General features: G+C 64.1%; 46 protein-coding genes, 2 tRNA genes and 3 pseudogenes (1 of these 51 running past the window's edge). 24 read left to right on the forward strand and 27 right to left on the reverse strand.

The window, feature by feature from the left end:
• Together RF638_RS12210 and RF638_RS12215 are read left to right on the forward strand one after the other, a co-directional pair.
• Positions 1–288 (forward strand): annotated as a pseudogene (locus RF638_RS12210) (IS481 family transposase); the annotation flags it as partial.
• A gap of 50 nt (positions 289–338) precedes the next feature.
• Positions 339–1,594, forward strand: a protein-coding gene (locus tag RF638_RS12215; protein WP_136342081.1) for an IS3 family transposase whose coding sequence is annotated in 2 segments (ribosomal slippage) — positions 339–612 and positions 612–1,594 — 1,257 coding nt in all. Because the reading frame shifts where the segments join, the coding sequence is not laid out codon by codon here.
• Positions 1,595–1,860: 266 nt separating this feature from the next.
• On the opposite strand, the gene RF638_RS12220 is transcribed toward RF638_RS12215, so the two are convergent.
• Positions 1,861–1,952, reverse strand: a tRNA-Ser gene (locus RF638_RS12220).
• Positions 1,953–2,064: 112 nt separating this feature from the next.
• Complete coding sequence (locus tag RF638_RS12225) at positions 2,065–3,162, reverse strand: glycosyltransferase (protein ID WP_315279724.1); 1,098 nt, start codon at positions 3,160–3,162, stop codon at positions 2,065–2,067.
• A gap of 97 nt (positions 3,163–3,259) precedes the next feature.
• Here RF638_RS12225 and RF638_RS12230 point away from each other — a divergent pair, with 97 nt between their 5' ends.
• Complete coding sequence (locus RF638_RS12230) at positions 3,260–4,762, forward strand: lipopolysaccharide biosynthesis protein (RefSeq protein ID WP_129700794.1); 1,503 nt, start codon at positions 3,260–3,262, stop codon at positions 4,760–4,762.
• Positions 4,763–4,778: 16 nt separating this feature from the next.
• On the opposite strand, the gene RF638_RS12235 is transcribed toward RF638_RS12230, so the two are convergent.
• Together RF638_RS12235 and RF638_RS12240 are read right to left on the reverse strand one after the other, a co-directional pair.
• A complete protein-coding gene (locus tag RF638_RS12235) occupies positions 4,779–5,912 on the reverse strand; it encodes a glycosyltransferase (RefSeq protein ID WP_095797739.1) in 1,134 nt (377 codons plus the stop codon).
• 30 nt (positions 5,913–5,942) lie between these two features.
• On the reverse strand, positions 5,943–8,099 hold the full coding sequence (locus RF638_RS12240; RefSeq protein ID WP_368842134.1) for a RecQ family ATP-dependent DNA helicase: 2,157 nt from the start codon (positions 8,097–8,099) through the stop codon (positions 5,943–5,945).
• 682 nt (positions 8,100–8,781) lie between these two features.
• Here RF638_RS12240 and pstS (RF638_RS12245) point away from each other — a divergent pair.
• Together pstS (RF638_RS12245) and RF638_RS12250 are read left to right on the forward strand one after the other, a co-directional pair.
• The gene (pstS, locus tag RF638_RS12245; protein ID WP_238663130.1) at positions 8,782–9,921 is read left to right on the forward strand and encodes a phosphate ABC transporter substrate-binding protein PstS; all 1,140 of its coding nucleotides are present in this window, start codon (positions 8,782–8,784) and stop codon (positions 9,919–9,921) included.
• Between the two features lie 56 nt (positions 9,922–9,977).
• Positions 9,978–10,952: an MsnO8 family LLM class oxidoreductase gene (locus RF638_RS12250; protein WP_129700790.1), complete on the forward strand. Its 975-nt coding sequence runs from the start codon at positions 9,978–9,980 to the stop codon at positions 10,950–10,952.
• Here RF638_RS12250 and RF638_RS12255 read toward each other — a convergent pair.
• Positions 10,947–12,125, reverse strand: a complete 1,179-nt coding sequence (locus tag RF638_RS12255) for a heparan-alpha-glucosaminide N-acetyltransferase domain-containing protein (RefSeq protein WP_158222926.1) — start codon at positions 12,123–12,125, stop codon at positions 10,947–10,949. The genes RF638_RS12250 and RF638_RS12255 overlap by 6 nt on opposite strands.
• A gap of 110 nt (positions 12,126–12,235) precedes the next feature.
• Between RF638_RS12255 and RF638_RS12260 the strand changes: the two genes are divergently transcribed.
• The 4 genes from RF638_RS12260 to RF638_RS12275 all read left to right on the forward strand — a co-directional run bounded on the left by RF638_RS12260 (position 12,236) and on the right by RF638_RS12275 (position 14,898).
• Positions 12,236–13,000 carry an NAD-dependent deacetylase gene (locus RF638_RS12260; RefSeq protein WP_368842136.1) on the forward strand — a complete coding sequence of 255 codons (765 nt, stop codon included), beginning with the start codon at positions 12,236–12,238 and terminating at the stop codon, positions 12,998–13,000.
• 181 nt (positions 13,001–13,181) lie between these two features.
• Positions 13,182–13,934, forward strand: coding sequence for a RelA/SpoT domain-containing protein (locus RF638_RS12265; protein ID WP_368842137.1), 753 nt, complete (start codon positions 13,182–13,184; stop codon positions 13,932–13,934).
• Between the two features lie 2 nt (positions 13,935–13,936).
• Complete coding sequence (locus tag RF638_RS12270; protein ID WP_129700788.1) at positions 13,937–14,203, forward strand: hypothetical protein; 267 nt, start codon at positions 13,937–13,939, stop codon at positions 14,201–14,203.
• Positions 14,204–14,472: 269 nt separating this feature from the next.
• A complete protein-coding gene (locus RF638_RS12275) occupies positions 14,473–14,898 on the forward strand; it encodes a hypothetical protein (RefSeq protein ID WP_368842139.1) in 426 nt (141 codons plus the stop codon).
• Positions 14,899–14,920: 22 nt separating this feature from the next.
• Here RF638_RS12275 and RF638_RS12280 read toward each other — a convergent pair whose 3' ends face one another.
• The 11 genes and pseudogenes from RF638_RS12280 to RF638_RS12330 all read right to left on the reverse strand — a co-directional run bounded on the left by RF638_RS12280 (position 14,921) and on the right by RF638_RS12330 (position 29,933).
• Positions 14,921–15,448 (reverse strand): hypothetical protein, encoded by a 528-nt coding sequence (locus RF638_RS12280; RefSeq protein ID WP_368842140.1) that lies wholly within the window; start codon positions 15,446–15,448, stop codon positions 14,921–14,923.
• Between the two features lie 95 nt (positions 15,449–15,543).
• On the reverse strand, positions 15,544–19,071 hold the full coding sequence (locus RF638_RS12285) for a hypothetical protein (RefSeq protein ID WP_368842141.1): 3,528 nt from the start codon (positions 19,069–19,071) through the stop codon (positions 15,544–15,546).
• Entirely contained in the window at positions 19,071–20,321 is a 1,251-nt protein-coding gene (locus RF638_RS12290; protein ID WP_368842147.1) for an IS256 family transposase, read from the reverse strand. Before RF638_RS12290 ends, RF638_RS12285 begins: the two co-directional genes overlap by 1 nt.
• A gap of 373 nt (positions 20,322–20,694) precedes the next feature.
• Positions 20,695–21,048, reverse strand: a complete 354-nt coding sequence (locus tag RF638_RS12295; protein WP_368842142.1) for a sulfate permease — start codon at positions 21,046–21,048, stop codon at positions 20,695–20,697.
• Positions 21,049–21,194: 146 nt separating this feature from the next.
• A pseudogene (locus tag RF638_RS12300) lies at positions 21,195–22,202 on the reverse strand (C-terminal helicase domain-containing protein); the annotation flags it as partial.
• Positions 22,203–22,365: 163 nt separating this feature from the next.
• The gene (locus RF638_RS12305) at positions 22,366–22,899 is read right to left on the reverse strand and encodes a hypothetical protein (protein WP_129700778.1); all 534 of its coding nucleotides are present in this window, start codon (positions 22,897–22,899) and stop codon (positions 22,366–22,368) included.
• Positions 22,896–23,363 (reverse strand): HIT domain-containing protein, encoded by a 468-nt coding sequence (locus RF638_RS12310; RefSeq protein WP_129700776.1) that lies wholly within the window; start codon positions 23,361–23,363, stop codon positions 22,896–22,898. Before RF638_RS12310 ends, RF638_RS12305 begins: the two co-directional genes overlap by 4 nt.
• On the reverse strand, positions 23,333–23,809 hold the full coding sequence (locus RF638_RS12315) for a TIR domain-containing protein (protein ID WP_129700774.1): 477 nt from the start codon (positions 23,807–23,809) through the stop codon (positions 23,333–23,335). Before RF638_RS12315 ends, RF638_RS12310 begins: the two co-directional genes overlap by 31 nt.
• Positions 23,810–23,927: 118 nt before the next feature.
• Positions 23,928–27,401: a MobF family relaxase gene (gene mobF / locus RF638_RS12320; RefSeq protein ID WP_368842143.1), complete on the reverse strand. Its 3,474-nt coding sequence runs from the start codon at positions 27,399–27,401 to the stop codon at positions 23,928–23,930.
• A 236-nt stretch (positions 27,402–27,637) separates the two neighbouring features.
• Entirely contained in the window at positions 27,638–29,017 is a 1,380-nt protein-coding gene (locus RF638_RS12325; protein WP_095797264.1) for an IS1380 family transposase, read from the reverse strand.
• Positions 29,018–29,249: 232 nt separating this feature from the next.
• Positions 29,250–29,933, reverse strand: a complete 684-nt coding sequence (locus tag RF638_RS12330) for a Crp/Fnr family transcriptional regulator (RefSeq protein WP_005053946.1) — start codon at positions 29,931–29,933, stop codon at positions 29,250–29,252.
• A gap of 164 nt (positions 29,934–30,097) precedes the next feature.
• Here RF638_RS12330 and RF638_RS12335 point away from each other — a divergent pair, with 164 nt between their 5' ends.
• The 4 genes from RF638_RS12335 to RF638_RS12350 all read left to right on the forward strand — a co-directional run bounded on the left by RF638_RS12335 (position 30,098) and on the right by RF638_RS12350 (position 33,941).
• A complete protein-coding gene (locus RF638_RS12335) occupies positions 30,098–30,331 on the forward strand; it encodes a heavy-metal-associated domain-containing protein (RefSeq protein WP_005053944.1) in 234 nt (77 codons plus the stop codon).
• A gap of 91 nt (positions 30,332–30,422) precedes the next feature.
• The gene (locus RF638_RS12340; protein WP_129700770.1) at positions 30,423–32,423 is read left to right on the forward strand and encodes a cation-translocating P-type ATPase; all 2,001 of its coding nucleotides are present in this window, start codon (positions 30,423–30,425) and stop codon (positions 32,421–32,423) included.
• Positions 32,424–32,546: 123 nt separating this feature from the next.
• Complete coding sequence (locus RF638_RS12345; RefSeq protein WP_005053940.1) at positions 32,547–32,972, forward strand: cupin domain-containing protein; 426 nt, start codon at positions 32,547–32,549, stop codon at positions 32,970–32,972.
• A gap of 63 nt (positions 32,973–33,035) precedes the next feature.
• Positions 33,036–33,941, forward strand: coding sequence for an NADP-dependent oxidoreductase (locus RF638_RS12350; RefSeq protein WP_005053937.1), 906 nt, complete (start codon positions 33,036–33,038; stop codon positions 33,939–33,941).
• 523 nt (positions 33,942–34,464) lie between these two features.
• On the opposite strand, the pseudogene RF638_RS12355 reads toward RF638_RS12350, so the two are convergent.
• From RF638_RS12355 to RF638_RS12365, 3 genes and pseudogenes are all read right to left on the reverse strand, one after another.
• Positions 34,465–35,846, reverse strand: a pseudogene (locus RF638_RS12355) (IS1380 family transposase).
• Between the two features lie 77 nt (positions 35,847–35,923).
• Positions 35,924–36,619, reverse strand: coding sequence for a bifunctional DNA primase/polymerase (locus RF638_RS12360; protein WP_368842148.1), 696 nt, complete (start codon positions 36,617–36,619; stop codon positions 35,924–35,926).
• Between the two features lie 127 nt (positions 36,620–36,746).
• Complete coding sequence (locus RF638_RS12365) at positions 36,747–36,941, reverse strand: AlpA family transcriptional regulator (RefSeq protein ID WP_129700766.1); 195 nt, start codon at positions 36,939–36,941, stop codon at positions 36,747–36,749.
• A 100-nt stretch (positions 36,942–37,041) separates the two neighbouring features.
• Between RF638_RS12365 and RF638_RS12370 the strand changes: the two genes are divergently transcribed.
• Complete coding sequence (locus RF638_RS12370) at positions 37,042–37,710, forward strand: helix-turn-helix domain-containing protein (protein WP_129700764.1); 669 nt, start codon at positions 37,042–37,044, stop codon at positions 37,708–37,710.
• The gene (locus RF638_RS12375; protein ID WP_129700762.1) at positions 37,697–38,830 is read left to right on the forward strand and encodes a site-specific integrase; all 1,134 of its coding nucleotides are present in this window, start codon (positions 37,697–37,699) and stop codon (positions 38,828–38,830) included. The genes RF638_RS12370 and RF638_RS12375 overlap by 14 nt, the downstream gene beginning before the upstream one ends.
• A gap of 61 nt (positions 38,831–38,891) precedes the next feature.
• On the opposite strand, the gene RF638_RS12380 is transcribed toward RF638_RS12375, so the two are convergent.
• A tRNA-Lys gene (locus RF638_RS12380) sits at positions 38,892–38,964 on the reverse strand.
• 171 nt (positions 38,965–39,135) lie between these two features.
• Here RF638_RS12380 and RF638_RS12385 point away from each other — a divergent pair.
• The 5 genes from RF638_RS12385 (at position 39,136) to RF638_RS12405 (ending at position 44,262) form a co-directional block, all read left to right on the forward strand.
• Entirely contained in the window at positions 39,136–39,873 is a 738-nt protein-coding gene (locus RF638_RS12385) for an ABC transporter permease (protein WP_368842149.1), read from the forward strand.
• Positions 39,870–41,711, forward strand: a complete 1,842-nt coding sequence (glsA, locus tag RF638_RS12390; protein ID WP_095797722.1) for a glutaminase A — start codon at positions 39,870–39,872, stop codon at positions 41,709–41,711. Before RF638_RS12385 ends, glsA begins: the two co-directional genes overlap by 4 nt.
• A gap of 22 nt (positions 41,712–41,733) precedes the next feature.
• Positions 41,734–42,354 carry a hypothetical protein gene (locus RF638_RS12395; protein WP_095797721.1) on the forward strand — a complete coding sequence of 207 codons (621 nt, stop codon included), beginning with the start codon at positions 41,734–41,736 and terminating at the stop codon, positions 42,352–42,354.
• Between the two features lie 258 nt (positions 42,355–42,612).
• Entirely contained in the window at positions 42,613–43,230 is a 618-nt protein-coding gene (locus RF638_RS12400; RefSeq protein WP_368842144.1) for a DUF47 domain-containing protein, read from the forward strand.
• A 6-nt stretch (positions 43,231–43,236) separates the two neighbouring features.
• Positions 43,237–44,262, forward strand: coding sequence for an inorganic phosphate transporter (locus RF638_RS12405; RefSeq protein ID WP_315278805.1), 1,026 nt, complete (start codon positions 43,237–43,239; stop codon positions 44,260–44,262).
• Positions 44,263–44,356: 94 nt separating this feature from the next.
• Here the strand turns inward: RF638_RS12405 and pstB are convergent, their stop codons facing one another.
• The 4 genes from pstB to pstS (RF638_RS12425) all read right to left on the reverse strand — a co-directional run bounded on the left by pstB (position 44,357) and on the right by pstS (RF638_RS12425) (position 48,504).
• Complete coding sequence (pstB, locus tag RF638_RS12410) at positions 44,357–45,136, reverse strand: phosphate ABC transporter ATP-binding protein PstB (RefSeq protein ID WP_095797718.1); 780 nt, start codon at positions 45,134–45,136, stop codon at positions 44,357–44,359.
• Positions 45,137–45,173: 37 nt separating this feature from the next.
• A complete protein-coding gene (gene pstA / locus RF638_RS12415) occupies positions 45,174–46,292 on the reverse strand; it encodes a phosphate ABC transporter permease PstA (RefSeq protein ID WP_095797717.1) in 1,119 nt (372 codons plus the stop codon).
• Entirely contained in the window at positions 46,292–47,239 is a 948-nt protein-coding gene (gene pstC, locus RF638_RS12420; RefSeq protein ID WP_095797716.1) for a phosphate ABC transporter permease subunit PstC, read from the reverse strand. The genes pstA and pstC overlap by 1 nt, the downstream gene beginning before the upstream one ends.
• Before the next feature lie 149 nt (positions 47,240–47,388).
• Positions 47,389–48,504, reverse strand: coding sequence for a phosphate ABC transporter substrate-binding protein PstS (pstS, locus tag RF638_RS12425; RefSeq protein ID WP_095797715.1), 1,116 nt, complete (start codon positions 48,502–48,504; stop codon positions 47,389–47,391).
• A gap of 363 nt (positions 48,505–48,867) precedes the next feature.
• On the opposite strand from pstS (RF638_RS12425), the gene RF638_RS12430 reads away from it, so the two are divergent.
• The 3 genes from RF638_RS12430 (at position 48,868) to disA (ending at position 52,560) form a co-directional block, all read left to right on the forward strand.
• The gene (locus tag RF638_RS12430; protein ID WP_238663127.1) at positions 48,868–49,971 is read left to right on the forward strand and encodes an aromatic acid exporter family protein; all 1,104 of its coding nucleotides are present in this window, start codon (positions 48,868–48,870) and stop codon (positions 49,969–49,971) included.
• A 46-nt stretch (positions 49,972–50,017) separates the two neighbouring features.
• The gene (gene radA, locus RF638_RS12435) at positions 50,018–51,409 is read left to right on the forward strand and encodes a DNA repair protein RadA (protein WP_315278814.1); all 1,392 of its coding nucleotides are present in this window, start codon (positions 50,018–50,020) and stop codon (positions 51,407–51,409) included.
• 74 nt (positions 51,410–51,483) lie between these two features.
• Positions 51,484–52,560 carry a DNA integrity scanning diadenylate cyclase DisA gene (disA, locus tag RF638_RS12440; protein ID WP_095797712.1) on the forward strand — a complete coding sequence of 359 codons (1,077 nt, stop codon included), beginning with the start codon at positions 51,484–51,486 and terminating at the stop codon, positions 52,558–52,560.
• A gap of 99 nt (positions 52,561–52,659) precedes the next feature.
• On the opposite strand, the gene RF638_RS12445 is transcribed toward disA, so the two are convergent.
• A complete protein-coding gene (locus RF638_RS12445; protein ID WP_095797711.1) occupies positions 52,660–53,391 on the reverse strand; it encodes a hypothetical protein in 732 nt (243 codons plus the stop codon).
• On the opposite strand from RF638_RS12445, the gene RF638_RS12450 reads away from it, so the two are divergent.
• Entirely contained in the window at positions 53,390–54,400 is a 1,011-nt protein-coding gene (locus RF638_RS12450; RefSeq protein WP_129700752.1) for an A/G-specific adenine glycosylase, read from the forward strand. The genes RF638_RS12445 and RF638_RS12450 overlap by 2 nt on opposite strands.
• 107 nt (positions 54,401–54,507) lie before the next feature.
• Here the strand turns inward: RF638_RS12450 and RF638_RS12455 are convergent, their stop codons facing one another.
• Positions 54,508–55,026 carry an amino-acid N-acetyltransferase gene (locus tag RF638_RS12455; RefSeq protein ID WP_095797709.1) on the reverse strand — a complete coding sequence of 173 codons (519 nt, stop codon included), beginning with the start codon at positions 55,024–55,026 and terminating at the stop codon, positions 54,508–54,510.
• A gap of 113 nt (positions 55,027–55,139) precedes the next feature.
• Positions 55,140–57,671, reverse strand: the 3' portion of a protein-coding gene (locus RF638_RS12460) for an ATP-dependent Clp protease ATP-binding subunit (RefSeq protein WP_368842145.1). It continues 84 nt past the right edge of the window; the window shows 2,532 of its 2,616 coding nt (coding positions 85–2,616); its start codon lies beyond the right edge, outside the window; the stop codon is at positions 55,140–55,142.

Below are 57,671 nucleotides of genomic sequence, written 5' to 3' on the forward strand. Positions count from 1 at the left end.
GAGATCCTGGACTTCCTCGACGATCACTCCCGCTACCTACTGCACCTACGCACCCAATTAGCGTTTACCGGCGCCGACATCGTCACCACCATGCAGGGCCTGATCAGCACCTATGGGCCACCAGCCTCGACCCTGACCGATAACGGGCTGGTCTTCACCGCCCGCCTAGCCGGCCGCAAAGGAGGTCGTAACGGGTTCGAGATACTCTTAGAAGCCCACCACATCCACCAAAAGAACGGGGCACCGGGCCACCCACAAACCCAAGGCAAAATCGAACGCTTCCATCAAATGAACCGTCACGGGTTTGATGCCGCTTCCTTTCGATGAAGGATGAGGACATGCCCAAGAAGTACGACGCCGAGTTCAAGGCCCGAGCGGTGCGCATGGTGCGCGAGCACCAGCAGGACTATCCGTCGCTGACGGTGGCCTGTCAGCAGATCGGTCAGCAACTGGATCTGGGGCGGGAGACGCTGCGCAACTGGGTCCGTCAGGCCGAGATCGACTCCGGTGACCGGGACGGAGTCACCACGGCCGAGGCCGAGGAGATCAAGCGGCTCAAGGCCGAGAACAAACGGTTGCGCGAGGCCAATGAGATCCTGCGCAAGGCCTCGATTTTCTTTGCGGGGGAGCTCGACCCCCGCAATCGTTGATCGCCGGGTTCATCGATCAGATGAGGGCCGAAGGCTACGCGGTCGAGTCGATCTGCGCGGTCCTGCGCGAGCAGGGCGTGCCGGTCGCCGCGAGAACCTACCGCTCCTGGAAGCAGCCCGGTCGGCAGCCTGCCGCGCGCACGGTCAGCGACGCGGTGGTGATGGATGCGCTGCTGGCCACCGTGGGCACCCCGGAGGGCCTCTACGGCCGGCGGAAGATGACCGCCTACCTGCGCCGGTGTGGGCTGGCGGTGGCCCACTGCACGGTGGACCGGCTGATGCGCTCGCTCGGGCTGGCCGGGGTGGTCCGAGGCCGGCGGGTGCGCACCACGATCCCGGCCAAGGATGGGACGCGGGCGGCGGATCTGCTCAACCGCAACTTCACCGCCGCGGCCCCGAACACCGTGTGGGTCGCCGACTTCACGTACGTGCGCACGTGGGCCGGGTTCGTCTACGTCGCCTTTATCGTCGATGTCTTCGCTCAGCGCATCGTGTCCTGGAACGCGGCCACGACCCGCACGACGGATCTGGTGCTCACCTGCCTGCGAATGGGCCGGTGGGACCGGACCCGTCAGGGCCTGGTGCTGCCGGACGGGCTGATCCATCACCACGACGCCGGGTCCCAGTACACGGCGCTGCGCTTCACCGAGCATCTGGCCCTGGAGGGGATGGCGCCGTCGATCGGTTCGGTCGGGGACGCCTACGACAACTGCCTCATGGAGTCGATCATCGGCCTCTACAAGACCGAGTGCATCCGCCCGGGCCCCTTCCTGAAGGGCCCGCTGAAGACCGTCAGCGATGTCGAGTACGCCACGATGGCCTGGGTCGACTGGTACAACACCCGCCGGCTGCACTCCAGCCTCGGCAACGTCCCACCGGCCGAGTTCGAGGCCGCCCACTACGATCAGATCACTGCGTCCCCGCCGGAGACGCAGCCCGTATGAAGACGGCAGAGAAGCCGAGACGGTTCAAAATGCACCACATCGGAATGGGCATCGAAAACGCCCGAACCCCCGTACTCAAACTCGTCGACGACCTCCACCTACGCGTTATCAACGCCGCCACCGGTGAGCTCCTGAGAGAGCTCACCATCGACACCACCCGCAACTACCAACCCCTCGGACGACCCCCAGGACCACCACCCGGACAGCAAAAAACCCGGACCCCAAATAAGGGTCCGGGTTGTCGCTGATCTCCTGAGAGATCACACTGGCGGAGACGGGGGGATTTGAACCCCCGGTCCGGTTTAATCCGGACCCTTCATTAGCAGTGAAGTCCATTCGGCCGCTCTGGCACGTCTCCACGTTGTCATTCCGTTCGGGACAAGCCCGGCAAGAAAACAACGAAGGTTAGCTTATCGGTCACCTGAGCCGCGGGTCAAAGCCGCCGCTGCTCGGACGCCTATTCACACCGGTCAACGACGGCGCCGGCCTCCTTGCGCGCGACCGTACAACTCGTTCAATTGGTCGCTGACGGCATCCGATCCATACCGGGCACGAATATCCCGCGCCATCTCGTCCGGCGATGTCTTTCCGGGATCTTGATTCAGATCCTGGACGGCCCGCCCGAATGCCTCCGGTGTCCGTTCAGAGACCATGCGGCCATTGCGTTCCGTGATGAAGTCTCCCTGTCCTCCGCGGTCCCCCATGATCACGGGCCGGCCAGCGGCGAGGGCTTCAGCGGCGGCCACGCAAAACGTCTCGGATTTAGATGGAAGCACGAAAACCGTGGATTCAGCGAGGTCCTGCCACAGTTGCTCTGTGTTGCGGAACCCGCGGAAATCAACGTGGTCCCTGATTCCGAGCTCACCCGCACGCTCCTGGGCTCGTTCTCGCAGAGGACCGTCCCCGTCCCACACGAGCGAGGCATCGTAGCCTTGCTCTCGCAACCACGCCACGGTATCCACGGCCAGCAGGGCCCCCTTGTGCTCGGTGGCGGCCCCAACGGCGATGAGGCGCAGTGCGCCGTCGTCCGGAAGAGGCGTGACCTGCCGCGCGTGGTCGACCACGTTGCCGATCAGCAACGTAGCCCCGGGGCGGGCAAACTCCTCCAGCTTGCGGGTCATCAGGGTGCTCACGCCGGTGACAACCCGAGGTAGGCGCAGCACATGACGCAACCACGCGGTGCGTTCCCACAGCTGGTTCACGTGCTCCGGGAACAGGACTCCATTCCAATGCTCGGTATGCACCCACAGCGTACGGCCCACGACCGGCGCAGCGATGAGGGCCGATGAGAAAGCCATGGTGTGTACGACATCCGAGAACCGCGCCCACTTCCGGATCTCGGCCAGCGCTTTGACCATGGTGAGCGGCTTGCGAGGATCGAAGCCCACCCGGGTGACCACAGCGCCGTCGTAAGTTTCCTGGGTGACGGGCGAACCGTCGAGGAGCTGGACGTGGACCACGTGGACGTCGTGGTCGCGGGCGATGGCACGCACGTGCCGCGTGATGAACGGCGTGCGGAAGGGCGCGTCGTGCGTCGGATACCACGTGGAGACCACCAGAATTCGCATGGCCCCACTGTACCGAGCGTGTGTTTTGCACTGCCCCGTCACTGGATTGCGCGTGCCCCTCAGCCCCTTGACGGCCCCTTGTCCTAGACTCCCAATAATGACCACGCCCGCTGCAGCTCCCCGCGATCCAGGCCGGTGGCGGCGAATACTCTTCCCGCCGCCCAATCACGAAAACAAGGACAACCCCATCGGGTCCGCGTTCGCGTTGACGGTGATCGCCGTGTTCGTCCAGGGCCTCTCGCGCTTCGGCTACAGCTTGCTCATCGGCAACATCCTGGGCACGGAGAAACTGGGGCAGGTCAACCAGGTCATTGCCCTGGGACTGTTCCTGGTGCTCCTGTGGCCCCAGGCCTCGGGCACCGCGGCGTCCAAGTACATTGCGATGGCGCGGGGCAAGTCCGACGCCGATCAGCAGGCGTCCGTGGCTTTGTACACCTCCCGCAGCGCGTTCGTCGGCATGACGGTGCTGTCGGTGGCTGCAGTGTTCATCGCCATCTACGCGCAGGAACTCCCGCTCAGCTATGCGCTGTCGGCAGGGTTGCTCGTCATTGCGCTATCCGCCTACAACTTTGTGCGCGGCGTGCGCACGGGCAACAACCAGTTCGTGACCACCACGTTCTGGGACTGCATCAGCTCGTTGATCACGCTCACGCTGCTGCTCGTGGTCCTCCTGGCCGAGCTGAACCCGCTGCTGTTGCTCCCCCTGTGCTTGGGCTACCTGATCTACGCGATCCCTGCGTGGCCCAGGCGCGGTGGCAGCAAACTCTCGAAGCCGCTCAAGCGTGAGCTCCTCAAGTTCACCGCGTGGGGATCCATCAACATCCTCACGGCTGCCGGCCTGTTGCAGTTGTCGCTGATCATCGGCGGCAATTACGACAGCCAAGAAGCCATCGGCCATTACGCCGCCGCGCTGACCATCGCGACACCCGCCAGCATGCTCTCCTCGGCCATGATCGTGGCCCTCTCCCCCTCGGTGGCGCGCATGTTCAGCGCCGGGGACATGGCCGGCATGAAGACCCAGTTGGACGCGATCATGCGCACGATGGTCCTGGTCTTCCTGCCGATCTTTGGTGTCGGAATCCTGTGGGCCGAGCCGCTCGTCATGGTGCTCTACGGCGCTCGCTACGAAGAGTTCGAAGGCGCGATTCCGCTGCTAATCGTGCTGTTCTTCGCCGTCTCCACCACCAGTTTCAACGCCGCCAATTCACGCCTCAACGGAGGCGAGCACTGGGGCGTACGCACCCTGGCATTATGCAACGCAACCGGCATGGCCCTGGGCATCATCACCATGGTGTGGTGGGGCCCCGAACTGGGCATGATGGCCGCCGCCATCGGTTACTTGATCGGCTGCATTATCAGTTCCATGGTTCCGCTGATCATCGTGTGGGTTCACGACCGGATGCCATGGACCGGCGTGATGCTCCGGATCCTGACCGGTTATGCCCTCGCGCTGCTGTGCCTGTGGCTCACGTACCGCTACGACTCACTGCTGGTGACAATCGGGGCGTCGGTGGCCTTCCTCCTGGTCTGGTGTGCCATGTCTTGGCGCGACCTGGCTCCGCGTCTGCGCATGGTCACGGGCCGTTTCAGCAAGAAGTAGTCAGGAAGAATCCCGGTTAGTTGCCCCCGTGCCGCTTGGCAATGCGATCCCGCGCGGTTTGGACGGCAGCGGCAGCCATGAAACGCAACGGTGCGTCGCGCCCCAATGCGTGGGCGGGTTTGGCGGTGAGGAGCGCGGCGGGGTTGGCAAAACGACGTCGTGCGGCAAGCCCCGCTTTCAACTGGCCCTCCTCCTGTGTTTCCGAAAGCAGCAGGTCAATGACGTGCAGATCCGCCTTGGAAAAGTCACCCCGCGCACCGGGCACCGAATCGAGCAGGCGAGAAAGCGCTTCGCGTGTCCCCTGCGCTTCGTCCTGGGACCAGGTTCCGGCCTTCAGATGAGCCGACACTGCTTCGAACACATTGATGCGAACCACTTTGACGACGAATGCCCGGCGCAGCTCAAGCGCGGCTCCCTCGAACCACGGTTTGTCCAGGATTCGTACTGACGGTTCGAGCTGCGCGCGAACCGGGGACGGGGTTTGCGAAACCCGATCCGTGGCGTCCGCGTGCATCACGTACGTGGGTTCCCCGGGGGCATAGTCGATCCTGGCCGCTCCCGCGTACAAGCGCATGACAAACGCTTGATCCTCACCGGTGCTCGTCCCGAAGTCGAATTCGGCCCCGAGCCTGCGAACGGTCTCCACCCGTTGCAACCCGAACACGGAGGCCCGGTAGACCAGGCGATCGGCAATAGGATCCAAGTTGGAGGTGCGCCCGGGGCGGATCACGGGCGTGATGTCCGTTCGGCCGTTGCTGTGCTTCAGCCACGGAATCACCATGTCGCTGTGGCGCTTCTCGGCGATCTTGACCCAACGGCCAACCGCTCCGGGCTGATAACTGTCGTCGCTGTCCAAGAAGCAGATGTACTTGGCATTGGTGTGCTCCAACCCCGCGGTCCTGGGGGCTGCAGCAGTCGCCCCTTCGGCTGGAGCCTCAATGATTCTGACGTGATCCAGTTGCTCTTGGGTCAGCATGCCCCGAACCTGTTCCGTGGAGAGGTGATGTGCCACCACGGTAATGACGTACTCCCCCACGGACAGCGGTTGGACGCCAAGCCGCGCGGAATCCACTGCCCGGCCGAGCGGCCGTGAGAGTGAATGAACGGGGATCACGACATCCACGAGAGAACGAACCGATGATTGCTGCATGATCAGCAGAATAAAACAGATTTCCGCAAATCAACCCTGTGAGGCCAGAGCGAATGGCAGAACATTCGTGGCGCCCGCTAACCGCAGTTCACGTGCGGCAACGGTGAGGGTCCATCGGCTGTCCACGAGGTCGTCCACCAACAGGATGGACGGCTGCGGTTGTTCCCGTAGGGCCTGCGCAATCTCGGGCGGAACGGAGAACCGGCCCCACACTTCCGCCAAACGGTAGGCGCTGTTGCCGCCGTGACTGCCGCGCGGAACTTCCTGGTCGAGTTGTAGTGCACCCAGGAACGGCAAATGTCCTGCCGTCGCCAGCCCTTGAGCGAGAGACGAGACCAATTCCGGGCGCGACAGGGACGGCATGGCGACCACTGCGGTGGGGCGGACGGACCAGTCCCACTGGGCTAGCACTCCGATGCACGCACGCCCCAGGGCAGCATCGACAGTGGTGTCCATGGGCTGCCCGTTGTCATCGTTGCGGAAAATCTCCCGCAGCCGCTGACCCCAACCCAGGTCCGTAAGCCGGGCTAGTGACCTGCCTCGGTCCGCACGTTCTTCTTCCGGGATCTTGCCCTTGATCTGGATGCCCAACCGGTCCATGCCGCTGGGCCATTGGGCACGCGGTTCCAGGGGAGCACCCGCTCGGTGGAGTGCGCTGTCTGCGGCCGCGGAGGCCTCCTTGTGCACGGTGGTGGCATACCAGGCACCGGCGCACACATCGCAACGACCACATGGCTGAGCCGTTCGGTCATCGAGTTGCTGGGCCAAGAACTGCATGCGGCACTCGGTGGTGAATTGGTAATCCATCATGGCCTGCTGCTCAGCTATACGAGCGCGCCGCACCCGGTCGTAGCGAGGGGCGTCGTACTCCCACGGCCTGCCCATGGATTGCCACCCTCCAGAGACACGTTCCACGGCACCGTCCACGGCGAGCACCTTGAGCAGCAACTCCAGCGGCGTGCGCTTGATGTTGACCCGAGTTTCCAAGGCGGCGACCGACAGCGGCCCTCCGTGTTCGGCCAGCGCTGTGAGCACGGCCCCGGATTTCTCCTCCGTGGGCATGGACGCGGTGGCGAAATACTCCCAGATCTCCCGGTCCTCGGCACCCGGCAGGAGCAGAACGTCTGCGGTGTCGGTCGCACGACCGGCGCGGCCCACTTGTTGGTAGTAGGCCACCGGCGAGGAGGGCGCACCCAGATGCACCACGAACCCCAGGTCCGGTTTGTCGAAGCCCATGCCCAGCGCGGACGTGGCCACCAGGGCCTTGACCTGGTTCTCCTTGAGCGCTGTTTCCAGTTCTTCACGTTCGGCCGCGTCCGTGCGTCCGGTGTAGGCCACGGCAGTGTGGCCGGCCTCGGTCAGGGCTCGCGCGGTGTCCTCCGCCGCTCCAATGGTCAGTGCGTAAATGATGCCGCTGCCCGGCAGTTCGTTGAGGTGTTCGATCAGCCACGCCAACCGGGTAGCCGTGGAGGGTAACCGCAGCACACCCAGCCGAAGCGATGCCCGCGACAGTGGCCCCCGGAGTGTGAACACTTCTTGCTGATCTCCAGCTCCCACGCCCAGTTGTTCTCGGACATCCTGAATAACTCGCTCATTGGCCGTGGCTGTGGTGGCCAAGACGGCCACCGACTCGGGAAGCCGTCCCAGCAGGTCCTTGATCCGGCGATAATCCGGACGGAAATCATGTCCCCAGTCAGAAATGCAGTGGGCCTCGTCCACGACCAGAAGACCGAGCTGATCCACCAACTGCGGGAGCTGCTCGTCCCGGAACCTGGGGTTGTTCAAGCGCTCGGGCGAGACCAGCAGAACATCGAGTTCCCCTCGTTCCAAGGCAGCGGTGATCTCTCCCCATTCCGTGGGGTTGGCGGAGGAAATGGCCGCCGCCCGGACTCCTGCTCGGGCCGCCGCCGCCACTTGGTCACGCATGAGCGCCAGCAGCGGGGAAATGATGAGTGTGGGCCCGTGCCCCTGCGCTCGCAGTAACAGCGCGGAGATGAAGTACACCGCGGACTTGCCCCAGCCGGTGCGCTGGACCACCAGGGCGCGACGGCGATCCCGAACCAGTGCGGAAATGGCATCGAACTGGCCGGAATGGAATGCCGCCTCAGGAGTGTTCGTGAGCGCGCGCAGGTAATTCACGGCCTGCTCATACAGCTGACGGTCGATTGTCTCCGATGCCTGGTTCATGCCAAAAGTCTCTCAGCGCGATCAGACACGCATAAGCAAGGGGGTGTGAGTGGCCGGAGGCGGCTGGAGACAAGACATGGGCCATTCAATTGGAAGGCGCCCGCCGCGCTCATGTTTTTTCCCCCGAAGAAACACGAGCCCGGCGAGCGCGTCCACCGGCAGAGCCGGTGCGGATCAATCCGCTGGTGAAGCCAAAGCCCCCGCAATGACTTCTATGCGTTACTCCCGGGTGAATAATTGCGCTTTCACGCCCCCCAGCGTTTCGACGCGTTCACCGTACTTGGAAGGACAGGTTCGGGCCCCCCTGGCCAGAACCATTGATTGCTTCCCGGTACTTGAAGTAACAACAGTATGTAAGCATGATTTCCGCTCGGTTGCCAGCACGATTTCAACCGCATCACACGTGCTGTCCTCAACCCTGGGGTGCCCGTTTGCACTAGCAACCAGGGTTTCGAGGTCTGTAGGGGACGTGTCACCTACTAACCCCCGGTGCGCCGTGGCGCAAAGAGGGGACACGTCAACTTCACCTACGTCCCCCCAAAGACCCACAGAAAAAGTCACTCCTGCGCGCCGCCCAGGGAATCTTACGCAAGCGTGAGCGCCCCGTGGGGAGGGGCCCGGGATGCGCGGCTTGGGCGCATGCGTGTTTACCATGGTCTTCTGTCCTCAACATGTCGCGGAGATGAAGATGAGCCGAACAGGCGCCCCTCGAAAGACAGCGAGTTACGCAAAAATCGGAGCGCTGGCGCTGGCCGCCGGAATGGCACTGACCGGCTGCGGTTCCGACTACCCCTTGGGTGAGGAACAACGCAGGGCCGCCGAACAGGGTGACACCTCACTGTCGGGCATCCTCACGGGCATTGGTTCATCGGCTCAGAACGCGGCCATGCAAACGTGGCGGACCGGGTTCGAATCCAAGTACCCCAACGCCAACGTGCAGTACCTGTCAGCCGGTTCAGGCGCGGGTCGCTCCGCGCTCGCGGGCGGTGGCACGGACTTCGCGGGGTCGGACGCGTACTTGGATGAGGAAGAGCAGACCGAGGTCACGGACACCTGCGGTCCGGGCGGGGCCATCAACATTCCCGTCTACATCTCCCCCATCAGCGTGGCCTTCAACCTCCCGGGTATTCGGGAATTGAACTTGGACGCGCCCACGATCGCCAAGATTTTCCGACACGAGATCACGCGGTGGAACGATCCTGCCATCGCGAATCAGAACCCGGATGTGAGCCTGCCTGACGGCGTGATCACCCCGGTCGCCCGCGCCGATGATTCCGGGACCACGGAGAATTTCACCGACTACCTTGAGGCCGCCGCGCCCGAGGTGTGGACCGATGAGCATGACGGCGGCTGGCCCAATTCGCTTCCCAGCGAGCGCGCCCAGGGCAATAACGGTGTGGTCACCGTGACGAACCAGACCGAGGGCGCCATCACGTACGCGGACGACTCCCTCGTGGGGGAATCCCTGGGCAAAGCAAGGGTGAAGGTAGGCGATGAGTACGTGCCCGTGACCGCCGAAACCGCAGCCACGGCCGTGGGAGTCTCTTCCCGAGTGGAAGGTACCGGCGAACACGACATCGCTCTGGACATCGACCGCACCCCCGACGTGCCGGGCGCTTACCCCGTGGTCCTGGCCTCATACCACGTGTTCTGCACGAGCTACAGTGACCCCCAAACTCTGGAGCTGATCAAGACCTTCGGGCATTACGTGGTCAGCCCCGAGGGTCAACAGCTGGCGGGGGACTCGGTCAAGAGCGCGCCCCTTCCCGAAAACCTCACCAGGGAGGCTCAGGAGGCTCTGGACTCCATCACGCTGCGGTAGTGCACGCCATGCCGCGTTCCCGGAATGAGTGGCCACGCGGCCGTGTTCTGTGAGTGATGGGTATTCCACTTTCGCTCCTCGACCGGTCCCGCACCCGCCAGGGACACACCGATTCCGCCGCTTTGCACCAAACGGTGGAACGAGCCCGGCGCGCAGAGGCGGCCGGGTATCGGCGGTTCTGGGTGTCCGAGCATCACGGAGTTCCCGGGGTCGCCTCGGGGACCCCGGCCTTACTTGCCCAGGCGGTTGCCGCCGCCACCAGCACAATTCGTGTGGGGTCCGGCGGAGTAATGCTGCCCAACCACCGCCCGATCCTGGTCGCCGAGGAATTCGCGGTACTCACAGCCCTGCACGGCGAGCGCTTCGATCTGGGGCTCGGTCGCTCCCTGGGCTTCACCAAACCCGTGCGCGAAGCACTCGGCGCGTTGCAGGCTCGGCCGCGAGAATTCGCGGCGGCCATCGAGGAGGTCCGTGAGTACTTGACGGGTGCGGGCAACATCACGATTCGCCCGGCCGACACCGGCCATATCCCAATCTTCGTGCTGGGCACCGGCACCGGGCTGCAGATCGCAGCGGAGCTGGGTCTGCCCGCAGTGGTCGGTGGGCCATTGCTCAGGTCAGGCCCGGAGGCCTTCGACGCGTACCGCTCCGAGTTCCGCCCCAGCTCCCAACAGGCCGAGCCGTATTTAATTGTCTCCGCCGAAATCTTCGTGGCCGAGTCGTCCTCGGAAGCTCGCGCACTCGCTGTGCCGGAAGCCTGGGCCATGGCCCAATCTCGCCTCACCGGGTCCTTCCCGCCGCTCCTGCCGACGACGTCGCTCCCCACCCAGCGCACGGGTCGGCAAGATCGCTACGTGGCCGAATCTCTAGCGACCGTCATCGCGGGGACGGAGGACCGGGTCGTGAGGGAGATCAGCGACCTGTTGGAGCGCACCGGTGCGGACGAGATCATGAGCACGGCGTCCACCTTTGACGTTGCCGCGCTGTACGACTCGGACGCCCGTTTGGCTCGTGCCGTGGCTGCCCTATAGTCCGCGTTCCTTGCCCGGCGCGGGGCTGCTGCCATCAACCAACCCGCTGGGCTCCCCCGCCCCGGTTGATACCACATGAACGAGCTGCTCCATCGGACCCTTCCCCCAGATCAAAGTCCAGGCAATACAGCCCGCCGTGACTCCCAGGGTGATCGGCCAGAACGGATCGAGCGCCAGGAATCCATGCAACCGGTGGATGTCGGAACCCACTCCCGGTGTGACCATGATCCAGATGCCCCAGACGAGCAGGTGCGCCGTGTATGCCGTCAAAGGCATGGACCCGATGACCCGTACCGGCCACAGAAGCCAGCGCAGCGACGTCGTCGCGGCGAGAACGGACACCGCGAGGACCGCAAGAGCGAAACCTCCCGAGCCGAACGCCTCCCCCACCCCGTTCGAGTGGGGGTCGTCGCGAAAAACCGACAGTGCCCAGAAGGTCGAGCCGGCCGGGAGATCCGCCCCATAGCGAGCAATCACCTGGTTGCCTACCGGGCCGAGCACCGCGTAACCGAGCACCGAGAGTGCCACCCCGGACACGAGCAACAACACCGTGGGGCCGATTCCGCGGCGGATCACCCGCCCCGCGATGATCCCCGCGGCCACGAACGCCAGCCACACCACAAAGGGGTAATTCCACCCGAGCACGTCGGAGACGAGTTCCGCAGCACTTCCCCGTTCGGGTTGGCCCCCGCTGTCGATCAACGCGACGACAAATGGCGCGACAGCCGCCGTGAGCGCCGCCGTGATGGCGAGTGCCCGCCCGGACCATGTGACCAGGAACGCGCCGATCATCAAGAGGAGACCGTAGGCCGGAAGCACCACAAACACAGGGATGTCAAGGCTGAGCAGAAGCAGCCCGAGGGTCCAGATGAGTACCGCGCGGATCATGATGGGCTTGCGTTGGGCGCGCGCCGCATCGTGTTCGCCGGCTTGCGCCCGCATCCTGGAGCCCATGAGCCCCAAGGACACACCGGCGAGGGTTGCGAACAGAATGGCGGACCTGCCCTCGACCACCCCGAGCCAGGTCTGCGGTCGGGACCATTCCAGGGATGTAACCACAGTGAGGTGAGCCACGTACATGCCCAGGATCGCCAAGCCACGGGCCAGATCTATGCCGGGGATCCGACCCGGAGATTCCAACCGGGCCACGTTCTGCTTCACGCGCTGTGACATGCTGCGTGGCGGCGATGCTGCGGACGGTGGCATACATCCATCATGGCGCACCGGGAGGATCACATACTGCTGCATGGGTCGCAATGAGGTCATGATCTAGCCTGAGGAGCATGCCTTCCTCCGATCGGGTACCCCCAGAAATCCTCGACCTCGCCCGCTCGGCACGGCGGGTGACGGTTCTGACCGGAGCAGGGATGTCCGCCGAGTCCGGTGTTCCGACCTTCCGCGATGCCCAGACCGGACTGTGGGAGCGTTTTGACCCGGTGGAACTCGCCACCCCGGAGGCCTGGGAGGAAGACCCCGCCCAGTGTTGGGCCTGGTACGCGTGGCGCGCGTCCCTCGTGCGCGGCACCGAGCCGCACCCCGGTCACCTGGCACTTGCGCAATGGCAGGCTTGCCCCGGTATCGATCTGCGAATTTCCACCCAGAATGTGGACGCCCTGCATGAACGGGCGGGCGCTACGGTTCTCGCCCACGTCCACGGCGACCTCTTCGCCCTGCGCTGCGCCGGTTGCGGTGCCCCCGCCGACACCGGTTATCCGCCCATTACGGAACCCGTGGCTCAGCTCGACCCACCCGCATGCCATCAGTGTGGTGGACTGGTCCGCCCCGGTGTCGTGTGGTTTGGCGAGGCCCTGCCGGAGAGGGCGTTCCAGGACTCTGTCGAGGCCGCGCAAGAAGCGGATCTCGTGCTGGTCGTGGGCACCTCGGGCCTGGTGTACCCCGCCGCGAGCATCCCGGACTTCGCCGGTGCACGCGGTGTGCCCGTTGTTGAAATCAACCCCCGGGTCTCGGAGGTGTCGGCCAGTGCGGACCACACCTGGCGTGCCACGGCCGGTCAGGCGCTACCCGCGCTGGTGAGTGCCCTAGGGTAAAGAATGGGTCTGGTTATCGCGACATTGGCGCAAGATCCACGGCTCGGCGCATCAAAATTACACTTGCCCAGTCCCGCATCGCACCGCGTCAAACCATCAGCGCTCCAACCGCTCATTGCAGTGCGGCGGGGGCTTGGTCACCCCCAACAATTCCGAGGACGTTGCGGGTTACTCTTGGGACATGCAGAACCAGCTACCCACGCGCAAGCAAGTGAAGAAAGCTGGTTCCAGGATTCGCGCCTATCATCGTGGAGATTTGCCCCACCACGATTACGAGCTTGCTCTTCGAGTAGTGGAGCAGTACCGCGCATGTTTCAGCTCTCCGACTGTGAACGTCAACAACTGGTTGCGGCGCTATGCCCGGGATGTTGGCCTGCCCGTGAAGGTGTCTCAGAGACTCAAGAAGGTTCCCACAATCATTGAGAAACTCACTGCGCGGGAGACGACGCTTAATCTCCTCACGATGCACGACATCGGTGGCTGCCGCGTAGTCCTTGATGACCTAGAATCTCTTAGGCTGTTCGAGGCTTCGATCAAGGATCGCCGCCAGAGTCAAATACTCCGTGTACTTGACTACGTGGAAATCCCCCGCATCTCGAGGTACAGGGCAGTACATATAGTCCTTAAGACGCAACCCAGTGGGCTGCCCGTTGAGGTGCAGTTAAGGACTCAATCCATGCATGAGTGGGCCGAGACTTCAGAGGGGTTCTCCAAAGATTTGGGACGCAACTTCAAGCAGGATGGTGATCATCCAGTCCAGGAGTTCCTCGCCGTAGTGGCAGATATCTACTTCTTGACCGATATGAAGAAGCCCATACCACATGATCTTCAAAAAAGGTACAGTGAGACTCTAAGTGAGGCACGGAGGTCTATGCATGTTCTTCGTGCCGCCCAGGGGGTGCAGCAGGAGTTGCCCCTCGATGAAAGGATCTAGCTATGGCTAAGGCGCAGCCCATTCGCCACTTCTTGCTGGTGTTTGACCATGCCCACGGCAAGTTGGTGCACCAAGAAGACTTTGGTTCTGACGTGGCCAGAGCAACCACTGCGTACTCCGCGATGGAGCAACAGCACCAGGACGAGACGCAGATTGATGTGGTCTTGGTGGGCTCTGACTCGTTGGAGACCATCAAATTTACTCATGCCAACTATTTTGAAGGCGCCTCTCAATCTCTCATGAAAAAAGCTATGGCCCTGAGCTTCTAGCTACGTTTCCAAGTCTTCTTCGAAGATCAGGAAGTCCCCATCCGCACCTGTGGATGGGGATTTCTTATTGACGCTCTGATCCGAGTGTCATAGGCATGTCGTTCGTGCAAGGTTCCACCCATAAACATGGGCTGAAAATTCGCGCGAGCACCCTGGTCGCGCATGAGAAAGGCCCGAACCTCAAGCAATGAAAACAGTGCGATAAAGGTTCGGGCCTTGCGCCTGAGGTGCACCTCGCTGGGTGGTTCTCAAACCCGCGCAAGCCCCTCATGACGCTGATTCGCCGGGTTCTGAGGGGAACGCGGCGCTCGGTGTCGCGTCCTGAGCGTCAGCCTATCGAGGATGTGCGCGGCCCGGTCACGAAGAATTCGCCTCGTCCTCAAACCCGTTTGAGTGTCCCGAATCGGGCTGCGCTGGCGGAGCAGTACGCCAAGGGAGTACCGGTCGACAAGCTGGTGCGGCGGTTCGGGATACATCGCACGACTGTGCATCGGCTCGCTGCACAGGCAGGTGTCGCGGTGCGTCGTCGTGGTCTGGATGAGCGCGGGCGTCGAGAAGCTGCGCGGCTGTACGAGAAGGGCATGACGCTCGAAGAGGTCGCTGCCAAGTTGGGTGTCGGTGACGAGACGGTGCGCTCTGCGGTCGTCACTTCTGGCGGGACGATTCGCCAACGTGGCCGCCGTCCGTCTCTCTAGTCAAGTTCGGAGAGGGACGATGTCATCCAAATTGGCGACCGACCCAAGCCAGATGCATGCTGGCGACGAGCTTTCCTTGCCGCTGACGACCGCGCAGGATGCCGACGCGAGTGCGTCCTTCCACAAGTTGAACGCCGCTCGATGCGGGGTGAAGCAGCGCCTGATCTATGACGATCGGCCAACGCTTCCAAGTGCCGTGAACCTCCCAGGCGAGTCCCACGCCCAGGTGCTGGCCTTGGTTACGCACGGAGATCCAATGATCTGGATCGTCCGCGACGACCTCAATAGCATTCCGGTCCGATGGTCCAGTTTGCATCTTCATGAACGTGTCAACTGGCAGCGCTTCAACCTGCCAGTCGACCTGTGCGAGATCGACGTTCTCATAATCTCGGAGGAAGGAAGCATTGCCTGCGTGGTCGTAGATCCACTGCTCGATGACATCGGCCGGCCAGCGCAGGTCGGCGACCATGTCTTGTCGTTGGAACTCTGTGAGGCCGTAACCGCTCTCGCGACATCGTTGCGCCAGGTCAGTGAAATCAACAAGGCGCATACCGATATCCTTCTCAGCCCTCTGGCATCATCCCGGTCTTTAGCCAAGCAAGCTACCCGGGTCTATCTAAATTACGGTCAAAATGTCTGTCATTATCAGTGCCGCATGTTGACTCGGATTCCGCCGAGTAGTTTTGCTGGACCGAAGGAACTGACTCTGTTGCGACTCTGCAACGCTTTGAGCAGTTCCTCAGTTCCGTCGCGGTCCTTCAAGTGCGGACGATGGTAACCGGTTCTGGTCAGAGGCTCATAGTCGTCGCCCAATCCGAGCAGGATTTGATCTAGTAGCCCGAGTTCTATGTCGGGGAGATGCGGCTCTAGCAGACCCAGAACGTGCTCGGCCGGCGCACCAGCCTCGGCAAGCTTGACTAGTAGTTCAACAGAGACGTTGTTGCCTTTGCTTGCCCACTGGCAAAACGCGATCACGCTCTGCCGGGACAGACGATCAGTGACGAAATCTACGTCGTCGGCGATCGCGCGCTTCACAGCTGGTGTCAGGCGTCGACTCCGCATCACTTGAGCCAGATCGTCGCTCGACAACTCCAACTCGCATACGTACGACGCCAGTTGCTTGGACGCTGCGAAGTACTCCTCGCGGAATGCGAACGGGCGGTCACTCACGAGGGCGTACGTGTCGGCGGTATCGGGCACCAGGTCCTTCTCTAGCAGCGCCGGAAGGAGGGCGAGGCCGACATCGGACAAGTGTTCGGGGTCCAAGCCGTCGGCCAGGTCGAGCTGCCCGAGTAGGCGGACGGCTGCTGTCGACTCCAACGCACCGGAGTTGGCCAGTGCATATGCAAGCTCCAGCCTGGGCTCTTCTTCTACTTCCTCGGCCTTGGTGAGGTTGACGGTGCCGAGGTTCTCGATCAGTTCTTCGTTGACTCCGAACTTGCTGACGAAGTGGCTCACGTTCCAGACAGTCGGCGCGAACCGACCTGCCGACACCACTTGTCCCCATGCTCCGTCGTCGAGGTCCGTCAGGTCGGCAACTTCGCAGGAGTCCGCCGCACGTGCCGCGACGAGGCGCACGGCAAACTCGGCTGAATCTGCGACGTCACCGAGCACAGCAACGAATGCGTCTGGACTCTCGACGGTCACCTCGTCGTCTTGGAGGATGTCAAGGTAGTCGTCCAGGTTCGCGAGCACATGCCTGTAGACCGAGTCATCGGCAGCGTTCATGACGTCAAGCACTAGACCGGTGCTTTCGCCGAGAGCGACCGACAGGTTCATCCGCGTGACCGGGTAAAGGCCTGCGGCCACCGCCGCCTTGCGCTGTGTCTCTCCGAGCACACCGAGATCGCTTATCTGCGCGCCGAGACGACGCAGAAGAGCAATCAGGTCGGTCGCCTTCACCGCGTCCGTCTCGCCAACAAATGCCTGCATCTGGGCGTAGTGCTCCGACACGAACTCCGCGACCTGGTCAGACGCTTCGTAGTCTGTGTCCTGCGCGGCGCTCGTGATAGCCGCATCAACGAGGGCCACGACTACTTCGAGTTCTAGCGGTGCCTTCTCGACCAGATGAATGAAAACACCGTCCCAGCGCGGCGCCAATCGACTTATGAACCCATCGCGAGATTCGCCGTCTATCATGTAGGCGTCGAGGAAAGAGGAGTCATCCCCCGAACGCACGGCGAGCTTATCGATGGCCTTGTCGAGGTGTTCGGGACGTGCAAGCAAGTAGTAGTCAAATACTTCGACGTTAAAGACACTTTCGCCGTCGAGGAAGCGGGAACCCATCTCCTTCTCAACTGCTTCGATCGAGCTAGCCTCATCGAAGTGAAAGTGGGGAGCTGCGCGATCGGCTTGGACGCAGTGAAGGATGAAGTTCATCGCACTCACGCTGATCGCGATGTCATGGTAGTCCGAGCAGTACAGAGTGAAGTTCTCGTCGATGTAGCCCTTAGCCAGCAGATCGCGCCCCAAAGGAGATACAAGTTCGCTGATGACGGAGTCCAAATTGCTTTCGTCGCCATCCGTGGTTGGCATGACGAGGTCCGTCCTAGCGATAAGTTCCGCCATCGTGGACTTCGTGACGAAGTCTTTAGTCTCAAGTGCCACCCGGGAGTCGCGCTGAAGGCGGGCAACATCAGCGTCCACGGCGTCGTCCAACCCATCCGTCCCAGTCCCGGTCAGCGAGATCAGTTCGTCGAATGACAGTTCGATGCCGCTGTATCCTGAGCGAAGGAGATGTACCGAGTCGCGATTCTCGTACAACGACCTCCAGAAGTCACCTGATGTCAGGTCTGACAGTTGGTAGTCCTGCGACTGGTATCGAAGGACCGGCTTACCTCCGCGCCCTGTCGCTCGGTAGACGATCGGCAGCACCTCTTGTAGCCGCTCCCCGGCTGTCTGCGCATGCTTGTCCCAGAGAGCTTTTGTCCTCACTCGGTTCTGCGCCGTCTTGCTGCGCACCGCTTGATGTCGAGTTTGATACTCGACCATCTTGTGGAAGGCCCGGTGTGCCTCGTCGATCTTGCTTGTGCCGAGCCGGATGGCTTCGAAGTCTTCCAGGTGCAGGTTCTTGTAAACCATCATCGCGAACAGGCGGTCTGCGGTAAGTCCTTTGAGCCCATTCTCGCCGAGCACGGATGCGCGATAGATCTCGTACTCGTTTCTGATGTTGCGGATTACGCGCATGTCGGTCAGATGGGCGCCGACAAGGTTGACCAATGCGGTAGACGGCTGGTGGTCCGCTTTGGAGAACTCGGCCGCGAGCAGGTCCCGTGCCGAACGGTGGGTGATGAACGGAACCATCGGCACTACCAGGTCGAAAAACTTCGTCCTGTTCGCCGAAGGTGCAGACTCCAACGCAGACGCATGGAGGGCCGAAGTCTTGGTATCTTCACCGTCGGATTCTGTGTCTACTTGAATTTCCTCGAAGATGCTGTCCCGGACTGCGTAGACGAACTGAATCGGCCGTGACTTGATCTGCTCGGAGTTGTTCAAGACGGTGTTTAGCTCCCGCAGGGTCTCGAAGATGTGCGGGTCCTTGAACCGGTCTAGATCCTCAAAGATCGCGACCTTGGTCTTCGTCCGCTGGAAGAAGTAGACAATCTCGTCCAGGTACTCGTCGAAGTACGAGTTTTCTTTCGCGCTCAGCTTGACCGCTGCTCCGCCGGCGGAGACGCTCTCCACTCGTATCCGGTTCTGAAGGACGCGGAGGCCTAAGAACCAGACTCCGCCCACGAACGCTCCGAGGGCGCCGACAGTGGCCCAAGCTACCCACGAATGACTGTCGACCACGCTCGCGGGTGCCACGTCTTCGATGCGATTGACCAGCCCAAGAAGAACGGCCACTACGAAGAATCCGACTGCAACGACACCGCCCCACATCAAGGCTGGCCAAGGTTTGAATGAGTCGATGCGAAAGTACCTTGACCCCGGCATGTCCGAAGGCGGCTTCCGATAGAGGAGCTGCTTGACGATCTCCTTCTGGATGAGGTTCGTCAAGGGCGCAAGCGACCCGTCCTGCTGGATGCGTACCCGCTTCGTGTCATCGATTCCCAGGCTGGACAACGACAAGTTGACCCACTTGGTACTGCGTTCGTCTAAACCCTCCTGGACACCAAGGATGACGCTGCGGGTCTGTCCGATAAACGGTGTGTGGGGTCCGGCGGTTTTCATTAGTGGGTGGTTCTCTCGAACCGTCCGGCGAAGGTGATCGCGAACGCGTTGAGCGCGGGCTTCCACCTCATCACCCAGCGTGCCCGGCCACCGCCTGTGGGGTCAAGCGACCGCGTCACCAGGTACAAGCACTTCAGCGCCGCAGCCTCGTTCGGGAAGTGCCCACGCGCCCGCACCGCGCGTCGGTAGCGGGCATTGATCGACTCGATCGCATTCGTCGTGCAGATCACCCGGCGGATCTCGACGTCGTACTCCAGGAACGGCACGAACTCCGCCCAGGAGCTCCGCCAGAGCTGCACGATCGCCGGATAGCGTTCGCCCCACTGCGCAGCGAACTCGGCGAACCGGTCCTTCGCCGCCTCCTCACTCGGGGCCGTATACACCGGCTTGAGGGACTTCACGATCGCGTCGCGATGCTGCCTACCCGCGTAACGGAACGAGTTGCGGATCAGGTGCACGATGCATTGCTGCACCACCGTCTGCTCCCACGTCGTATTGATCGCCTCCGTCAGACCCTTGAGCCCGTCACACACGGCGATGAGTACGTCCTCGACACCCCGGTTCTTCAGCTCGGAGAACACCTGCAGCCAGAACCGGGCGCCTTCAGCGCCGTCGCCGGCCCAGATGCCAAGGATGTCACGTTCCCCGTTCACGGTGACGCCCATCACGACGTAGAACGGGGTGTTCCGGACCTGCCCGTCACGGATCTTGACCACGATCGCGTCGACGAAGATCACCGGGTAGAGCGGGTCCAGCGGGCGGGAGGCCCACTCGGCGAGTTCACTGGTGACCTTCTCGGTGATCCGGCTGATGGTGTCCTTGGAGACCTTCGCCCCGTAGACCTCGTCGAAGTGGGCGGCGACCTCCCCGGTCGTCAACCCCCGCGCGGTCAGCGACAGCACGATCTGGTCGATCCCGTCGAGGCGGCGCTTGCGCTTGGGTACGATCACCGGCTCGAACGACCCGTCACGATCCCTGGGCACCTCGATCTCGACGGGGCCGATCTCGGTGAGCACGGTCTTCGTGCGGGTTCCGTTGCGCATGTTCTCGCCGATCGGCCTCCCGCCATGTTCGTGACCGAGGTGCTCGGTCAACTCCGCGTCAAGCGCCGTCTCGAGGACGTTCTTCGTGAGCTGATTCAACAGGCCACCCGGCCCGACCAGGCTCACGCCCTGCTCCTTCGCCTGCGCGAGTAGTCGTTCTGCGAGGTATTTCTGATCGATGATCTCTCCAGTCACAGGATCAATCATCTCTTCATCCAACATGTCGGTCGTGTCAGACACGGCCATCTCCTTTCGGATCAGGCCGGGCCCCACACACCGTTAATCAGACAGTCCCGACGCTGCTTTTGCCACTGCCGTAGTGACCCGCTAGAGCGATGTTCTTCGCGGCTGTTGCGGACTTGTCAGTTAGGACGTCGAGGAGGACGGCAGCGTTGCGTCCGTGGAGGTCCTCTTCGTACGCGGGTCCGAGACTCCGAAGGACGGGCACGGCAGAACTCGGTGCTGGTTGCCGCGCCGGTCGATCAGATGACATAGGTGAAATTCTACGGCAGGTGCCCGACATGACTGCGGTTCTCGGGCGTCTGAGCGACGCAGCGTCAAGGTCCTCGGGTTCGTCTGGCTAGACGGTCGAGCCTGACAGCGGGGCGGCTCGCTGCTGTCGTCGACGTGCAGCGGCCTCACGGAGGCGGGCTCGGGTGAGCCAAGCGACGCTTGCAGGTCCGAGCCAGAGCATCTTGAACCCGTTCCAGATCGTCAGCAGGACGAGTAGGTGCAGCCAGCCTGGCGCTCCCTGATCTATCAGGCCGACGAGCCAGACGGCGGCGGCAAAGTACGGGATGGCCAGCATCATCGCTGCTGGCCCCAACTTCATGCCGCGTCTGGTCCGTATGAGGTCAGCGAGGATGTTGGTGGGCATGTAGCGGCGCAGGAAGTTCCGGATGTGGATGCTGACCACTATCAGGAGGCGGAACATGTTCGGCTCCTCTCAATCGCACGTTTCACCTGAGGAGGCAGTGCGTTGAGAAAGGCCCGAAGTCGGGCCGACCGCGTGTGGCCGAGTGGTGAGGAGAAACGTGCCTCGCTTCTACGATACGCCCGAGTTCTGACGTCTTGAAGGGCTCACAGTCGCGGGCCGATCGGCTGATTTGCGATTGGACGCCGTCCCGGTCCGTCCTGTTGAGGCTTGGTGATGGCCTGTGCGCGGAGGAGAGCGGCATCGGCGCGGGCATGGTCAATCTTCTGCGCCGCGCTCTCTGGTTCGGGACCGAGAGCGCGGCTGCTGGTGACCTGATAGCGGTCGCGGTAGGCCGCCACCACTCTGGCATCGCGCCGCCACGCCTTCGCTTCTTTCTCGCCCTCGGGCACCGGGCCGAGCGCGGCAGTCCAGGGCTCTTGGTCAGTGAGGGCGCTATCCAGGACGGTGCTGGTGCGCTGCCCGATGAGCTGGCGACGTTCATCGAGCGCCTTGCGCATATCGCCTGCCATCGGACCATCCACGGATGGGATCAGTCCGGCGATGAGCCGTGGCGTCTTGCGGGTGCGGCCTGAGCCGGCCGGGCGGGCGGTGGCGCGGGCTACGCGGTAGTGCAGGACGGAGGCGATGTCGTCAGCATCGGCGAACCCGCGCGCGGCGACCAGGCGCGGGAACAAGCGGTCTACGTCGTGGTGGTTGGCCTCAGCCCGGCGCAGCTCGGCGGTGAGCGCCCCGAACGCGTCAGACTCGATCGCGGCGTCGGCTTGTTCGGCGGTGAGTCCGGAGGACCGGATGAGGGTGGCCCAGCGGTCGTGTTGGGCTGCGGCGGCGATGGTCTCGTACTCGGCGGCGAGTTGGGCGATCGAGCCCCAGTGCTCCTGTTTGGCGGTGATGGTCTCGTGCGCGGACAGCTCGGCCCCAACGTGTTGCAGGACGCCATACAGCACGGACCGGCCGGTCGCGTCGGGGTTGTCACCGGGATGCGGGCTAGCGTGCTCGTCGGCCCTGTCGAGGACCACGTAGGCGCGGTTGGCGTCCTTGCCGCGGGTCATCGCGACGTAGAAGTTCTCCCGCGTCGTGGTCGGTTCAACCAGGACGTGTGAGGTGTCGACGGTGACGCCCTGCGCCCTGTGGGTGGTGACCGCGTAGCCGAGGTACCCCAAACACACTCACCTGTGATCGTGCGCGTCTGCGCAGTTCCAGTGTACTGCTTGCTGAGGACACCAGTTACTTTGCCGTGCGATCCTGCGTTCGAATTGCCAAAGGGGAATCTAATTGGGTCACGTCGAGGCGCTGTTCAGTGCCTGGTCAGCTGGCTCAGCGGGGAACTGCGTACCAAAGAACAGCGATTCCAACAGCGAGGAATCCTCCGTAGAAGGGGAAGATTGACCACGAGAACCAGACTCTAGGGTCAAAGAAGAACCAGCCACGGAAGGCCGTCCGCAACTTCCTCCAAAAACTTGGCTCTTCGTCGGATTTGTCCCTCGGTGACGGATCGCCATCCGCGTCTGGAATCTTGCGGTCGATATCATGCGGGTCGAGTGATAGCTCGGGAATCTTCTTCCCCGAAGCGACGGCATTGTAGAGCCGCCTGTACGCTCGCTCTTGCCGGAGGTAACTCGCATCCATGTAGCCGAACAGCAGAATGGCGGCGATACCTAACAATGCTACAGTTCCCGACCGTTGGGTAAGCGCGTATCCGAACGTCGCAGTGACCACAGGCAAGAGCCAACTCTTTGCCTGCGTCGAGGAATGAGCCATTCGAGCGACGATGCTCTGAATGTAGTCGAGGTGCTTTAACCTGACGGTTTCTCTTGTGTCTTCCCTCTTGGTCGTGTCGTGATCCGTCATAGTCGAAGCCCTCTACAAGCGTTACGGAGAGCATCCCAAGTCTCGTCTTTCGCATGCTCGGAGTAGCGAGTCTCGGGGGGCCAGATGCGCCCTATGGCATCGTTCGTCCATCTCGGGACGAGGTGAACGTGGACGTGATTGACACTCTGGGTAGCAACGTGTCCGTTCGACTGAATAACGTTGAGCCCCTCGGCTCCAGTGGTTTCCACGATTACTCGCGACATGCGTGAGGTAAGCAGGCCGATGTGCTCTGCATCCTCATCGTGTAGCTCCCAAACAAAGGGGACATGCGCGCGCGGGACGATCAGAGTGTGTCCCAGCACGGCCGGGTCCGTGGGGAAAAAGGCCACCACCTGATCGTCCCGATACACCTCGCGCACATCGGGATCGTTCCGTTGCACAATTGTGCAGAACGGGCAATCGGGATCAGCGGTCACAGACGAGTCTTGCCCTGCGTTGCCCATGTCTTCAGGCGATCTTTCAGGTAGTTGTAGGTGGCCTTGGAATCGATCTTCCCCGTCCAGTCTGTCTGTGTCGGATCAAAGATTGGAACTCCTGAGACGCCTGGGACTTTGTCAAAGGGATTCGACCCTGCCGAGTCGACGCTCCCCATCGAGGACAGGCCATGGATCTGAATGCCGAGAAGCGGCTTTTTGTCATCCCAAGCCTTCTGTATCTCGTACTGAACCCATTCCCGAGACGCAGTCTCTTTGCCAATAAGAACGATGACCGCTGACTTCCACTTCATCTTGTCAGAAATCCACTCTTTGATGGCTTTGTCACCACCGCTCTTGATCGTCTCCCACTCTTGATGGTTGAGGATCGGCTGCCCTTCAAGTGCTCCCATCTGCTCGATGAGTTGCACGCGATGAACATCTCTGTCGTAGTGGAAAGAATAGAAAACGGCCATGTTTGTCTCCTTTGAACTCGTGCCCATAGAGAGGTCTGCTCCCTTCCGTTGAGCATATCCGAGCCCCGGGGCTCACGTCGTCGCTTTGCTCGCGTGCCTACTGTCGAGCTGCGCCCGGCTACAGGGACCGTCTCGGTCCCTCGCGGCTTGGGTCGGTTCGGCGGGGGTCGCGCTCGAACGGGTCGCGGAGTTTTCGTGCTCGTTCGGTGGCGTCCTGTCGCGCCTGCTCCTGTGCGGCGTGCTTGGTCTCGATCAGACGGGCTGCGTCGTTGATGGGGAGGGCGCGGAGTTCGTCGGCCTCTGACCGTAGCAGCGCGGCCCGGTTCTTGGCGTCGTGCGCTTGACGGCGTGGGTTGGCGGTGCGACGTATCCCGTACCGGGCTGCCTGGGCGTGTTCGGCCCCGTACTCGTTTACGAGCAACGCCGTGTGCTCCTGCTGGTGCCGCTTCCGCATCGTGTCGCGGTCGGCGGTGGCGGCTTCGACAGTCTGGGCGGCCTCGGCCACTCGGGGGTCACTCTCGGCGCGGTTCGCGGCGACCTTGCCTGCCCATTCGGGGAGACGATCAGGGTTCGCTGGTGTGGTGCCCCACTCGATGCTGACCTGCCCGCGCAACGTCCGGGTGCGCTCGGTCGCGGCCTGCTGCTCGGTACGGGCCTTGCGCTTGCCGAACCTGCCCACCGTGGCGAGGCGACCACGGGCGGCGGCCTCGTTTGCGACGGCGTCGAGGTAGGCGGCACCATCAGTCTCGGCCTGCACCGTCAGCGGCCCGGTGACCTCGGCACGCACCTGCTCGGCGGCGTCCTCGGCTCGTCGGAGCACAGCGGCACTGTCCTCGTCCTCAGCCTGGTGGGTAGCGCGTTGGGCGTCGAACCTCGCGGCGATCTGCTCCCACCGTTCCGCCGCCTGTTCTGCACGCTCGGTCTCGTGGTCGAGGCGGGCGAGTTCTTCGGTGACCAGCCGCACTGGGCCGTCTGCGACGAATCCGCGCACCGCTTCGGCGGCTTGGGCGGTGGCGTGGTCGAGGCCGCGGTCTGCCGGGTCGCGTTCCATCGCGCCGATGAACTGCGTCCTGGCGTCGGCCATGTCCGTGGCGACGATGTGGAGCCGGTTCGTCTCGCGGCCTCGGGTCATACCGACGTAGACACCTGCCGCGCTCGTCGCCTTTGTCAACACCGTGTGCGAACCATCGACGGTCGCGCCTTGAACACCGTAGGCAGTCGCAGCGTAAGACAGGTGCGCGTGCTCTGCCAGGTATTCGGCGGGCAGGGTGACGGTGCGGGGGTTCTTGCGGTCGCTGGCAGCCTCCCGCGCGTTCACAGTGCCATCCTCGGTGACCTGCTGGACGATCCACTGTTGCCGGTTCGCCACGCCGAGCGCGGTGTCGTTTCGGCGGGTTTGGATCAGGTCACCTGCCCCGATGGTGAGGTCGTCGCTGCCGGTCGCGGTCACCGTATCGTCCACCTCGCCAACCTCGACCCTTCCGAGGCGGATGCGCTCGTTCAACGCCGCCGCCTCGTCATTCGTGGCGACCGTGATCGTCTCGCCCTCGCGGGCGTGCTCGGTGATGTGCTCGCGGGCCTGCTCGTCGTCGGCGTGCAGGGTCACGAGCCCCATCGCGGCGAGCCGGTCGAACGCCTCGCCGGGATTCGCCCGGTCGCGCATCGCCAATGTGAGAGCCGCGTACTCGGGGTCGGTGAAGCGGTGGAGTTCGCTCATGTCGTAGGTGCGGCCGAGAATCTGCGCGGCCATGTCGAGCACCCCGCCACGACCGACAGCGGGCAACTGTGCGCGGTCACCCACGAGGGCGACCGTCGCCCCGACCTCGGTGGTGACGGTCAACAGGGCGTGGGCGGTGTCCTGGTCGAGCATTCCCGCCTCGTCCACAATCACCCGCTCGCCCCGCGACAGTCGGGCGTGCTCGGGTGGACCGGTGTAGGTGCTGCCGGTTGCGGGGTCGGGGTCACCTACGGCGAGGCGTGTCCATACGCCGTCGTCGTTCCATCTCCATCCGTGCGCGTACACCAGTGCTGCAACCGACGTTGCAGGCACGTCGAGTTCATCGTGGGCGACCTGTGCAGCACGCTTGGTCGGCGCAACCAACCGCGCACTGCGTCCGTGCTCAGCGGCGACGGTGATTGCGGTGTGCAGCATGGTCGTCTTCCCACTGCCTGCGGCTCCTTCCACGATCACGAGAGGATCGGGTGAGGCGACCGCCGCAGCGGCGACGCGCTGGCCTTCATCAAGCCCTACGGCGTCCGCCGTCTTGGATACCTCGGGATGCTGAGGTTCGTCGGCGGGAACGGCCGCGGTGAGCTGGTCACGCAGCCCGGCTTCGGCAGCGACCACACTCAGGCTGGTCAGGTGCGCGACATGCTCCGGGGCAGGTACGCCCGGTGGCAGGACGGAGAAACAGTCGCTGGTCGCAAGGTCGGTCGCAATCCCGATGAACTCCCGCAACTCGGCAGGACTCGCCTGCACGCCCGCCTCGGTGGTGATGCGGGTGACATGCTCTTGAACGGTGTGCCGTGTCCACGCCGACGCTCCGGCAGCGCTGCGGTCCAGTGCCCGTGATGCAATCTCCTGCACCGCGAGGTCATCCACCGACACCACCGGTTGCGCGACACGGTGTTCGAGCTTGTCGGGGTTGTATCCGGCATCCGTGAGTTCCTGTACCCACCATTGCTCGTCTTTGAGGTCGGCGGGCTTCTTGCCGGGGCGCTGGTGCGCCCACGCGATGCCCTGCAACCTCGCGGTCATGACCGGGCCGAGAACTTCGCCAGGATGCGCGGCTTCCCATTCGGCTTCGAGCCGGTCGAGGTTGCGCCTGATCTGCGCCGACCGCTTCGACATGACCGCGTTGAACGGCTCCAACTCGACTACTTCACCGGATGCGGTGTCGAGGGTCAGACCGTAGCGGCTCAACGTCTCGGCAAGTTCAGGGTGTGCGGCGATCACTGCAGTGCCGAGGGCACGGATCGCTCCCTGCTGCTTGAACAGTGCGGCGGTGTCCAATGCCCGCCACTTCTCGGCGGCGAAGACGCGGGTGCCGATCTGCATGTGGATATGCCGGTGCGGATCACCAGCACGGGAGGTCTTGTGACCGATGCCGACCACTTGCATCCGCTCGATGGGCACGACCTCGCGCGCGTCGCGCGGGCCGACCCGAGTCACGCTGTGCTGGCCGAGCCAGCGGCGAATCTCCGCGAGGGCGTCCTGCTGCGCGGAGTCGAGGGCTTCGGAAACCTCGGGGTGGAGGGTGGCGGCGACCGACAGGCTCTTGGGGGCGTTGATCGTCATCTCCGCGAACAACGGCGACCCCTTCGTGCCCTCACCGGCCGCGCGAGGCGTGCCCATCGACTCGCCCGTCATCGGCTCCATCCAGTCCACCCAGCCCTCGTACTCGACCGCTGACAGGGAACGGGCGGCGATGGCCTCGCCTGCGCTGTCGAGCACGGCGTACTCGGCCACGGTGTCGTCTGCGCCGAGGTAATACTCATCGGCACGGGAACGGTCGGCCTCGACATAGCGGCGCGCGGCAGCACCGCTGCCGCGGAACAGGATCACCCCGCCCTTCATCCTGGCCTCCCTCATGAGTCGTCTCATGAGGGAGGTGCGCACGCCCCACCAACGGTGGCATACGTGCATTCGGTGGATTCGGTGAGTCGGCGGCGAGCCTGAGCCTGGATCCGCCGAGCCGGTTTCTGGAGCGGATTGAGCGGTGCTCGTGGATGGCCTGACTGTCGGTGCTGACGGGGGGCGCGCGGTACCTGCCGGTCTGCCCGGCTTTTCCACTTTCGGTCCCTTCTCGTCGGGACAGGGCTTGCTGGTCAGGTGGCGGCTGTCAGTTGGCCGCTGGCGGTCTCGAAGAGCTCATCCCAGGCCTGCTGCCAGGGCCAGTTGCGCGGTAGGTGCAGCAGCCAGGTGCGGGCACGGTTGGCGATGCGGGCTGGGACGGCGATGAGCTGAGCGCGGATGGTGGCCATGCGGGCTTTGGCGTGGAAGCGCGAGGCCAGCACCCCGGCTGCGCGGGTGAGGTTGAAGGCGATCGCTGCCAGGACGGTCCAGGCGCTGTTGGCGGTGAACACTGCCGAGGGCATGTGGGCCAGCGGACCGTTCTTCAGGTCGGCGATGACCTGCTCGATGATGGCGTGGTCACGGTGAGCGGCCTCTGCCTGGAGCATCGACAGCGGGGAGTCGGTGAACACGGCGTGATGACGGTAGACGTTGAACATCTCGCCCTGGCCCTGGGGCACCGACCGCGGGTTGAGTCGCTTGACGCGGCGCACGATCAGCCGGGCGCTGGTGTGGTCGTCCTTCTTACGAGAGGTGAAGGCGGTGTAGTGGATCTCGGCCACGTCGGCGTCGGAGACCCAGCGCTGCTCGTCCTCGTCCCAGATGGCCTCGGGGTACTTGATTCCCACCCACGCCTCCTCGGGGATGCGGGAGATGGCGGCGACCACGGCCGCGTCCATGCGCGCGGTGATGGAGAAGTGCGCGCCACCGCGGCGGACCGCGGCTACGACATCGTGTTGGTAGAAGGCGCTGTCGGCGCGCACCGTGACCATGCCCCCGGCCCCTGCCCTGCGAGCCGCGGCCAGGGCCTCGGCGATCATCTTGCCCGCCCCGCGCGGTGACTTCACCGAGCCCTTGCGCAGCCGGATGCCGGCGATCACCGGCGCCGCCGTGGGCGTCGACAACGTGGCCACCAGCGCGTTGAGGCCCTTGACGCCGCTGTAGCCGTATCCCGCGCCCTGCTTGGCGTAGCCGTGAGTCTCGCGGATCGTGTCGTCGAGATCGACGTAGGCCATCTCATCGACGCCGGACACCAGCGCAGGCACCCGAGCGGCCAGCGCGGCCAGCAGCCGAGAAGCGATCGCGTCCAGTTGGCGAACGTGCCCGAACTTATAGCCGCGCAGGTGCGTGCCCAGCGTCGTGGGAGCCCGCAACTCGCTGAACGCCCGGCCCATCCCGCCGTGGCGGACCAGGTCCATGTCGCTGATGCTGTCGGCCCCGGCCACCATCCCGCCGACCAGCGCACCGACCTTCACCTGCGCGTTCGCACCGGCGCTGCCGGCCAGGGTGATGTGCGCATCGACCAGGTCCGACAGCCCCGCCGACTCGGCCAGCAGCATCACCGGCACCAGCCCACCGGCAGCGATCAGATTGTCATCATCGAACTCAGCGGAGAAGCTGTGGGAAACTCGCACTACCGATGCTCCTGTAACTCAGCGGTCTGGGACTCTCAGCAAGTCCATTCTCGCTGGTCACAGGAGCATTCGGCTCTCACGACCCGCCCCTCAGCCCGATCCGGCCGGCGGATCCAGGTTCAATGACGGCGACCGCGACCACCCGTACCTTTAGCCGTCGGAATTCGATCCTCCTGGCGCGACCCGTGATCGACGTATCGATGCGTCTCGGATGCATCGTGACGGTACCGGGCTATCGGGGTGTGGCGACGTGTTCGAGTGCATCAATGTCGAGGATGGAGACGTCTCGGCGTCCGTGGAGTTCGATGATGCCGGAGGTGGAGAGCGCGGCGAGGCGTCGGCTCAGGGTTTCGGGCGTGGTTCCGAGGTAGGCGGCGATGTCTTGTTTCGCCATCGGCAGCCTCACCGTGGGTACGCCTGCTCGCATGCTGCCGGGCAGATCTAGCAGGTAGGCCGCCACGCGGGCGTTGACGTCGCTGGAGGTGACGGCGCCCAGCAGTCGCTCGACTGAGGTGAGCCGGTCGGAGAGTGTCCGCAGCATCCGCTGACTGATGTCGGGGTAGTCGCGGAGCAGGGCCGAGAGGTCGGCGTGGTCGAAGACGCACATCCGACTGTCTTCTAGCGCGACGACGAGGTCGACCGGGCGGTGGCCCGTCAGGAAGGCCCGTTCTCCCACGACATCACCGTCTGTCACCGTTCGCAGAATCTGTTCCTGACCATTGGCCGCCGTGTGGCTGACCTTGAGCTGTCCGCTGTGCATCACCAGCAGACGCGACACCGACTGTCCGGGGGAACAAACAATATCCCCCTTGTGGACGCACACCGGGCGAACGAAGTCGGCGACGTGCAGCTGCTCCTGGCGCGTCAGTCCTTGGAAGATCGGTACGCGAGCTACGCACAGGTCATCCTCAGACATGCCTCAAGCCTACCGGAATCGGCGCGGGCGCCACCGTCCCAGATGCCCCAGGGGGCGCCTCGTACGGTGCCGTCCGGACTTGACCTGGGTCAAGGAGTTCGCAGTGGCGCGAACCTATCGTGAAGGTGTCAATACGGAACACCACCAAGAAAGGGATTCTCACAATGACTACCTCCACCGCCACCCACACCCTTTTGAGGGCCGAGGGATTCTCCTGCCCGTCCTGCGTGGCGAAGATCGAAAAGCAGGTCGGCCGCCTCAAGGGTGTCGAGAACGTGAAGGTCCATTTCGCCTCATCCCGCATCGAGATCGACCACGACGCCGAGCGCGTCTCCGTGGATGACCTCGTGACTGCCGTGGCGAAGGCCGGCTATAAGGCCACTCCTTCAGCCTTCTGAGGCACGCGGGCCCCTGTGGGGTCGCACATTTTTCGCTCATACCCGATCTGCCGGTCCGCTGGCACTCATCGCAGAAAGGTCGTACCCGAAAGTGAACAGGCTCCAGAAATGGGTCTATGGGAACTGGTCGGTCCCCGTCGTGTCCGGCGTACTCATCATCATCTCCTTCGCCGTTCAACGGCTGGCCGAGGGTGCGGCCAACCTCACCATCAGCCCCCAGTGGTGGCTCGATGCCGGCGCCCACGCCACCCATGCCACCGCGGTCTTCACCCTCGCGGATGCCTTCATGGTCGCCGCCGCCGTGGTCGCCGGCTACGGGATCGTGATCAAGGCGGTTCGCGCGCTGATCGCCAAGGTCATCGGCATCGACCTGCTGGTGTCGGTGGCGGCCATCGGCGCGGTCATCATCGGCAACTTCTGGGAGGCCGCGGCGGTCACGTTCCTATTCGCCATCGGACACGCTCTGGAAGCGGCGACCCTGAACAAGACCCGCTCGGCCCTGGCCGAGCTGGTCGCCGTCGCCCCGGATTCCGCCGTCGTTGTGCGCGATGGTGAACAACAGGAGATCCCTGCCGGACAGGTGAGAATGGGCGAGATCGTCCTGGTCAAGAACGGCTCGAAGGTCCCCGTGGACGGCCAGGTCGTCTCCGGCTCCGGCGCCATCGATGAGGCCTCCATCACCGGCGAATCGATCCCGGTGGAGAAATCCAAAGGTGACCAGGTGTTCGCCGGCACTGTCTCCCGCGGCGGCTTCCTGCAAGTGCTGGCCACCGGCATCGGCGCGGATACCACCCTGGCCCGCATCATCCACCGGGTGGAGGAGGCCCAGGACGCCAAGGCCCGCACCCAGGCCTTCATGGACCGCTTCTCCCGCTGGTACACCCCCGCCGTCATGGCGCTGGCACTGGCGGCCGGACTGATCGCTGGTGATGTGGTCCTGGCGTTGACCCTGCTGGTCATCGGCTGCCCCGGCGCCCTGGTGATCTCCATTCCGGTCGCGATCGTGGCAGGCATCGGCCGGGCTGCCCGTAATGGCATCCTGATCAAGGGCGGCGAGTTCCTGGAGACCTCGGCCAAGATCTCGGCGGTCGCCGTGGACAAGACCGGCACCCTCACCGAGGGCCAACCTGTCCTGACCGATGTCGTGGTCCTGGATTCCGCACGGGACCGTGCCGACGTGCTGCGCTGGGCCGCGGCCGCCGAGGCCGGGTCGGAGCACCCGCTGGCCCGTCCCATCCTTCAGACGGCGCGCGATGAGGGGGTGGCCCCCGATGGGGTCCCCGGCACCGTCACCCCGGTCCCCGGTAAGGGCATCGCGTCCGACGTTGCCGGCCAACGGGTGCTCATCGGCAACCCGCCGCTGCTGGACCAGTACGGCGTTCCCGACGACGGCAGCGCCGCTCGGGCGGCGGAAACTCTGGCCTCCGATGGAAAGACGCCGATGATCGTGGCCGTCGACAACCAGGTGATCGGCGTCGTCGCCGTCGCCGACCAAATCCGCCAGGATGCCCCCGAGATGGTCGCCCGGCTCCACCGAGCCGGGGTCGAGAAGGTTGTCATGCTCACCGGTGACACCCGACTGGTGGCCGAGGCCGTCGGGAAGGGCACCGGGATCGACGAGATCCACGCCTCTCTGCTCCCCGAAGACAAGCTGGACGTGGTCGCACAGTTGCAACGCCAGGGCCACACGATTGCCATGGTCGGGGACGGCGTCAACGACGCCCCAGCTTTGGCCACCGCGAACATCGGCGTGGCGATGGGCGCGGCCGGTTCGGCCGTGGCCGTGGAGACGGCGGACATCGCCCTGATGGGTGACAACCTGCTCAAACTGCCGGAGGCCATCGGTCTAGCCAAGCGGACTGTGTCCGTGATGCGGCAGAACATCGCGATCGCCCTGATCACCGTGGTGCTGCTGCTGGCCGGTGTTTTCGCCGGCGGGGTGACCATGTCCGTCGGCATGCTCGTCCACGAAGCCTCCGTACTGGTCGTCATCATCAACGCAATGCGACTGCTACGGAAGACCCGCGGTTCGACCACGACGCCACCGGCCGAGAGGACCACGGAGAAAGGGGCACAGCAGGTAACCGCCTGACATCCAAATCCGCACCGGGGCCCTGGGGCCCGCACGCCTCCGGGTCATCCCGAGGACGCGATAAGCACGAAAACTCAGACAGCGACATAGAGACAGCCATACAGGAAGCAGAGGAGATCAGCCATGACCGAGAAGAGCTTCACCCTTGGAGACAACGTCGAGCACTTCACCATCGCGGACGTCGCGAGGGACAACCCGGACTTCCGGAAGGTGCTGTGGACCGGCGAACACGCCCAGATCGTCGTCATGACCATCCCGCCCGGTGGCGAGATCGGGGACGAGGTCCACGAACACACCGACCAGATCCTGACCTTTGTCTCCGGTACCGGCGAGGCGGACCTCAACGGCCACACCCACCCCATCGAGGCAGGCGACCAGTGCGCGGTTCCTGCCGGCGCCCAGCACAACTTCCGCAACACCGGCGAGGAGTCGCTGGTGCTCTACACCGTTTACAGCCCGCCGGAACACGCTATCGGTGTCGCCTTCGCCACAAAGGGCGAAGCCGACGCTGCCGAGGCCGCCGGCCGAGACGAACCACCGCGGCACTGAACAACACCGTCCTGGCGAACCCACTGCGACGCCAAATCCAACCACTGAGAGAGAGTCCATCCCATGTCCAAGGTCTACGTGTTCAACGACTACGGCGGGCCCGAGACCCAGGAGCTGATCGACCGGTCTGTTCCAGTTCCCGGGACCGCAGAGCTGGCCATCGAGGTACGGGCCGCCGGAGTGAACCCCGCCGACTGGAAGATCCGCGAGGGCCAGCTGGGCCATCACTGGAGCCTGCCGGCGCCGATGGGACGTGAGGCCGCCGGCGTGGTCACCCAGCTCGGCGACGGGATCGATGACTTCGCCGTGGGCGACGAAGTGCTCGGGCTGGTGGCACCCGGGCACGGTGGGCTGGCCGAGCACACAGTGTTGCGCGCGTCCACGACCGTGGCCAAGCCCGAGGAGATCTCCTTCACCGACGCCGCCACCATCCCGGTAGCCGCGGCCACGGCCTATGACGCCACCCACCAGATCGAACTCGAAGCGGGCCAGACCCTGCTGCTATTGGGCGCTGGCGGTGGGGTGGGACTGATGGCCGCACAGATCGGCCGGGTGCACGAGTTCAGGGTCATCGGTGTGGCCAGCGCAGCCAAGCGGGGCCTGGTCCAGTCCACCGGTGCCATCTTCGTCGAATCCGGTCCGAACCTGCCCGAACGGGTGCGCGAGATCGCCCCCGACGGGGCAGATCTGATTGTCGACCTCGTCGGTGGGGACGCGCTGCGCGCCGTCGCGGACCTGGTGCCCGACCGGACCCGGATCATCTCAGCGGCTGATCCGGACACCGCCGCCGAGCTGGGCGGCCTGGCCCTGGCACGCACGAATGAGGCTATGGGGAAGATCACCGAGGTGATCCAATACGGGCTCGTCGATCCGCACGTGGACGCCCAGTTCGGCCTGGATGAAGCAGGCCAGGCGATTGCCGCAGTCGAAACCGGACATGCCGCCGGAAAGATCGTCGTAGTGCCCTGAGGCGAGCCCACCGAGGCCGGACGGGGCGCGGTGAGCACGCGTTTTTCATTCGGGGCGGGCACGCTCCACTGCATTGCTCCTGAACAGGGGCTCAGCTCGACGTGCCCGGATGAGCCGAGAGGGTGGGGAGGGTCCCGATGTCGATCGTACCGCGATATGTGCTGGAGACGCGCGCTCCGCAGCCGCGTGCGGGTGCATGTGTCGGCATCGGTGCGGTCACCGCTGGCGGCGTTGCTTCCATCACCTTCGCCACGGTCGCACTCGCTGCTGTACTGCTCTGTGGATGCAGCCAGCAAGGCGCACGTCTGCTGAACGTGCATGGACCGGGCGACGCCTCGGCTCCGGGTCATCCACAGACCGTCGCAACGACTGAGCCTGGATACGCCGAGCGGGTCTTTGGAGTGCATTGAGGGGTGCTCGGGGAGGAGATTGTCGGTCGGTGCTCGTGAAGGGCGTGCGTGATCTGCCGGTCTGCCCGGCCTTTCCACTTTCGCTTTCCTTCTCGTCGGGACAGGGCGGTTGGTCAAGCCGCCGCTGGTAGTGGGGCGCTGGCGGCGTCGAAGAGCGCGGCCCAGGCTTGCTGCCAGGGCCAGTTCCTGGGCATGTGCATCAGCCAGGAGCGGGCGCGGTTGGCGATGCGGGCGGGCACGTTGATGAGCTGGGCGCGGATCGTGGCGGTGCGGGCCTTGGCGTGGAACCTCGAGGCGAGCACTCCGGCGGCGCGGGTGAGGTTGAAGGCGATGGCGGCCAGCACCGCCCAGGCGCTGTTCGCGGTGAACACCCCCGAGGGGCAGTGGGCCAGCGGCCCGTCCTTCAGGTCGGAGATGACCTGTTCGATGATGGCGTGGTCGCGGTGCGCGGACTCCGCGGCGAGCATCGACAGCGGGGAGTCGGTGAAGATCGCGTGGTGGCGGTAGGCGGCCAGCAGCTCGCCCTGCTCGGCGGTGGCCGAGGCTGGGTTCAGTCGCTTGACCCGGCGCACGATGAGCCGGGCAGCCACGTGGTCGGCCTTCTTGCGGGAGGTGAAGGCGGTGTAGGGGATCTCGGCGACCTGCGCGTCGGAGATCCACCGCTGCTCGTCCTCGTCCCAGATCGCCTCGGGATACTTGATCCCCACCCACTCCTGCTCCCCGATGCGGGAGATCGCGGCGACCACGCCGGCGTCCATCCGGGCGGTGATGGAAAAGTGCGCCTTGCCGCGGCGGACCGCGGCGATGACGTCGTGCTGGTAGAACGCGCTGTCGGCGCGCACCGTGATCAGCCCGCCCGCTCCGGCTCTGCGGGCCGCGGCCATAGCGCCTGGGCGATCATCTTGCCCGCACCGCGCGGGGACTTCACCGAGCCTCGACGCAGCCGCATCCCGGCGATCACCGGCGCCGCCGTGGGCGTGGACAGCGTGGAGACCAGCGCGTTGAGTCCCTTGACGCCGCTGTAGCCATAACCCGCGCCCTGCTTGGCATACCCGTGGGTCTGGCGGATCGTGTCGTCGATGTCCAGGTAGGCCACCTCATCGGCCCCACCCACCAGTCCCGGCACTCGTGCCGCCAGCGCGGTCAGCAGCCGGGAAGCGATCGCGTCCAGCTGGCGCACGTGGCCGAACCTGTACCCGCGCAGGTGAGTGCCCAGCGTCGTGGGCGCCCGGTGCTCGGTGAACGCCCGGCCCATGCCGCCGTGGCGAAGCAGGTCCATGTCGCTGATGCTGTCCGCGCCGGCGACCATCCCGGCCACCAGCGCCGCGACCTTCACCGGCGCGTTCGCGCCGGCGCTGCCGGCGACGGTGACGTACTCCTGGACCAGATCCGACAGACCGGCAGATTCGGCCAGCAGCATCACCGGTACCAACCCGCCGGTGGCGATCAGGTTGTCGTCATCGAACTCGGCGGAGAAGTTGTGGGAAACTCGCACTACCGGTGCTCCTGTTGCTCAGCGCGTTTGGGACTCTCGACAAGTCCATTCTCGCTGGTCACAGGAGCATTCGGCTCTCACGACCCGCCACCCACAAGGACCTGACCGGCGGATCCAGGCTGATAGGGGGCTACCGCGCGCACGGCCTTGGGTTTGGGCCGTAGTCGTTCCTCTAACCATGCTGGGGCGATCGGTAGCACGGCGGGCCAGTGAACCGGAATGTAAACCCCCGCGGTCCGCTTGGTGCCCTCAGTCAAACGCGTGCCGGGGGCGACGACGTAACCACCCTGGGCGCGTACATCGACTTGCCACGCGAGCAGGCTGGCGCTGATCCCGATTTCGCCGGAGCGGGCTTGGAAATACAGGTGCGCTCCGCCTGATGGGGTCAGCACGGAGAGGCACTCGGCCCACGGCGTTGGGCCTCGGTCGCAGTGTTCCCACAGCAACGCGAGCGCGTCCTCCCCGTTGGTCACACCGGGCACATTCCACGGCGCCGGTGGTGCGCTGGGCTTGTTGTCGCAATCGACGACGAGCAACCCAGACGCGCCGGTTGCGATGCCCACCCCGGCGCCCTCGGGCCAGTTGAGCAGTTTGGCGGGGTCGGTGGTTGCGTCCTTGTATCCTCGCGAGCCGGGATAGGGGGTTTTCTTGCCCGGTTCCAACGGGAACAGGTGCCAGCCTCGGGCGGCCATGAGTAGGCGCTGTTGGGCGGGGTTGTGGCCCATGAAACCGGCCCCACCCCGGTCGTTTTGGGCGGTAGACTGTTGATACATCACTGGTTCTGCTTTCACTGGTGTTTTGTCCGCGTGTGGGGCGCGGGCTGGTTTGGTTGATAGAGCGGCGCAGGTTCCTACGGGTCTCCTGCGCCGCTCTTTCTGTTTGCGGTGCAGCGGGTCCGGGTCACGCGGCCGAGCCGGTCTGAGTTCGCGTGTTCTCGTCGAGCCACGCTTGAACGTCGGACTCGCGGTAGAGGACACGGCGCCCGGCCTTGGTGAAAGCCGGTCCCCTGCCTTGGAATCGCAGTTGCGCGAGGTTGCCTACCGTGGTGTGGAGGTACTCGGCCAGTTCCACGGGGGTCAGCAGCTTGTCAGTCATTGGTTTCAACCTTTCAGGGTTATAAATTTCTGTGTGTCTCACAGAGTGGACTGTAATTCTGCCTCCTGTCAAGTGACTAGATTTCCTGTACCCTGAGGCCATGGATCAACCCGAACCGATGCGTGCCGTGATTGGCCGGAACGTTCAACAACTGCGCAAGGCGCAGGGCATGACTGCGGAGGAACTCGGCCGGCGAGCGCGTAAGCGCGGCCTGAATTGGGCCACCTCGCGGGTGTCGGACCTTGAGAACGGGCGCAAACCCGTCAGCCTCGCCGAGATGCTGGTACTGGCCCAGGTGCTCAATGACGGGCCAAGGGTGACGCTGGCGGATCTGCTCGCCGGCGCGGATTCCGTGGAGGTCACAGACACGTTCCACATACCTGGGGATGATCTTCACCGTGCGTTGTCCGGTGGGCAGGTAAACATCTACCCGAATGGTAAGAATCGTCATGACGCGCGGGAACGCCATTTCGCGCGATTGGAGCACGTCAATCAGGCGTTCGATTACCTCGGGCTTGATGATTGGGAGCTACTAGAGCGCGGTAGCGAGGCAACCACCGGAGCAGCCGAGGACAAGGCCGCGAAATCACTCGACGTCCCCCGGCTGGTGGTCGACCTCGCAGCGCAATCATTGTGGGGCCAATCGCTGACGGAACGGCGTGACTCACTCGTGAGCGCGGATAGCACACCTCAAGCTCGGGGCCACGTCACCCGCTCGCTTATTGCCGAACTCGGCAAATACATCAAGGATCGTCATGGCGACGATTGAGGCGTACGAAACGAGATCCGGCCGGCGATACCGGGTGCGCTACCGGACACCGGACCGCCGGCAAACAGACAAGCGCGGATTCACCACGAAACGTGACGCCGAACGGTTCGCGCGCACCGTGGAAGTCTCGAAAGATCGCGGCGAGTACATCGACCCGGCAGACTCACGGGTGACCGTCGGCGAGCTCGGCACGGTCTGGATAAACAACCGGACCAACCTCAAGCCGTCCACGTTCCGCACCACCGAGTCAGCGTGGAGGATTCACGTTGAACCGCGCTGGGGTCAAACCCTGGTGTCCGCGGTGCGGTTCTCCGACGTCGAGACGTGGGTGAGTGAGCTATCTGCGGGCAAATCGGCCACAACGGTGCTGCGTGCCCACGGTGTGCTGTTGTCGATCCTCGCCGGTGCTGTGCGTGACCGGCGGATCTTGTCGAACCCGGCCGAGGGCGTCCCACTGCCACGAAAACGCCGCAAGGAACACATCTACCTCTCGCACGAGCAGCTCCACTCTCTCGCGGACGCTGCAGGGGTCCACCGGACGTTGATTCTCGTGCTCGGGTACACCGGGCTGCGGTGGGGCGAAATGGCCGGTCTACGTGTGAAGGACGCGGACCTTACCCGGCGCCGGCTGCACGTGGAACGCAACGCCGTGGAGGTCGGTTCCCGTGTGGAGGTCGGCACCCCGAAAAGTCACAAACGCCGCTCGGTGCCGCTACCCGCGTTCATGATCCCATTGGTGGCCCAACAAGCAGCAGGGAAAGGCCTGGATGAGATCCTGTTTCCGAGCAGCACGGGCGGTTTCATCAAACGGCCCAGCTTGAAAGGCCCAGCAGCGACCGCGCTCACGAGCAACAAACACTCATGGTTCACGTCCGCGCTCAAACGCGCCGAGCTGGACTACATGACGTTGCACGATCTGCGGCACACCGCGGCGTCTCTCGCGGTCTCGGCCGGGGCGAACGTGAAAGCGGTTCAACGCATGTTGGGCCACGCTTCTGCGGCCATGACGTTGGACGTGTACGCGGACCTATTCGACGACGATTTGGACGCCGTGGGTGCGGCTCTCGATCAGGCTGTTTCAGCCTCAGGTGTGGGCAAAATGTGGGCAGACGCAGCCTAGGTGGGCATGAAAAAGGCCCGTAAACCCCGGTATTCCGGCGATCTACGGGCCTTTCAGTGCGTGCGCCCTGTGGGGCTCGAACCCACGACCCATGGATTAAAAGTCCACTGCTCTACCAACTGAGCTAAAGGCGCGTGCCCCGCAACGGCGAACCGGAAACGGAGCACCGCTACTCTACCGCAGGCTCAGCACTTTTCCACTTTCGGCACCCACCGCACGAAGCACTGACTGACGCCCCTGCTCGGTTCGATCGTCATCCGCGACGGCGCGGTTCGCGGCGTGGCTAACCTGGGCACGTGGAGAACATGTGGTGGTTCGCGGCGGGCCTGCTGGCCATGACTCTGTTGGCGATTCTGATACAACGGCAGGCCGGTGTCAGGCTCGGGGTCCAGCCACTCGTGGCGGTGATCCGGGCCGCCGTGCAACTGGCGGTAATCGCCCTGATCCTGCGCGGTGTTTTGGCGTTGCCGTGGCTCGTTCTGGCGTTCGTCGTGCTCATGCTCTCCACCGCCTCGTGGACCTCGTTCAGCAGGTTGAAGGGCATCCCGGACGCGCGAAAGGCCGTGGTGATCGGCATTTTCTCGGGGGCGTTCGTCACGATCGGGCTGATTTTCGGCTTGCGACTGGTCGAGTGGGAGGTCGCCAACGTCGTGGCGGTGGCCGGCATCGTGATCGGCAATACGATGAGCGCGGCAACCCTGACCGGACGGCACTTCGAACGCTCCACGGTGGCTCGGCGCGGGGAGATCGAGGCTTGGCTGTCATTGGGTGCCACCTCTCGAATCGCTTACCAGACCGTAGCTCAGGAATCGATGAAGGAATCGCTGATCCCCAACATCGACCAGACCCGCGCGACCGGTTTGGTCACTCTTCCCGGCGCATTTGTGGGAGCCTTGTTGGGAGGCGCATCCCCCACTCAAGCGGCCATGCTGCAACTGGTGGTGCTCGTGGGGATTCTGCTGACCCAATCCATCTGTTCGTCCGTGGTGATCCGTGTGCTGTCCGGTTCGCCCGTGGTCCCGCAAGAGGTACGTACTTCATGAGCACCGTTCCCAAAACTAAGCTGGGTCCCTCCGTCATCACCGAGTACCTGCAACGGGTGGTGGAGGACCTTCGAGAGGTTGAGGGCGGGGCCGTCAAGGACTCCATTCCCGCGCTGGCCAATGCCGATCCCCATCCGATCGGGATCGCAGTGGCCACCGTGGACGGCGCCATTTATCAGGCCGGTGACTCCAAGCAGGAATTCTGCATTCAGTCGATCTCCAAGGCCTTCACCTATGCACAGGCACTCACGGACCGCGGCATGGACGGGGTGTTCGAGAAGATCGATGTGGAGCCCAGCGGTGACGCGTTCAATGAGATCTCCCTCCAGCCTGAAACGGGCCGTCCGGCGAACCCCATGATCAACGCCGGCGCGATCGCGGCAACGTCCCTGGTCAAGAACACCGCCCACGGCACCCGGCGTGAGCGCATCCTGCGTCTGTATTCCCGGTTGGCCGGTCGCCAACTGCGCATCAACAAGACCATCCACGCTCAGGAACACCGCTCCGGGGATCGCAACCGCGCGCTCGGCTGGTTGTTGTCCTCCCGCGACATCATCGAGGGGGACCCCACCGATGCGCTGGAGGACTACTTCGCGCAGTGTTCGGTCATGCTCAACTGTGTCGACCTCGCACGGATGGGTGCCACGCTCGCGGCAGGCGGCGTCAATCCCCTGTCGGGTGAACGCGTGCTCGACACCCAGGTGGTCTCCGACGTGTTGTCCGTGATGTACACGTGCGGCATGTACGACGACGCCGGCCGCTGGGCCTTGAAGGTCGGGTTGCCCGCCAAATCCGGCGTGGCCGGCGGGATCATCGCGGTACTGCCCGGGCAGTTGGCCGTAGCCGTGTTCTCACCCCCACTGGATCAGCACGGCAACTCCGTGCGTGGCGTTGCAGCGTGCGAACGCCTGACCCAGGACCTGGACCTGCACTTCGCCCGCACCGAACGCAACGGGCACTCCACGGTGCGTTCGGAGTACTACCTCTCCGAGGCGCCGTCGTTGATGCGCCGCAACGATGCGGCCAACGAGGTCCTCGAGGAACACGGCGAGGACGTGCGGATCGTCGAGCTCCAGGGTGACTTGCGCTTCGCCGGTGCCGAAACTGCGATTCGGACCATCCGCGAGGCCGCGCGGGAGTGCACCTACGTCCTAGTTGACATCAGGCAGGTCGATGACCTGGCCCGATACGTCATGCCACTTCTGGGACGCACCTCCGAACAGCTGGAGAACGCGCAACGCCACCTGGCGATCATTGCCGAAAAGGGATCTGAGCACACCCAGGACCTGGATCACCCGGTCACGGTGTTTCCCACCCGTGCCGAGGCCCTGACCTGGGCCGAGGACCGGATTCTCGAGAAGTTCGGCGGCCCGGAGTGCATGCCGGACAAGGTCCATTCCACGGATTCGGACCTGCTCAGCTCGCTCTCCGACGACGACGTCGCAGAAATCCGCTCCAAGACCACTCGCGTGGAATGGCCGGCCGGCACCACGGTGCTCCGGGCCGGCCAGCGTTTCGAGGGCGTGTACATGGTGGTCTCCGGCAACGTGGAGATCACCCGCCGCTCCCCCACGGGTGAACGGGTCGAGTTGGAGGTCCTCGGTCCGGGTAAGAGTTTCGGTGAGGTGGCCCTGGGCACGGATTCCCGTCACATGGTCAGCTTCACGACCCTCACGGACGTGATCGCCCGCAAGCTGCCCCCGGAGGCCGTGGACGAGATCGAAAAAACACACCCCGAACTCGCGCTGCGTTGGTGGCGCGCCGTCTCCACTCACGCGATGCGCCGCATCGAGGAACGCTGGCGGCAACAGGCCGGGGAAACCCACACCGCCGACTGATCACGGGCGTAGGCTGGAGCGCATGAATGAACCGCGCCAGCACCATTCACCCGTGAAGTTCTCGCCAGAGCAGTTCGACGCCCACGAGGGCGGAACGGATCCTGCGCGGGTCTCGGAGGCCGCGCACCTCGCCGCTCACGCGTTGGTGTCCCGGGGCCGTGAGGCGGATGATCCAGAGGTTCATCAGCGCTTGGTTCAGCTCACCGACGAGCAGGGACTGGAAGGCATCGCCGAGCTCTGGGCGCAGGCACCGGCGGTCTCGCTTCCCGGGGCCCTGTGGCGGTTGTACGCACTGCGCGCGGCCGCCCGCACGGACCCGCACCGCATGGGCCGCTGGTTCGCGGCGGGCAAGGGCACGGCGCAAGTCTCGGATGTGGTGGCCGGGGTGGCGGGCCTTCCCGGGGCCGAGGAAATTTGCCAGGTCGCGGACACCATTTTGTCCGGTGCGTTCAACGGCGATTTCGACGTCGCTCTGGAGCGGTTCGCTGCCTTCTGTCGCGTCATTGCGCTGGGCCAGGAACGCACCCAGGACATCCCGAGCCTTGCCGTCCGACACGCGGACCAGCGGATTCCGAGGCTGTCCCGCACGGCCAACGAACTGGACGCCGCCGCGAAGGCCTGGCGAATCGGGGCATTGGATTAGCCCCCCGCGCAGGGTTTAGCATGGATGACAGGTGTCGGGCCGTGGCAGCCCCGGGCTCCATCATTTAGCCGCTACGAGCGGCCTTCCGCCGAGAGGCGCTCCCGGTCCGGCACCCCTTCTTCCCGGCTCGTTCTGACCGGCGATCCTTGGGCCCGACAACGTGTCAGCCATGTCTCCGTGCGTCCGTTCTGTTCACCTACTACGGGTACAGTGAGGGCGAAAATTCACTTGGATGACACATAAAGGATGGGCGCACGCATGGCCTTTCGGATCTTCCCCGAAGACGAACGGGTGATTGAACTTCTGGTTCACATGTCCCAGTGCGTCACCACATGCGTAGACCTGTTGGCCGAACACATCAGCGCCACCGACGAGCGTCGCCAAGAAACGTTGCAAGCTCTCCTGGACGCCGAGGACGAGTGCTCCAACCTGTACTTCTCCCTGATGACCACGACCCGCTCTTCGTACGTGGTGCCCATCCCCCGCCAGGACCTGTACATCCTGGGCCAGTGGATCTTGAAGTCCGTTGAAGCCTTGGTGGCGTGCGCCGAGACCCAGGAGCTTTATCAGATCGGGCGCCCCACCTCCTACGCCACGGAACAGCTGAACATCATCCGGCTGATGGCCGAGATGACCACGAAAGCCATGGGCCGGCTGGCCACCCTGGACGAACTCGACGATTACTGGTTCGAGATGATCCGCCTGTCGCGCCAGTCCGAACGGACCCACCGCACCTACCGTGCGGCGCTGCTGGACAAGCACAAGGCACCCCATGCGCTACGCCGCTTGGACGCCGCCGGAAGTATCCTGGACGCGGCCCGCGCGCTGTCACACGTGTCCGCCGAGGTCGGCCGAGTACTCGTCGCGGAATCCTGATAGCCCATGGCAGAAATCCTCTTGGTCGTCGGCCTTGTGCTGGCCGTCGCATTCACGGTGGTCAACGGCTTTCACGACGCCTCCAACGCGAACGCCCTACCCGTCCGATTCAATGCCCTCACCCCGCGGGTAGCCGTATGCATAGGCGCCGTGTTCAACCTGGCCGGCGCGCTGACCGTTGGTCTGGTCCTCACGCAGTTGATCCCGTTCGACATTCCCATCCCCATCAGCATGGTGGGAACGGTCGTCATTATTTGCACCCTGATCACCGCGGTGGCCTGGGACCTGCTCACCTGGTGGTGGGCCATGCCGTCCTCGTCCACCGCAGCCATGAGCGGTGGCGTGATCGGCGCACTGGTGGGTGCCCACGCCGTCGGATTGGTTCAGGACCTGGCCGTCGACAGTTTCACGATCTGGCGGCTTGCTCTGCCGATCGTTGTGGCGCCTGCCATCGCCTTCGTTCTGGCGCAGCTGCTGGTCTTCCTGGCCGTATACCTGGTTCGACATGAAGCACCCGGGGTGGTGAAGAGCCGTTCCGCCGTGGTCCAGGCAACCGGGGCGGCCGCCATCCACTTCGGCCACGGTATCCAGCACGGCCGCCGGGCCATCTGGATTTTCGTGGTCCTGCTCATGTGCTACGGAACGTTCATCCCCATCTCTCACATCCCGTGGTGGATCCCGCTGCTCGTGGGAGTGTGCCTCGGTGCGGGCACCTTGCTGGGCGGTTGGCGGATTGCCTACACCCTCTCCTCCCGTGTCGTGAACCTGGACCCCCTCCGCGGTGCCGTGGCCCAAACGGTTGCGGGCACGCTGCTCTTCGTCGGTGGTTTCCTGGTCCCGCTACCCATGTCCACGTCCCAGACCAGCACTGCCGCAATCCTCGGCGCGGGTTCCGGTCAGCGCTTCCGAACCGTCTACCACCGCACCCTGGTCCAGGTGCTCCTGACCTGGGCCGGTACGGTCCCGGCCTGCGCCTTGGTGTCCATCATCTTGTTCCTGGCCGCCTCGCCGCTTCTGCAGCTGGCTTCTTAGCCAACGACGCCGCCGCGTTCGCCGGACCCAGCGTGGGGAACCGGCGCGCGCGGCGGCGTCGTCGTGAGTCAGGAGGCGCGAGAAACGCTACCGATCAGCCGAAGCGGCCGGAGACGTAGTCCTCGGTCTCCTTCTTCTGCGGGTTGTTGAAGATCTCCGTGGTGGGGGCGTACTCGATGAGCTTGCCGGGCTTGCCGGTGCCCTCGATGTTGAAGAACGCGGTGCGGTCTGACACGCGCGATGCCTGCTGCATGTTGTGCGTCACGATCACCACGGTGTAATCCGTCTTGAGCTCGTTGATGAGGTCCTCGATGGCCAGAGTGGAGATGGGGTCCAGCGCGGAGCAGGGCTCATCCATGAGGATCACGTCCGGCTTCACGGCAATGGCGCGCGCAATGCACAGACGCTGCTGCTGCCCACCGGACAGACCCGAGCCCGGCTTGTTCAGACGGTCCTTGACCTCGTTCCAGAGGTTGGCACCGCGCAGCGAGGATTCGACCAGCTCATCCGCGGCCTTGGAAGAGATGCGCTTGTTGTTGAGCTTCACACCCGCCAGCACGTTGTCGCGAATGGACATGGTGGGGAACGGGTTGGGGCGCTGGAAGACCATACCGATCATGGAACGCACCGTGACCGGGTCCACGCCCTTGCCGTACAGGTCGTCACCGTCAAGCAGCACCTTCCCCTTGGCGTACGCGCCGGGGATGACCTCGTGCATGCGGTTGAGCGTGCGCAGGAAGGTGGACTTACCGCAGCCGGAGGGGCCGATGAATGCGGTCACGGACCGCGCTTCAATGTTGATGTTGACGTCCTCGACGGCCAGGAAGTCGCCGTAGTAAACGTTCAGGTCTTCAACGTCGATTCGTTTCGACATGGTGTGGATTCCTTAGGACTCGTGACTCGATGGATGCTTAGCGGCCGGCCGTCTTAGGCGCGAAGGCCTTGGCGATCAGTCGGGCAAGAAGGTTGAGCAGCATCACGATCGCGATCAGGATCAGTGCCGCGGCCCAGGCCCGCTGCAGTGAGGGGTCGGGGTTGGTGGGCGAGGTGGGTGTCATGATCTGGTAGTAAATGTACGTGGGCAGCGTGGTCATCCAGCCGGAGAACGAGTTCCAGTTGATGGCCGTTGCAAAGCCCGCGGTTACCAGCAGCGGAGCGGTCTCACCGATCACGCGGGCAATAGCCAGCGTAACGCCGGAGGCGATACCGGAGATCGCGGTGGGGATGACCACCTTGAGGATGGTGCGCCACTTCCGCACGCCCAGCGCGTAGGAGGCCTCGCGCAGTTCGTTGGGAACGATGCGCAGCATTTCCTCGGTGTTCTTCACGACCGTGGGGATCATGAGCACGGTCAAGGCGACCGCGGCCACGAAACCGGTACGGGTGGACGGACCGAAGATCATGCCGAACAACGCCGCGGCGAACAGACCGGCCACGATGGACGGGATACCGGTCATGACGTCCACGAAGAACGTAATGGCCTTACCCAACCAACCGTTGTTGGAGTACTCCACCAGGTAGATCGCGGTCAGCAGGCCAATGGGCACGGACATCAGCGTGGCCCAGAAGGTGATGGACACCGTACCCACGATCGCGTGGTAGGCACCGCCCACGACATCTCCGGGAGCTTCCGCGAAGTTGTCCTGCGCGCCGGTCACACCGTTCATGGACGTGAGCAGAAGGTTGGACGTCAGGCCGGGGATACCGTTGGCCAGCACCGTGTAGATCACCGAGATCAGCGGGATCACGGCCAGGATGAACGCGGTGTAGACCAGGAAGGTCATGAGTGAGTCGGAACCGGCGCGCGAACCCTCGATCGCGCCGATCAACAGCGGGCCCACAACCAGGAACACGAGGGCGGCGAAGATCGCCCAGGTGGCAATGTTGAAGCCGATGAGCGCGGAAATCGCGGCACCCACCACAATGGCACCCACACCGATCACGGGGATGAGCCACTTGGGGCGCTGACCGCGAGTCAGTCGAGACTCGCGCACGGGAGAAGTACCGGGCTTAGTCGTAGTCGTTGACATCAGTTAGCTCCCGAGAATTCCTTGTAGCGGGCAATGATGGCGCGAGCGATCATGTTCACCACCAGGGTGATCAGGAACAGCACCAGACCAGCGGCAATCAGCTCGGACAACCGCAGACCGTAAGCCTCCGGGAAGTTCAGGGCGATTTCGGCGGCGATCGTCTGGTTACCGGACTTGATCAGCGAAGCGATCATGGGGCCCGAGGACAAAACCAGGGCCACGGCCATGGTCTCGCCCAGTGCTCGACCCAGGGCCAACATCACGGAAGAGATGATGCCCGGTCGTGCGAAGGGCAGCACCGACATCCGGATCATTTCCCAGCGAGTGGCACCCAACGCCAGGGCTGCTTCTTCGTGCAGCTTGGGCGTCTGGGTGAAGATCTCCCGGGACATGGACGTGATGATGGGGAGGATCATGATGGCCAGCACCACGCCGGCGGTCATCATGGTCTTACCGGTTTGGGACGCGGGGCCGGCGAAGATCGGGATGAAGCCGAGGTTCTCGGCCAGCCAGTTGTAGAACGGCACCAGCGCCGGAGCCAGCACCGTGGCACCCCATGCGCCGTAGATCACGGAGGGAATGGCCGCCAGCAGGTCGATCACGTATCCGACCGACTTGGAGATTCGGGCGGGTGCGTAGTGGGAGATGTAGAGGGCCACCAGGATGCCGATGGGCGTGGCGATCAGCAGCGCAATGATGGCTGCGATCAACGTGCCGAGCACGAGGGGCCAAATGTATGAGAAGAATCCTTCTCCGCCGGTGATCTCGTCGGCCGGAGCCGCGAACGTGGGCAGCGCCTGCAACAGCAGGAACAGTGCCACGGCCGCGAGCACGGCGAAGATCAAGATGCCCGCTGCGAGACTCAATCCTGAGAAAATTGAGTCACCCGCGCGACCGGCCGCGGAGTTCTTGGTCCCCGGCTTCTGTGCGCTCGCTGTGGTGGACATGTACAGAGTCCCTTCAGATCATGGTCAGTTCGCGTGCCTGGGCAACCTACCATCCATTGTCAGGACGGAAGAGACCCGGGCGTTCGGCGCACAGACGGCGTCGACGCGATACCCGCGCCGACGCCGTTTGTGCGCGTTAGGTCGTCAGGTCAGCCCTGGACCTTGATGGACTCCACAGCTGCCGTGGCCTGCTCGCGCAAGGTCTCGGACAACGGAGCGGAACCGGCGGAATCAGCCGCGGTCTTCTGGCCGTCCTCGGAAATCACGTAGGACTCGAAGGCCTTGACGAGGTCAGCGGTCTCCTGGGAGTCGTACTGGGAGCAGACCACGTGGTAGGAGATCAGCACGAGCGGGTAAGCACCGGCTTCGGTGGTGTCGCGCTCGAGCTCGATGGCCATGTCGTGCTCGCTGCGGCCTTCGACCTGCTTGGAGACCTCAACGGCCTTTGCTGCAGCTTCAGGGGAGTGCGGCACGTACTCTTCGCCGACCTTGATGTCCACGGTGCCGAGGTCACCCACTGCGGAGGCATCCGCGTAGGTGATGGTTCCCTCGGTGCCCTGGGTGGTGTTCACAACACCGGAGGTGCCCTTGTCGTTCTCAGCGGCGTACTTGGAGGGCCATGCCTGATCCGGCTCGTCGGTCCAGTCCTGGGGAGCGGCCGAGTGCAGGTATTCGGTGAAGTTCTCGGTGGTGCCGGAGTCATCGTTACGGTGCACCACGGTGATGCGAGTGTCCGGCAGGTCTGCATCCGGGTTCTGCTCGGCGATCTCGGGAGCGTTCCAGGTCTCGATCTCGCCCTTGAAGATCTTGGCGATGGTGGGGGCATCCAGCTTGAGGCTGTCCACGCCGGGCAGGTTGAAGGCCACGGCAATCGGGGAGATGTAGACGGGGAGGTTCAGCGAACCGTCGGTGCCGCACTGCTCCTTGGACTCCTCGTTCTCCTCGTCGCTCATGAAGGCGTCGGAACCGGCGAACTGGGCGCCGCCGGCCAGAAAGGCGGTGCGGCCCGCACCGGAGCCGTCCGGGGAATACTGAACGGTCGCGCCGCTGTTGGCGGACTGGAAACCGTTCTGCCAAGCGGTCATGGCGGCCTGCTGCGACGATGCGCCGATACCGGTCAGGGTGCCGGAGACGCTGGACTCGCCGCCGCCACCGTTGGAGTCGCCGCCTTCGTTGCCGGTCGGGTTGTCCGAGCCGCAAGCGGTCAGGGCGAGGGCGCCAATGGCGAGAACGGCGGCTGAACGGCCGTAGTAGGAAGCCTTCACAGTGTTACCCCTTCATGGAATATTTCCGGCGGTGCCGGTGGATCGCAAAACGGCCGGACTCGGCCATCAACCCGCCTACGGAAAGCGCATATCCGTAGTGGTTCACCAGTGACGGTAGGCAGTGGATATGGACAGAGATCTCCAGGAAGGTAAACGTGGGGTTAACAGATGACGCGTCAGTGCCCGTGTTCACGTAGCCACTTGCATCAATACCCGTAGATGTGAGTTATTGCATACCCGCGGAATCGTGACGAGGCTCGGCACCGAATGCACGGTCGGTTTCGGGCGACCGCTGCCTAAGATGGGGTCATGTCATCGAGCGAGGCGAAACATCACAGGTCGAGGCTTGCTCATGTTCCCTCTGTGGTGAGCAAACGGTCCAAAACCGGCTGGAACCGCATGATGCGCGGACTGTTCCAGGCCGTGCAGATGACCGTGGCTGCGGTGGGCGCCTATGTAATCGCGGAGCGACTGCTCGGCCACCAGGGGCCCATTTTCGCAGCTACCGCTGCCCTCGTTTCGCTGGGTTATGCCAAGGGTGGCCTGCGTTATCGCCGCGTTCTCGAAGTCGCGATCGGCTGCACCCTGGGCATCGTGGTGGGCGACCTGCTGATGCACGTGTTGGGCCACGGCGAGTGGCAGGCGGCCATTGTTCTGCTCATTTCGCTCATGCTCGCGCGGTTCTTGGACAACGGTGCCATCTTCACCACGCAGATGGGACTGCAATCCGTCCTGGTGGTGCTGCTACCCCCATCCCAGGACGGCGTGTTCGCCCGTTCTCTCGACGCGGTAGTGGGTTGCCTGTGCGCACTGCTGCTGGCCTATTTCATCCCGGAAGATCCCCGCCGCGAGCCACGAGGTGACGTCCGAAAGCTCATCACGGAATACTCCGAGTTGTTGGCCGAATCCTCCCGAGCCGTCTCTGATTACGATTCCCGGTTGGCGTGGCACGCACTGGTTCGCGGCCGCCAGACTCAACCTCTCGTTGATTCGGTTCGCACGGGGTTGGAGGCGTCCAAGGAAATTTCCTATGCCTCGCCCCTGCATCGAAGACACCGGCAAGAAATCGACAGTCTGGACCATTGCATTCACTACCTGGACCTCGCCGTGCGAAACTCCCGGGTCCTCGCGCGCAGGCTCGCTTCAGTGCTGGACCACGTCTCCCTCGCCGACGACGCCGTCACGTCCCTTTCCGAGGTGCTCGCCGATCTTTCCGACGCCGTATTGAGCCTGGGCAATGCTTTGGCCGTGAGCCACCCACAGTCACGCGAAAGCTACTTGCGCCAGGCCCGCAACGAATTGTTCTCGGTCGCGGCGCGCCTGGAACCTCATGACATGGGTGTGCGCACCATGGAGGGCGAGGCGCTCGTGCTGATGATCCGCCCCATGGTGGTGGATCTGCTCGAAGCCACGGGCATCAGTCACCAGGTGGCCATCGGGCACCTGCCGCCGCTGCAATCGGACTGACTCTGTGCCGGCTATGCGTGTCTGACGCGCTGGATACTGTGAGTTCATGAGCACCAAGACCCGGAAACCCTCAGTGTCGTACCGCTGTACCGAATGCGGCTGGACCACGGCCAAGTGGGTGGGTCGCTGCGGTGAATGCCAGTCCTGGGGCACCGTCGAAGAAACCGGTGCCGCTCAGGAACACGGTCGTACCCAGGCCGCGCGAACCTTAGCTCAACCGGCCAAGCCCATCGGCCAGGTGGACTCTTCGGTCGCCCAATTTACCCCCACGCACGTACCCGAGCTGGACCGTGTGCTCGGTGGCGGGCTGGTGCCCGGCGCGGTGATCCTCCTCGCGGGCGAACCTGGTGTGGGTAAGTCCACGCTGCTCCTGGACGCCGCCGCCAAGGTCGCCGCGGGTCAGACACCCCGTGATGTGCTCTACGTGACCGGCGAGGAATCGGCAGCACAGGTCAAGCTGCGCGCAGAACGTATCGGGGCGGTCGCGGACAAGCTCTACCTCACCGCTGAAACCGATCTGTCCACCGCCCTGGCTCATGTGGAAGCTGTGAAGCCCCAGCTGCTCATCGTGGACTCGGTTCAAACGCTGGCCAGTTCCGAAGTTGACGGTTCCGCCGGAGGGGTCAGTCAGGTGCGAGAAGTTGCGGCCAGCTTGATCCACGCCGCCAAGACCAAGAACATGACCACGTTGCTGGTCGGCCACGTCACCAAGGAGGGCTCCATTGCGGGCCCCCGGTTGCTCGAACACCTCGTGGACGTGGTCTGCCAGTTCGAGGGTGACAAACACTCCAGGATCAGACTGCTACGCGCCATCAAGAACCGATTCGGCCCCACGGACGAGGTCGGTTGTTTCGACCTCGGTGAGGCCGGGATCGAATCGGTCGCGGACCCCTCGGGTCTGTTCGTCTCGCGCACTCCCCTACCGGTGGCCGGCACGTGTCTGAGCGTCACGGTCGAGGGCCGCCGTCCGCTGTTGGCGGAGGTGCAGGCCCTGCTGGACAAATCAAGCACTGCACAACCGCGGCGGGCCACCTCCGGTCTGGATAGTTCTCGCGTAGCCATGCTGCTGGCGGTGCTGCAGCGCCGCGCTGGTGTGGGCCTGGCGAACCTGGACTGCTACGTCTCCACCGTGGGCGGTGTGCGGCTCACCGAACCCGCCACGGACCTGGCGGTGTGCATGGCCTTGGCCTCAGCCGCCCAGGACCGCCCACTCCCCCAGCGCCTGGTCTGTTTCGGGGAGATCGGCCTGGCCGGAGAGGTACGTCCGGTCCCGGACATCAATCGCCGGATCCAGGAGGTCGCCCGGCTGGGATTCACCCACGCGGTGGTGCCCGCTTCGCCGAGCGGACCGGGCAAGATCCCCCAGGGGTTCTCCGTCCGAGAGGTCACCACTGTAAGTCAGGCCATCGAATTGCTCTTCCCTCCGCGGGAGCGCTGAACGACCAGGTACGCGCGGAAATAGCAACAGAGGCTGGGCACGAGGTGCATGCATATAGCACGTAGGATGATCATGTGGTGAAAGCTCAGGAGACGGCCCTTCGTAAGACCCTGGCCCGCTTGGCACCCGGAACCCAGCTGCGCACAGGTCTCGAACGCATCCTGCGGGGACGGACCGGTGGGTTGATCGTGCTGGGCTTCGACAAGTCCGTCGAGGCCCTGTGCTCGGGTGGTTTCGACATCGACACCGAGTTCACTCCCACCAAGATGCGCGAACTGGCCAAGATGGACGGTGCCATCGTGTGCGATCGTGATGCCACCCGCATTCTGAAGGCAGGCGTGCAGCTCATGCCGGAGGCTCACATCGAGACCCAGGAATCAGGCACCCGGCACCGTTCGGCAGAACGCACCGCCAAACAAACCAACGTTCCCGTGGTTTCCGTGAGCCAGTCTATGAGCGTGATCACCATTTACGTGGGCGATCACCGCTACGCCATTGAAGGTTCACAAGCCATCATGGCCCGCGCCAATCAGGCTCTGCAGACCCTGGAGCACTACAGCAATCGCCTGGAACAAGTTCTAGGCAGTCTTTCCGCACTGGAAATCGAGGCGGCTGTCACGGCCCGGGATGTGGCCCTCACTCTGCAGCGCATGGAAATGGTGCGCAGGATCTCCGAGGAAATCAGCTGGTACGTGCTGGAGCTCGGCGAGGACGGGCGCCTCATCTCGCTGCAATTGGAAGAGCTGACGGCCGGTAACGGACCCGGCCCCGACGTGGTGTTGCGGGATTATCTCCCCGAGGAGACTCCGGCGGAGGTCTTGTCCGACGCCATGGCACAACTCGCGGAACTCTCCCCGGCGGATCTGATCGACCTGCAGAAAGTGGCCGTGGCCGCGGCTCTCATCACGTCCCAGGGCAACCTGGAAGCTGACCTGCACCCGCACGGTTACCGCTTGCTCGAAGGCATCAAGTCCATGCCGCGGGTGGTGGCTAAACGCCTGGTGGGTCAGTTCGACGGCTTACAGGCCTTGATGGCCGCGAACCTCGAGGACCTGATGTCCGTGGAGGGCATTGGCGAACAACGCGCCCGCAACGTGCGCGAATCGCTGTCCCGCATGGCTGAAACCAGTTTGCTCGAACGCTTCATGTGAGCGCGGGACCCGCCTCCCGCCCGTGGACATGAGGGCGCTCCTCGGTTCTGCCCAACCCTGAAGGACCAAGGATTTTTCGATCAACCGTGCTGAAGCGGTCTACTCCAGAACAAAGGTTGCAGAGGAACTGCTCTGCTCGCCCAAGCCCACGGTCAAGTTGTAATAACCAGCCATGGCTTTTGCCTGATCCGCGGGGCACCCTTCCGCGGTGCGAATCCGGTTCCACGCCAACCGGGCCTCTTCCGTCTTCCCCGGCTCCAGCGTGACGTTTCGGTCCTCCCCCTCGGCCGCGCAATGCCGGGAATCGAAGATGACATCCGAACCGGACGTGACCACATAATTCATGGCGTTCGTCCCGGCATTGACCCGGCAGGGTTGCTCCCCGGTGTTCTCCATGGTCATGACCAGTACCGGTTCCTGATCGGCCGGGTAGGTCTGCTTGTCCGTGGAGGCGGTGAGCGTCAAGTTGGCACCGCACTCCTCGGCTGCGGCAGGACTGGCCGAGGAACCCTCGCTCTCCTTGTCACCGCTGGGTGTGGGCCGGGGGGTGAAATCCGCGAACTTGTCATTGGGGTCAACCGTGGCTGCCTGAGTGGGCTCGGCCGTGACCTGGGTCTGTGTCGGGGGTTGTTCCGGGTCCTCCGAAGAACCGGTGAGCGCGGAGACCACGGAGGAAATCCCCCAGATCAGGGCCACGACCAACACGAGCAGAACGACCAGGGCGATCACGCGGCGTCGGCGGTAGACCGAGGGAGGCAACCGGTCCCCGGAATCCCCGTGGGATGCGCCGGAGTTGGGGGAATCACGCTGCTCTGAACCGTTGGTTGCCATGAACTCCAGGCTACCGTGGGGATTTATGAACTCGAGCTCCACACCCTGCGCACCGGACCAACTTCACGGCATTCACCAAGCCGTCATCCAGTGGTTTTCACGGGCAGGCAGGGACCTCCCGTGGCGCGAGCCCGCGTGCTCTCCGTGGGGTGTGCTGGTGAGTGAAATCATGCTGCAACAAACGCCCGTGGTACGGGTTCTGCCGATCTGGCGGGAATGGCTGGACCGCTGGCCCAAACCGGCAGACCTGGCCGCAGCCAGCCCCGCGGACGTGGTGCGCGCGTGGGGCAGGCTTGGGTATCCCCGCCGGGCGCTCCGATTGCGCGCAGCAGCCACGGAGATCGCTGATCACCATGACAACCAGGTGCCGGAAAACCACTCTGAATTGCTCGCTCTGCCGGGCATCGGTTCCTACACGGCAGCAGCGGTGGCTGTCTTCGCTTTCGGCCAGCGCTACACGGTGGTGGACACGAATATCCGGCGGGTGCATGCTCGACTGTTCAGCGGCAAGGCACTGCCGTCCAAGACGCTCACCGCGGCGGAGACCCGGCTTGCGGATCAGCTCATGCCAGAGGACATCGCCGAATCGGTGAAGTGGAACCAGTCCGTCATGGAGCTGGGTGCTTTGGTGTGCACGGCTCGCTCCCCCAAATGCGATGAATGCCCCGTGTTCGATGAGTGCGCGTGGATCGCCGCGGGTCGACCGGAACCGGACTACGTCCCCAAGGGGCAGTCCTGGCACGGCACCGACCGACAGGTGCGCGGGGCCATCATGGCGGTGCTGCGGCACAGCCCGTCACCGGTTTCGGTAGACCTGTTGCTCACGGATCGCGCCGGGGCGGAGCAGCTGGCCAGCAGGATCGAGAACCCTGGCCAGGAGACGGCCGACATGCTTGAAAAGCTGTGGGCGCTCCCGGCCCCGCTGGAACAGCGCGAGCGGGCCCTCGGCGGGCTGCTCAAAGACGGTCTGGCGACTCGCCACGGAGACGAAGCCAGTCTGCCGAGCTGAATCGGTCTTGTTCAATCGCTCCGGACGGCTCCGGCTTCCTTGGTGGCCGGGACGTGCTGACCGGCCGCGACCGCCGATAGCGCCAGGACTTCCGGGGCGTCCAAGAGTCAGAACGACACGTGCAGTTGTCGAATCATGCGCGTGTTGCCCAGGGTGTTGGGTTTCACGCGCGCCAGGTCGAGGAACTCCGCAACGCCTTCATCGTGGGAGCGCAGGAGTTCGGCGAACACATTCGGATCAATGCTTTCCTGGTTCTCCATGACCTCGAACCCGTGGGCGGAGAAGAAATCCACCTCGAACGTCAGGCAGAAGACCCGGCTCACGCCGAGTTCCGCGGCGCGGTCAATCAGGACCTCGAGCATGCGCCGCCCCACGCCCTGCCCCCTCGCCTTGGCCGAGGTGGCGAGCGTACGCACCTCCGCGAGGTCCTCCCACATCACGTGGAGGGCACCACAGCCCACCAGCTCGCCGCTCTCGTCCTGAGCGACCACGAACTCCTGAATGTTCTCGTAGTAGGTCACGGTGTCCTTGGTGATCAGGATGTTCTCCTGCGCCATGGGCGCCACCAAGGCCTTGATGCCCTGGACGTCCGAGGTCTTCGCGGGACGAATACTGATCTTTTCCATGCCAAGACTGTACGCCGCCGTAACCGTGAGACGCGGGTTAAACGCCGCGAGCGGCGTCGTCACCCTTGTCCAGGATGCCGACGCCGCTCGCGGCGTTGTAGCGGTCCGTTCGCCTAGGCCTGGGCCTGGGCGGGGCCGTCACCGAAGCCACCCGTGTTGGGTGAGCGGGGAACGTCCCTGCCGGACTCGCTGTCGTCGTTGTCGGTCAACGACGGCGTGTTGTGGATCTCGTCCAGTTCCTCATCCGAGAGCTCGGACATGGGGGTGGATGAGAACGTGAACGTGCGGTCCTCACCTTCACCCTCGACATCCACTGTGATCTTCTCACCGGAAGAGATCTCGCCGAACAGGATCTTCTCGGACAGCTGGTCCTCGATCTCACGCTGCACCGCACGACGCAACGGACGTGCACCCATTGCGGGATCGTAACCCTTCTCGGACATGAGCACCTTGGCGGCGTCCGTGAGCGAGATGGACATGTCCTGCTCACGCAGCCGCTGCTGCACGCGGGCCACGAACAGGTCCACGATCTTGAGGATCTCGTTCTGGCTCAGCTGCGGGAACACAATGGTCTCGTCCACGCGGTTGAGGAACTCGGGACGGAAGTGCTCCTTGAGCTCCTCCTGAACCTTGGCCTGCATCCTGTCGTAGGAGGTCGACACATCGCCGGTGGCCTGGAAGCCCACGGGAACGGTGCGCGAGATGTCCTTGGTGCCCAAGTTGGTGGTCATGATGATCACCGTGTTCTTGAAGTCCACCACGCGACCCTGCGAGTCGGTCAGACGACCGTCCTCAAGGATCTGCAGCAACGAGTTGAACAGGTCCTGGTGAGCCTTCTCGACCTCGTCGAAAAGCACCACGGAGAACGGCTTGCGGCGCACCTTCTCGGTGAGCTGACCGCCCTCTTCGTAGCCCACGTAACCCGGAGGGGCACCGAACAGTCGCGAGACCGTGTGCTTCTCCTGGTACTCGGACATGTCCAGGGTGATCAGGGCGTCCTCATCACCGAACAGGAACTCCGCGAGGGCCTTGGCCAGCTCGGTCTTACCGACACCGGTGGGACCGGCGAAGATGAACGAGCCACCGGGACGGCGCGGATCCTTCAGACCCGCACGGGTACGGCGGATCGACCGGGACAGTGCCTTGATGGCTTCGTTCTGACCGATGACGCGCTTGTGCAGCTCGTCCTCCATGTGCAGCAAGCGACCGGACTCTTCCTCCGACAACTTGTACACGGGAACACCGGTGGATGCGGACAGGACGTCCGAGATGACCTCGGGGGTGACCTCGGAGATCTGGTCGTCGCCGTCGCGCCAGGCCTTGTCCTTCTCCTCACGCTCGGTGATGAGCTTCTGCTCGTCATCGCGCAGCGAGGCGGCCTTCTCGTACTCCTGGCCGTCGATGGCGGCTTCCTTGGCGCGCTTGGTGTCCGCGATCTTCTCGTCCAGGGCCTTGATCTCCGGTGGAGCCGTCATGCGCTTGATGCGCAGGCGGGCACCGGCCTCGTCGATCAGGTCGATGGCCTTGTCCGGCAGGAACCGGTCGGACACGTAGCGTGCGGACATATGCACGGCGGCTTCCAGCGCCTCGTCCGTGATGGACACGCGGTGGTGTGCCTCGTACTTGTCGCGCAGACCCTTGAGGATCTCCACGGCGTGTGCCTCGGAGGGTTCATCCACCTGGATGGGCTGGAAACGACGCTCCAGGGCGGCGTCCTTCTCGATGTGCTTGCGGTACTCGTCCAGCGTGGTGGCACCAATGGTCTGGAGCTCACCGCGAGCCAGCATGGGCTTGAGGATCGAGGCGGCATCGATAGCGCCCTCGGCGGCACCCGCACCCACCAGTGTGTGGATCTCGTCGATGAACAGGATGATGTCGCCGCGCGTGCGGATCTCCTTGAGCACCTTCTTGAGGCGCTCCTCGAAGTCACCGCGGTAGCGCGAACCGGCCACCAGTGAACCGAGGTCCAGGGTGTAGAGGTGCTTGTCCTTGAGCGTCTCGGGCACGTCTCCGCGCACGATTGCCTGGGCCAGGCCCTCGACCACGGCGGTCTTACCGACGCCGGGCTCACCGATCAAAACGGGGTTGTTCTTGGTGCGGCGTGAGAGCACCTGCATCACGCGTTCCATTTCCTTGTACCGGCCGATGACCGGATCAAGCTTGGATTCGCGTGCGGCCGCGGTGAGGTTGCGACCGAACTGGTCCAGCACTGCGGAGCCCGCGGGGGTACCCTCGGCGCGGCCACCGGTCCCGACACCCGCGGCTTCTTTCTCGCCACCGGCGTTACCGGACTGGTAACCGGAAATCAGCTCGAGCACCGTTGCCCGCACCTTGGCGGGGTCAGCACCCAGCTTGATCAGAACCTGGGATGCCACACCCTCGCCGGCACGAATGATGCCCAGCAGGATGTGCTCCGTGCCGATGTAGTTGTGACCCAGCTGCAGTGCTTCGCGCAGCGAGTGCTCCAACACCTTCTTGGCGCGGGGTGTGAAGGGAATGTGACCGGACGGTGCCTGCTGGCCGGGTCCGATGATGTCTTGTACTTGTTCGCGCGCCGAGCTCAGGGTGATGCCCATCGAATCGAGAGCCTTGGCTGCTACGCCTTCGCCCTCGTGAATCAAACCGAGCAGCAGGTGCTCGGTACC

Source organism: Kocuria sp. CPCC 205235, assembly GCF_040980905.1.
GTDB classification, from domain to species: Bacteria; Actinomycetota; Actinomycetes; order Actinomycetales; family Micrococcaceae; genus Kocuria; species Kocuria carniphila.

Coding starts and splice junctions, on each gene's coding strand:
- RF638_RS12330 (WP_005053946.1), bottom strand. CDS start 29,933: ATGTCTGAGGATGACCTGTGCGTAGCTCGCGTACCGATCTTCCAAGGA.
- RF638_RS12285 (WP_368842141.1), bottom strand. CDS start 19,071: ATGAAAACCGCCGGACCCCACACACCGTTTATCGGACAGACCCGCAGC.
- RF638_RS12350 (WP_005053937.1), top strand. CDS start 33,036: ATGTCCAAGGTCTACGTGTTCAACGACTACGGCGGGCCCGAGACCCAG.
- RF638_RS12365 (WP_129700766.1), bottom strand. CDS start 36,941: ATGACTGACAAGCTGCTGACCCCCGTGGAACTGGCCGAGTACCTCCAC.
- RF638_RS12345 (WP_005053940.1), top strand. CDS start 32,547: ATGACCGAGAAGAGCTTCACCCTTGGAGACAACGTCGAGCACTTCACC.
- RF638_RS12270 (WP_129700788.1), top strand. CDS start 13,937: ATGGCTAAGGCGCAGCCCATTCGCCACTTCTTGCTGGTGTTTGACCAT.
- RF638_RS12360 (WP_368842148.1), bottom strand. CDS start 36,619: ATGTATCAACAGTCTACCGCCCAAAACGACCGGGGTGGGGCCGGTTTC.
- RF638_RS12235 (WP_095797739.1), bottom strand. CDS start 5,912: ATGCAGCAATCATCGGTTCGTTCTCTCGTGGATGTCGTGATCCCCGTT.
- RF638_RS12295 (WP_368842142.1), bottom strand. CDS start 21,048: ATGTTCCGCCTCCTGATAGTGGTCAGCATCCACATCCGGAACTTCCTG.
- pstB (WP_095797718.1), bottom strand. CDS start 45,136: ATGTCGAAACGAATCGACGTTGAAGACCTGAACGTTTACTACGGCGAC.
- RF638_RS12275 (WP_368842139.1), top strand. CDS start 14,473: ATGACGCTGATTCGCCGGGTTCTGAGGGGAACGCGGCGCTCGGTGTCG.
- RF638_RS12310 (WP_129700776.1), bottom strand. CDS start 23,363: ATGGGCAACGCAGGGCAAGACTCGTCTGTGACCGCTGATCCCGATTGC.
- RF638_RS12265 (WP_368842137.1), top strand. CDS start 13,182: ATGCAGAACCAGCTACCCACGCGCAAGCAAGTGAAGAAAGCTGGTTCC.
- RF638_RS12250 (WP_129700790.1), top strand. CDS start 9,978: ATGGGTATTCCACTTTCGCTCCTCGACCGGTCCCGCACCCGCCAGGGA.
- RF638_RS12395 (WP_095797721.1), top strand. CDS start 41,734: ATGAATGAACCGCGCCAGCACCATTCACCCGTGAAGTTCTCGCCAGAG.
- RF638_RS12455 (WP_095797709.1), bottom strand. CDS start 55,026: ATGGAAAAGATCAGTATTCGTCCCGCGAAGACCTCGGACGTCCAGGGC.
- pstS (WP_238663130.1), top strand. CDS start 8,782: ATGAAGATGAGCCGAACAGGCGCCCCTCGAAAGACAGCGAGTTACGCA.
- RF638_RS12255 (WP_158222926.1), bottom strand. CDS start 12,125: ATGTCACAGCGCGTGAAGCAGAACGTGGCCCGGTTGGAATCTCCGGGT.
- RF638_RS12280 (WP_368842140.1), bottom strand. CDS start 15,448: ATGCGCCTTGTTGATTTCACTGACCTGGCGCAACGATGTCGCGAGAGC.
- radA (WP_315278814.1), top strand. CDS start 50,018: ATGAGCACCAAGACCCGGAAACCCTCAGTGTCGTACCGCTGTACCGAA.
- RF638_RS12335 (WP_005053944.1), top strand. CDS start 30,098: ATGACTACCTCCACCGCCACCCACACCCTTTTGAGGGCCGAGGGATTC.
- RF638_RS12230 (WP_129700794.1), top strand. CDS start 3,260: ATGACCACGCCCGCTGCAGCTCCCCGCGATCCAGGCCGGTGGCGGCGA.
- RF638_RS12400 (WP_368842144.1), top strand. CDS start 42,613: ATGGCCTTTCGGATCTTCCCCGAAGACGAACGGGTGATTGAACTTCTG.
- RF638_RS12375 (WP_129700762.1), top strand. CDS start 37,697: ATGGCGACGATTGAGGCGTACGAAACGAGATCCGGCCGGCGATACCGG.
- RF638_RS12405 (WP_315278805.1), top strand. CDS start 43,237: ATGGCAGAAATCCTCTTGGTCGTCGGCCTTGTGCTGGCCGTCGCATTC.
- glsA (WP_095797722.1), top strand. CDS start 39,870: ATGAGCACCGTTCCCAAAACTAAGCTGGGTCCCTCCGTCATCACCGAG.
- RF638_RS12385 (WP_368842149.1), top strand. CDS start 39,136: ATGTGGTGGTTCGCGGCGGGCCTGCTGGCCATGACTCTGTTGGCGATT.
- RF638_RS12315 (WP_129700774.1), bottom strand. CDS start 23,809: ATGGCCGTTTTCTATTCTTTCCACTACGACAGAGATGTTCATCGCGTG.
- RF638_RS12450 (WP_129700752.1), top strand. CDS start 53,390: ATGAACTCCAGGCTACCGTGGGGATTTATGAACTCGAGCTCCACACCC.
- RF638_RS12225 (WP_315279724.1), bottom strand. CDS start 3,162: ATGCGAATTCTGGTGGTCTCCACGTGGTATCCGACGCACGACGCGCCC.
- RF638_RS12260 (WP_368842136.1), top strand. CDS start 12,236: ATGCCTTCCTCCGATCGGGTACCCCCAGAAATCCTCGACCTCGCCCGC.
- RF638_RS12305 (WP_129700778.1), bottom strand. CDS start 22,899: ATGACGGATCACGACACGACCAAGAGGGAAGACACAAGAGAAACCGTC.
- RF638_RS12370 (WP_129700764.1), top strand. CDS start 37,042: ATGGATCAACCCGAACCGATGCGTGCCGTGATTGGCCGGAACGTTCAA.
- RF638_RS12240 (WP_368842134.1), bottom strand. CDS start 8,099: ATGAACCAGGCATCGGAGACAATCGACCGTCAGCTGTATGAGCAGGCC.
- pstA (WP_095797717.1), bottom strand. CDS start 46,292: ATGTCAACGACTACGACTAAGCCCGGTACTTCTCCCGTGCGCGAGTCT.
- mobF (WP_368842143.1), bottom strand. CDS start 27,401: ATGAGGGAGGCCAGGATGAAGGGCGGGGTGATCCTGTTCCGCGGCAGC.
- pstC (WP_095797716.1), bottom strand. CDS start 47,239: ATGTCCACCACAGCGAGCGCACAGAAGCCGGGGACCAAGAACTCCGCG.
- RF638_RS12445 (WP_095797711.1), bottom strand. CDS start 53,391: ATGGCAACCAACGGTTCAGAGCAGCGTGATTCCCCCAACTCCGGCGCA.
- RF638_RS12290 (WP_368842147.1), bottom strand. CDS start 20,321: ATGATTGATCCTGTGACTGGAGAGATCATCGATCAGAAATACCTCGCA.